Consider the following 57671-nt stretch of genomic DNA (forward strand, 5'->3'; position numbering starts at 1 on the left):
CCCAGATGCACATAACAACTGATGATGTCGTCGTTGCTGGTGTTGTCACCATAACGCACCGACATTTCTACGGCAGAAAAAGTAAAGCAGTAAGTAAAAGACATAAAGCACCATAATGTAAATGATAACAATTATCATTTACATTATGGTGCTTTTAATTTTAAGTCAATATAGAAATACAAAAAACAACATAAAGTTACTCAATGTAAAACGAATTGTCCTAGTAAAGACTTACAAGGTGTTAAAAAGGTTTATTGGCGCGTTTAGCAGAGAAACGACTTAAGTGTTTAATACCCTGACTAAGAATATTGGGATCAACCTGGCTGAAGACTTCATCCCCTGTTTTTAGGTCAAACACACGTACATTGCCATTATTCATAATTTCAATTCGCTGCTTGTCTGTTAGTAGCAACACTTTGTTACCTTGAGTACTAACAATGTAGTTGAGATTACTTTTCTGGGTGAGTGAATGCCCCGTACTGTATGCTTGGGATTTTGCTGCACAGCCAAGCAGGTTGAGTGCGGTGGGGGCGATATCTTCGAGGCTGCCCATAGATCTATTGATAGTGACATTAGTAAACAATGGATTGTTTAGAGCGCTTTGATCATCTAAGTTGCTCACAATAACGCGATATTCAGCTAACACTTCACTGCTTAGAAGTTCACTAATTTGTTGCGCCTGAACAAAGCCAATTGATAAATTACTGCTCGAATCGAAAAGTGCTTGCTTAAAGTTTTGCCAATCTTTTTGATAGGCAGACAATCTACGATTGTTAGTGTCTTTCAGATATAAAGAAACCTGAAGCCCCATCGAGTTTGGCAACTGTAATAATAGCGGTGAATAGTTTTGTAAAGCGCCATGGTACAACTCAGGTAAGCCATACAAGATTGTAGTGATACCGCTGTCTACTGAGGTTTGAAGTTGATAATGATTTTCAAACTTGGACAATCCGGCTATGGCACTTGGCATTTCTCCTTCGATTACTGAGAGTAATAACACTTTGTTACTAGTATTGACTGAGCAATAAACTGGCTCCGCGGGGTAAGCTATGCCCTTGATGGTCTGGTTAAATTGTAATGCCTTGCGTTGCTGGTAATCTTCAATGTCGAGCAAACTATATCGGGCCATCAAGGTTTTGGCTGTAGCCGGATAGGATAAAGGGAACATGTTGTCTTGCTGCACAATTGGTTGATAAAGGTTCGCATCGGCCCAAACGTGTAAGGCATGACTGATAACAAAACAACTCACAAAAAAGATGCTTATAGGAAGGCCCAATTTGCGCTTTTGTAGTCGGCTGATACGTTGCCATAATGCGTTGGCTACAATCAATTGAAATGACAACCAAACCGTAAACAGTAACAGCAAAAAGCCCCACTGTTGCCACCCAAATTGCGCAATCGCAGTTTGTGTTTCATTACGAATGAGTTGTGCAGAATTAAGACTTAGGTGTACTCCATATTTGTTGTACAACAACGCATCAAACGCCAATAAAGCTAAGGCAAAGGCGGCTAAAACCGAACTTAAAATTTTGACAGCTTTGGCGTTGGGTACCAAATAACACAGCGGTAAAATGAGTATCACGAAACCAAAAAAAGTCAAAAAACCAATATGGCTTATCCAGTTAGTGAACAAATAAAAGGTTCCGATTGGTGAACCAGGCGCTGGAGAATTAAGAATATAAATGGCGGCTATGGTTACCGCAATCACAATATTTAGCAGTGCAAACCAATGGCCCCAATTGACTAATTGGGTGACTAATTTTCTGCGTGGGGTTTCAGCTAGGATCATTCTGCCGACCTTTTTTTATTTTCCATTGATACTTTTTAACAGCACTTGTGTAAACTGTTCGGCCATTTGTTGGCGCTGTTTTTCAGGTACTTGTTGCTGGAAAATATTAGTAACGACATTACCTAACACCATAAGGGATAGGTCGCGGTTCGCATTATTTTTCTCTAGAGCAATAATGATGTCATGCATGATGGCTTCAAATTGGCTGTCAGAGTATTTGGACTGTTGTGGCATGTAGTTTGGCTCAGGAATAATAGTACAGTGTATTTGAGCGATAATAACAATGGTCTAGATAAAATGCGAATAAACCAGTGACCAAGTTTAATTGATTTTTGTAAGGAAAAAATGTGAGCGCGTTGATACATCATTTTGTTGTACACCAATTAGCCGTTAACCAACAACAAGAGTTAACGCTAGTTCCTAGAGCGAGTTGTTTTGAAATTAGCCCTGAGATAGAAAACTTGGCGCAACAAATCAACCACGCGTTTAATACTAAGCCCGGTAAAGGGGTAGGGGCGTTTGTCACAGAAAACGCCGAAATAGTCAGTGTGAGTAGAGAGCCCTTAGCTAGTGAAGAGCCTTCAGCCGGAGAAGAGCCTTCAGCAGGTGAAGAACCACCAGTGCTGACGCCACATGCCGTGCCCTTCAAAACCTTGTTGGCAGACATGCAATCTGAAGAAACTGATTTTGTTGAATTTAGTATTCAAGCCAGTGAGTTATTGAAAAAATCTTTAATTGATACCGGCACATTGGAAACTGGATTTGTAGTGTTTAGTCATTACCAATTCCTAGCAACCGATTATTTGATGATAGCGATTATCAATACTAAGCAACATGTAGAAATTAATCGTGATTTAGAACTCACCAGTAGTGACCATTTAGACTTAGCCAAAATGCAATTGGCGGTGAGAATTGATTTGACGCAACTAGCGGTAACAGCTGAACAGCAGCGCTACATCAGTTTTATTAAAGGTCGTATGGGGCGTAAAGTATCCGACTTCTTTATGCACTTTATTGGGTGTGAAGAATTGGTGGATATTAAACAGCAGAATAAACAACTGTTGACCACAGTGGATGCATTTTTAGCCGCAGAACAACTTGATCCTGAAGAAAAACATCAAGTACGTTCTACTGTGTCTGATTATTATAAAGAAAAACTCGAGGCCGGAGAAGACATCCAAATTCAAGAGCTAGCAGCTAAATTACCCAGTGATCATGTTAGTTTTGAAGCGTTTAACCAACAAGCAGAAGCACCAGTTGAAGAGCAATTTCAGGCTGACAGAAGTGCCTTAAAAACTTTGGCGAAATTTAGTGGTCAAGGTGGCGGTATTTCTCTGAGTTTCGAGCGTAAATTATTGGGTGATAGAGTCAGTTACGATGCAGGTTCAGATACTTTGATGATTCGTGGAATACCTCCTAACCTTAAAGATCAACTTTTGAAATCACAAAGCTGACATCTGACCAGTATTCTTTATAATATAACGACCAAACATTTTACTCAGAACAGGACATAACCACTTTTTATGCAATTATTTGTTAATGATTTAACCGTAATGGATTTTTCTTATCTTTGCCCAGAGCGCGGTATGGTGGGGGAAAGCTGGATAGTAGATGTGATCCTAAGCGGCGATTTAAATGAAGAAAGCATGGTTTTGGACTTTGGTAAAGTTAAGAAACAACTAAAACATCTAATTGATGAATACATAGATCATAAGTTGTTGGTACCTGTCGAGCATGCTTATAGCCGTATTGAACACGATGAAAAACATGACAGAGTCACTGTAGATTTTATGCGTCCCAGTGGTAAGTCGATACATTTAAATTGTCCTGCAGAAGCCTATGCGTTTGTATATTCACAAAATGTGACTATGCCCTCGGTGAGCGACTACCTAAAAGATGTTATTGCCACTCACTTACCAGAAAACGTTGCTGGTATTGAGCTTAACTTGCGAGCTGAAGTCATTAATACGCCTTTTTATCACTACACCCATGGCCTGAAAAAGCATGATGGCAATTGTCAACGTATTGCTCACGGTCATCGTTCTAAGGTGGTGGTATTTGAAAATCAACTAGAGAGTATCAAGTGGCAAGAGTATTGGGCTAAGCGTTGGTGCGATATTTACATTGGCTCAAATGAAGATATTGTGGACATTAAAGAAACCTTATTTTCATCACTATATTCAGATCCCAGTCTTCATCACGTATTTGCATACGAATCTTCACAAGGTCGATTTGAGCTGGCCATCCCTAAAGTAGAATCAGAAATGATTGCCACAGATACAACAGTAGAATGTTTAGCGCAATTTATGGCAGATGAACATAAACGTATGAATTCGAACAGTAGCTTTAAAGTATTAGCCTTTGAAGGAGTGGGAAAAGGAGCCATTGCTTTTGCTTAAATATCTAACTTTATGTGCAATGTGTTTGTTGTCGTTAGGCGCGGTGGCTAATGGTATCAAGCTTAAAGGTGAAATGACTCAAGGGAGTTTAATTCGTGGAGAAGTGCCTGCTGGCAGTCAGCTTTGGTTAAATGAAAATCCCGTGCGCGTTTCAGAGGAAGGCTATTTCGCTTTTGGCTTTGGACGTGATGCTGAGCTGACACAAAAACTCAAGTGGCAGAACGCTCAAGGTGTTCTTCAGGAAAAAAACTTTACCCTAACAAAGCGCACCTATGTAGAACAAAAAATAGAGGGCGTTGCAAGTAAATATGTCAGTCCTCCTGAATCAGTCCTTTCACGTATTAGACAAGATAACCAACAAATCGGCGTCGCTCGAGCCAATAACGCTAGTAGGTTGGACTTTACCCAAGATTTTATTTGGCCAGCCGCAGGCCCTATCAGTGGGGTGTATGGTAGTAGGCGAGTGTTTAACGGTGTGCCTAAACGTCCTCACTTCGGGGTCGATGTAGCTGGACCAACTGGCACGCCAGTATTTGCTCCTGCAGACGGAATAGTCACTTTGTGGGTACCCGATATGTATTATTCTGGTGGCACCATGATAATAGACCACGGCTTTGGAGTGTCTTCTACTTTTTTGCATTTAAGTAAAGGGCATGTCGAGTCAGGTACTCAGGTTAAACAAGGTGACTTAGTTGCCGAAATCGGAGCCACAGGACGAGTAACTGGTGCCCATTTAGACTGGCGAATTAACTGGTTTAAAGAGAGACTCGATCCCGCTTTACTGGTACCGAAACGATAAAATTTCGTTAAAGTCGCTTGATAGTGAAAAAGCTCAAAAATTACCCTCGCGTTTTCTTTTAACTTCTGTATAATTCGCGCCCTGCCCAGTTGCCCCCGCTTGTGGGAAAGCGGATGAATCATACGACTCGAAGGGGTCAAAGTATTGATTTTTAGCGGTTTTGTGTAGCAGTCGGTAGTTAAATATCGAACATAAAACCAACGTAACGATTATTTATATATTTCGGGTAATTTTAAAATGAAAACTTTTGTTGCAAAGCCAGAAACGGTAAAACGTGAATGGTATGTGGTTGACGCCGCAGACAAAACTCTTGGTCGTTTAGCGACTGAGATCGCTAGCCGTTTACGCGGTAAGCATAAGCCAGAGTACACGCCTCATGTGGATACTGGTGATTATATAGTTGTGATCAACGCTGAGAAAGTCACTGTTACTGGCAACAAAGCCAAAGGCAAAATGTACTACGCTCATAGTGGCTACCCAGGCGGTCTTAAAGAGACTAACTTTGAAAAGTTACAAGCCCACAAGCCAGAGATGATCATTGAAAAAGCGGTTAAAGGTATGTTGCCTAAAGGTCCTCTTGGACGCGATATGTTCCGCAAAATGAAAGTCTTCGCTGGTCCTGAGCATACACATGCTGCTCAGCAGCCTCAAGTCTTAGACCTTTAAGGAGCATTACAGATGGCAGATAATCAATATTACGGCACTGGCCGACGCAAAAGTTCTACCGCTCGTGTTTTTCTTCGTGCAGGTAGTGGCAACATTGTAGTAAATCAACGTCCTCTTGACGTATTCTTTGGTCGTGAGACTGCACGTATGATCGTGCGTCAACCGCTAGAGTTAGTTGAAATGACTGAAAAGTTTGACTTATACATCACCGTAGCCGGTGGTGGTATTAGTGGTCAAGCTGGTGCAATTCGTCACGGCATTACACGTGCTTTGATGGAATTTGACGAAACTCTTCGTCCAGCATTACGTAAAGCGGGCTTTGTTACTCGTGATGCACGTAAAGTTGAGCGTAAGAAGGTTGGTCTTCATAAAGCACGTAAGCGTCCTCAATTCTCAAAACGTTAATTGTCCGACGACAGTCTTTTTACAAAAGATATTCAAAAAACCCAGCTTTTGCTGGGTTTTTTATTGTTTGCGATTTGTACAAAAAAACATCATCCCCTCAATATTTTCTCAAAAATACCTTAAGTATCAGTAATTCTTCATTTTATTAACGATTTCCTTGTCTTTTATGTGGGTTTTCTTTTATCATTTTCGGTTAACAGAAAAACTTTATTTTTTGAGTCAAATATTATTCAAATTATAAAGTGTCAGCCAAATTAACCCTCGGAGATTAGTGGATGAGCAATGTATCTTTAGATGCGCATGATTCGTCTGAAACCGAAAACCAACCAGTCAATAGTAATAGACGCCGATTTTTAACGGTGGCGACTTCTGTTGTTGGTGGTGTCGGTGTAGTCGGTGCAGCAGTGCCTTTTATCGCATCCTGGAACCCTAGCATTAAAGCAAAAGCTGCTGGGGCTGACGTAGAAGCTGATATAAGTAAAATCGAACCAGGTCAGTTGATTCGGGTTATTTGGCGCAGCAAACCCGTTTGGATTGCGCGTCGAACACCTGAACTACTTGCGTCATTGCTTACCCATGACGAACAGCTAAAAGATCCCAACTCCGATGAAGAGCAACAACCGGAGTTTGCTAAAAATGCTTATCGTTCTTTGAAAGAAGAATATCTAGTGTTGGTAGGTATTTGTACTCATTTAGGTTGTTCTCCTCAACATTTAAAAGACGGCGCGTTCGCGGAATATGTAGTAGGGGTAGAAGAAGGCTTTTTCTGTCCTTGCCATGGTTCTAAATTTGATATGGCAGGCCGCGTGTTTCAAAATGTACCAGCTGGTTTAAATCTAGTAGTGCCGCCTTATATGTTTGTTGACGACAATACTATTTTGATTGGTTCCGAAGAAGGGGCGGCATAATATGTGGAAAAATTTGATGGACTGGGTTGAGTATCGTCTCCCCATAATGCGCGTTGCAAACATGCACGCAATTCAATATCCCGCTCCCCGAAACATGAACTTTTGGTACATGTTTGGGTTTCTCGCAACCATAGTTTTAGTTAACCAAATTGTGACAGGTGTATGGTTAACTATGAGTTTCACACCTACTGCTGAAGAAGCATTTGCTTCAGTAGAATACATCATGCGTGATGTTGAATATGGCTACATACTCCGCTATATGCACAGCACAGGGGCGTCTGCCTTCTTTATCGTAGTGTATTTACATATGTTTAGAGGCATGATTTATGGCTCTTATCAAAAGCCACGTGAATTGTTGTGGTTATTCGGTATGTTTATTTATCTTGCCTTAATGGCCGAAGCCTTTATGGGGTACGTACTTCCTTGGGGGCAAATGTCTTACTGGGGTGCACAGGTAATTGTATCTTTATTTAGTGCTATTCCGGTAATTGGTCCTGACCTAGTAATTTGGATCCAAGGTGACTACGTCATTTCTGGTGCGACACTAAACCGCTTCTTTGCACTACACGTTATAGCATTGCCTTTAGTCATAGTGATTTTGGTGTTCTTACACATAGTAGCATTACATGAAGTGGGTTCTAATAATCCAGATGGTACCGACGTTAAACGTAAGAAAGGTTCGCTTTCCGAAGACGAAAAAACCAATTACAAAATTCACGAGTACTACACTGACAAGTACGACATTGTTGATGATATCGTGCCGTTCTTCCCACATATAGTGTTGAAAGATCTAGTCGGGTTTAGTTTCTTCCTACTCGCTTTCTGTTACATCATGTTCTTCAACCCAGAAATGGGTGGGTACTTCTTAGAACATCCAAACTTTGAGATTGCGAACCCGTTAAAAACACCAGAACACATCTTCCCTGTATGGTATTTCACGCCCTTCTACGCGATTTTGAAAGCGGTACCTCATAAACTTGGTGGTGTTATCGCGATGTTTGCAGCGATTATATTCTTAGCCCTTTTACCTTGGCTTGATAGAGGTAAAGTGAAATCTTGGCGTTACCGTTGTGGATTACACAAATGGAACCTAATGATTTTTGCGGCTGTTTTTATATTCCTAGGTTACTTAGGTGGCACACCTCAAGAAAACTGGAAAATCATTGCATCGCAAATACTCACTATTATGTATTTTGGTTTCTTTGTGTTGTTGTTTATATACAGTAAAAATGAGCGTACTAAACCAGTTCCAGCGAGGATCACAGAATGAGAAAGATAATTTTTGTATTGTCCTTGTTATTGCCTTTAGGTGTTATGGCTGCTGGCGGCAACGTTCATCTTGATAAAGCTGAGTATGACCTAACCGATAAAGCGTCATTACAAACCGGCGCTAAGTTGTTTATGAATTACTGTTTAGGATGTCACCAAACTCAGTATCAGCGTTACCAACGTACGTTTGAAGACTTAGGCATACCTGTTGAGTTAGGCCAAGCTAATTTACAATTTACAGGTGAAAAGCCTGGTGAGCACATTAAAAATGCTATGCCTAGTGAATCAGGTGCCAAATGGTTTGGTGCCCCGCCTCCAGATTTAACCCTAGTTGCGCGAGTGCGTGGTGCAGATTGGATCTACACTTATTTAAGAAGCTTTTACGTAGACGAAAGCACTAAGTTTGGTGTGAATAACTTAGTGTTTCCTGACGTAGGCATGCCACACGCACTACAAGAGCTACAAGGTGTACCAAGAAAAACCACAGAAAAAATGTTGATAGACGGTGAAATGGTTGACCGTTATGTTGGTATAAAAGCTGACGGCAGTGGTGAACTAAGCGCAGCTGAATACGACACCGCAGTATTAGATTTGGTCAACTACTTAGTCTATATCGGTGAACCTTCGCGCTTACAATCAGAAAAAATTGGTCGCTGGGTGATGATATTCTTATTAGTGCTGTTAGTACTGGTATATTTACTGAAGAAAGAATATTGGAGAGATGTACATTAATTCATAGCACATTTTTAATGAATTTAGTGTATAATCCGCGAAAATTTTGATAGGGGCTATATATCACGTATATGCCCCTTTCTTTTCCGTTTTTAATTAGTCGATTGTGACCTACAAATCGCTAATAACAAAACAATGCATAAACGCCTAAGGACAATCTTAGTGATTATGCGATTATGTAAGACATTTAGGAGATATATAGATGGCTGTAGCCGCCAATAAACGTTCGATAATGACGTTGTTTTCAGACACGATAGATATATACAGCCACCAAGCACGTATAGTGTTAGCCGAGAAAGGCGTTGGCGTAGAGATCAGTTTTACTGTTCCTAACGAGTTACCAGAAGATCTTCTTGAACTAAACCCCTATGGTACTGTACCGACTTTGATTGATAGAGAGCTAGTTTTATATAATTCGCATATCATCATGGAATATTTGGACGAGCGTTTCCCGCATCCTCCACTTATGCCTGTTTATCCGGTTTCTCGTGGTCAAAGTCGTTTGACTATGCATCGAATCCAGAACGACTGGTACGTATTGGCTGAAAAGATTATGGCCAAAAAAGGTGACTTAGAAGCCACTCGTAATGAATTACGTGAAGCCTTTTTATCTTTAGCACCATTATTTGCTGAAACGCCATATTTCATGAGTGAAGAATTCAGTTTAGTCGATTGTTATTTAGCACCACTATTGTGGCGTTTACCTGCTTTAGGCATCGAACTAACCGGTACTGGTAGTAAAGACGTTAAAGCGTATATGAAGCGTATATTTGAAAGACCTTCGTTTATTGCGTCATTGACCGACCAAGAACGTGAAATACACAACCCACTTTAACGGCTAGAAGTGATATGACACCTAATCAACCTTACTTATTACGCGCATTTTATGATTGGATCGTAGATAACAATCTGACTCCTTATATAGTGGTCGATGCGCATTATGCTGGAACACAAGTTCCGCAAGAGTTTGTCCAGGACGGTCAAATAGTGCTAAATGTATCTCCTGCGTCAACTGGTAATTTACAGTTAGGATTGAACGAAATCATGTTTAACGCACGATTTGGTGGTGTGCCTAGAGAACTAGTTGTGCCTTGCCCCGCCGTATTAGCGATTTACGCGAAAGAAAATGGTGCAGGTACAGTCTTTACTGTTGAAGAAAACTTAGGTTCAGGCGAAGTAGAGTCTAAGCCAACACCTCAAGAACCGGCTACAAAGCCGAAGAAGGGTAAACCTACTTTAACGGTTGTTAAGTAGCTGGGTTATTCGAAACATCTCAATCTATATAGGACCAACCCTTGGTGTTGGTTCTATATGATGCCTGAAATTATTCAAAATCATAAAAAGATTGCAGGTTAAAATATTATCCTTATTATATCAAATATGCTCCCGCACATTTGTTAGTCATTATAGGGATTAATAATGAAACCGCCTTTTGTCATTTCTCTGTTAGCAATCACACTTAGTTCCTCAGTATCCACATTCCAACGATGAAAAATACTAATCAGCAAGGTATTTCAGTGAGCATTTTATTGTTTATGATTTACCGTTATGCATTACTTTTTCAATTATCGTTGATATCAACTCTTGTTGAAGGTGCGACTAACTGTGGTTCAGTGACTGACCTGTGGAATGAAGCTTTATCGATAGAACAATTAAGTGTGCAAGAAAAGTTACTAGAGAATAGCCAAACAGTGGTTGCAGATATTCGCGCTAGTAAATTCGCTGCGTTATTTGAAACCTGCATTGAAACTGATTTTACCGATGCAACTCTAAAAAAATTATCTATAAATGATAAAGATGTCTTGTATCAATTGATGAATAAAATCACCTTTTACTCCCAAAACGACAGTATGCTTAGTTTCATAACTGGATTATTGGAAGATCTACCTTCCGAGGATTTAAGTAAAAAACGATACGCTGAGACTTTGTACTCTAGATATATAGCTAATTGGATGTTTGTTGAAGCACAAGAGTTGAAAACAAAATTTGAATTGGACAGCGCCGACTACTTATTTATACTTTCAGGGAACTTGGAAGGTAGCAGACAGGTTGTTATTCCTTTTCTTGAGATTGGAAAACTTCAAGAAAAGAAGGCGTTGTTTAGTGGAAGTCATGTGATAGTTGTAGGATCACCATTTTGCCAACCATCTGAACGATTCTCAGTGTGGTTAAAAGACAAGCCAGAGTTAAACAAGATTATGGATAAACATTCAACTTGGATAACTCGACAAAATGGTGACTTGCGGCTCAATGAAGTTCTTGAACATAACTCTATCTCTGACCATCAGCCATATAGTTTTGTATATAAAAGGGATCAATGGCCTGAAATTACTTATTGGGGAACACCCACTTTGTATTTTTTCGAGCAAAATAGCTTGGTAAGGCAGATTGTAGGGTGGCCGAAAGAGGGCAGAGAAGTCCAGCTTAGAGAAGCTCTCGCGGCAATCGGCCTACTTTGATAATCCTGCTTTAGGATAGTGGCTTAGGAAGCCCGATTAAGTATATTCAAATGCCTTAATCACTTGTTTTACACCATTGACATTACGGGTGATATCCACGGCTATATTGGATTCATGTTCGGTGACCAAACCCATTAAGAATACTTCTCCGTTTTCAACCTCTATCTCGATGTGTAGGCCATCTATACGTTTATCTGCGATCAGTTTGGTTTTTATTTTTGAGGCTAACCAAGCATCATTGGCTATGACACCTGCGGGAATAGGTGAGCCTAGGCGGATTTGGTTATGGAGCTTTTTAATATTTTTAACTGTTGCAGCAAGGTTTTGAGCCTGTTGTATCAATTCTTGAGTCGGCGCCTGACCCACCAATAAAGCGGTACCATTAAATACCTGTACAGTGATGCTAGTTTGTTCTTGTACTGCCAAGTCTTTTGCCAGTGCATTAGATATACGGCTAGCGGCGGTGGTATCGTCAACCTGAGTGCCTATAGTGCGTCTATCATGAGCTACAGATGCTGCGCCAACACCGGCACCAATAATTAGCCCTGCGCAGCCTTGTAGTAATAGGGCTGCTGAGAGTAGCGATGTTAGCAATATTTTTTTGGTTTTTAACACGGGTTACTCCTGAAAATTTTCAGGGAATAAACAATTGTCTATTCCCTCACAAAGACTATGAACAACTAAATAATGGACTTCTTGAATACGCGCGGTTCGGTTCGACGGTACACGGATTTCTACATCGTGTTGACTAACCAGTCCTTCCATTTTGCCGCCGTCCATGCCGGTGAGTGCTACTATAGTCATATCACGGCTTAGGGCAGCCTCCATTGCTTTGATCACGTTAGAGGAATTGCCACTGGTGGAGATAACAAACAAAATGTCGCCAGCTTGACCTAAGGCGCTAACTTGTTTTGAGTACACTTCATCGAATGTAAAGTCATTCGCTATAGACGATAACGTGGCACCATCAGCAGTCAGAGCTAGCGCAGGTAAGCTAGGCCTTTCTCGTTCAAACTTATTTAATAACAACGAAGAAAAGTGTTGCGCGATCACCGCTGAACCACCATTGCCACAACATAATATTTTATTACCATTAATCAAAGCGTTAACCATCATATAGGTCGCATTTGAAATGGCTTCGGGTAATAACTCAATTGAGGCAATTTTTATTTGGATACTTTCGGTAAAATTGGCCTTAATGCTATCTAACATAACACTCCTGCGTAAATTATATTTAAGATTGGTGCCATTGGATTAAACACTTTTTAACCAATTGACATTGTGCGGCTGTCGGCCCTTTCCTTCAATGCCCACTAAGTCAATTCTATGGGGGACGATACTCGGATTAAAGCCCTTTTCTTGCATATAGTGCATAACCGCAGACTCAAACTTACGTTTTTTACTTGTATGAAAAAATTCAACTGCAGAGCCGTGTTGACTGTTGCTGCGATATTTAACTTCAACAAATACCAGTTCGTCTCGGTCTTGCATAATTAAGTCTATTTCACCTGTGCGGCAGCGATAATTTTGCATCACAAATGTGAGACCCTGCTGCTCTAAGAAGGTTCGAGCAAAACGCTCAGCTTCCCCGCCTATTGCAGTAGACAGTGCCTGCTTAATCCATCGCAAGTAATTTTACTCTGTCTTGGGCAACTTGTGCCCAAGGTAAGCGCCTATGTAATACACCCTGTTCATCTACGTTGATTTCACCGGTTAATCCATGGCTAACAATCTGCGGTAGTGATTTTAACCGACGTAAATTGGGCAGTAAATTGTAGGCATCGAATCCCATAGCAAATAGCCGTAACAGAGTGTCTTGACGTTGTGGCCATAGTTGTTTGCTTTGATTCGCTAAGGGTTGCCAACTATGTTCAGGTAACATCCAAGGCATATCTGCGAAGGTGAGGTTACGTAGATCTCTCAGACTGTTACTATTTAGATCAACGCTATAGCTGCGTGAAGAAGCAAATACTGATAGTGACTTTCGAGCAAAAGGGCTAAGGCTGGCTTCAATAATAGGGTTAAGCAGCGCGGTTTGTTCTGGGTTTGCAAATAATACTATGGAGTCAATATCACGACGGTTTCTTTCCACCCCAAATACTTCAACATCGGCTAGCGTTTCGATTTGTTTAATACGTTTATCACTTTGCGCAACGTCCAACTTTTCAGATACTTGGATACGCATGTTTTTGTTGTCAGTAAAAATACTTAAGTCTGGTTGAATTGCATTGGGGATTTCTTGCCATGTGGCAATAAATGCTGCGGCCATTCTTTGAGTGGTTGGATTATCGGCAGCAAATATGATTGGTCTAACCAACTGATTTTTCTGAATATGTTGCGCCAGTTGTTGTGCTTCATCTTCTGGGGCCAATGAAAAGTAATAGTGTTCAGCCGCAGGGGAGTGTGACTCTTCTGTGGTATCTAGCTGCGCAATAACTGGGAGTTTAGGCGTTATCTCTACTCTATTTAGTGCTAAAAGTATTTTGTCTTTCGGTAACACAGCACGAAGTTCAATAATTTTCTCTTTAACCAAGGGGCCCAACACCACATCAAAATCCGCTACCATTTCATTTAGCTGTTGCGCCGTTTTTAATGCGGAATCGAAAAAGCGGATCTCACGGTATGTTTTAGTCATGCTAGAAATGGCATCATTTGAGACTTCACTGGTTTCAGACAGGTTATTCGAGTCAAGCACTGCAGAATCTAAGCTTTCCAAATACGCGGCCAATATGCCTTCTTTTATCGCTTGGCCTTGATTGGCTAGTCTGCCGGACAATGGTAATAACACTGCAATACGTTTTGCCTGAATGGTAGGCTCTAACAAAGATTGCTGGATCTCTGCTGGTAGATTGTTTACAAGTGAATGCCCTAAATGCCTACTTTGCCAACTAACAAGTTGTTGGTTAAACAGGTCAGGTTCCAAGGCAAAACGTTTTACGATAATCGCTAACTGTAACCAAGGTTGCAATTTTGTTTCTGACAGTCGTGCTTTTTCTAAATCACTTAAGGTTAACTTGTTAACCCATTTCCAAATTGTTTGAGTTTTTTCTGGGTCATCAATGTTGGTGTCTTGAAATGCTTTGGCGGCGTTTAACCATTGCTTTTTATTAACAAAAAGCTGCGCTTCTAGAGCGGCAATGCGACCCTGGTAACCATAATCCCCTTGTAAATTGGCGAGTATAATTTCTACATTGTCATATGCCTCGTTAGACAGAATTAGGTAACATTCTGCTAGAAGTAAACTGCCATGAGTGATGTGGCGATTATCTTGTAATTCTGATTGCAGTACTTTTAGCATTCGAATGCTTTTTTCGCACTGTTGCTCAAATTGCAACGCTTCGGCGGCTTGTAATAAATACTCATTGCGCTGGTAGAAATTTTTGGTGCTAGCATCATATTGTTTTGCTTGAGTTAAAAAATAAGCACTGTCTTTGACTTGTTCGATAATTTCTTTAGTTGGTTTTACTGCAATTTTTTGAGGTTGCCGAGTTGGGCTGCTAGAACAAGAAAAAAAACACAAAATAGTGATACAAAAAATCACTAACGCTCGAAAACTCATCGATGATACCCATTAAATAAAGTGATAATAACCATGTTAGTTTATAGTATCGGATATAAATATCTAATGCTTTGTGACTAGGATGCGCGATAAAGCCCATACTTGGATCAAGGTTAGACAATTGCATTAATTTGGAGAGTTATCATTGATTGAGTCAGGCACCTTATATATTGTCGCCACGCCTATTGGCAATTTGGAAGACATTACCCTTAGGGCATTACGTATTTTGGGCGAGGTGGACTTAATTGCCGCTGAAGATACTCGGCATAGTCAGCGTTTGCTGCAGCACTATGATATTTCAACGCGACTGACCTCATTACATGATCACAATGAATCTCAGCGAGCCACTCAACTGATTGAAAAACTAAATCTCGGTCAAAACATTGCGTTAATTTCTGATGCAGGCACACCACTTATAAGCGACCCTGGTTATGGTTTGGTCAGTCACTGCACAGCAGCTGGGGTGAAAGTTGTACCATTGCCCGGACCTTGTGCAGCGATAACCGCCCTATGCGCTGCGGGGTTAGCGACAGATAGATTTAAATTTGAAGGTTTTTTACCGGTTAAGGCAGTGGCTAAGCAGCAGGTTTTGCAGCGATTACTTACGGAAACCAGTACAAGTGTATTTTATGAATCTCCCCGAAGAGTAGCGGAAACTGTCAAACAAATAGTGATTGAGTTGGGTGAACATCGTCAAATGGTAGTGGCAAAAGAGCTAACAAAAACCTTTGAGACCTTTTATTCAGGTACTGCACAAGCTTGTTTAACTTGGCTCGAAGCCGATGCAAACCATCAAAGAGGTGAATTTGTATTAATGATCGCCGGTGAAAAGCAAGATCAAACAGCAGTGTCGGCTGATGCACTTAATTTACTTAAACTTTTAGTGGCAGAACTCCCCCTTAAAAAAGCAGCAGCGGTCACAGCTGCTCAATATGGATTAAAGAAGAATCAGCTTTATCAACTCGGGTTAGAGCTTAATTTATGAGAACAAAAAGCCTACTTACATTTATGTTCTGCAATCTGCTTTTTTCAGGTGCATCAACGGCAAAATGGTTTGAAGATAGTCAGGCAATAATGGGGACGAATATACATGTAGAGCTGTGGAGTGATTCTACTCAACAAGGTCAAGGGGCAATTCAAATGGTAATGGATGAAATGCGGCGAATTGATCAGGCCATGAGTCCCTACATTGAAAGTAGCGAATTGAGTCTACTCAATAAACACGGTGCTAAGGATTACGTAGCCATTTCTAAAGAGTTATTCGATCTTATCGTATTATCTGTAGAACTCGCAAAGGAAACCGACGGCGCCTTCGATATTACTTTTGCGAGCGTGGGTTACCTTTACAATTACCGAGAGCATCAAAAACCACAACAAAGCCAAATAACTGATTTATTAAAGGCCGTTAATTATAGGCACTTAAGGTTCGATTCTCACAACAATAGAATTTTTTTCGCCCATCCCAATGTGAAAATTGATTTAGGTGGCATTGCCAAAGGTCACGCAGTCGATAATGCAATCGAATTATTGCGCAATAGTGGCATTAAACATGCTTTGGTGACAGCTGGCGGTGATACAAAATTGTTAGGTGACAGGTTAGGTAAACCTTGGATGGTAGGTATTCGAGATCCTCGAAATCAACACAAACAAACTGTAGTTTTGCCATTGGCAAATACTGGGTTGTCAACTTCAGGTGATTACGAGCGTTATTTCGAGCAAGACGGAAAGCGTTATCATCATATTTTATCGCCAAAAACGGGTGAATCAGCCTATGAGGTGCAAAGTGTCTCTATCATTGGCAACCGCAGTACATTGAATGATGCGTTGTCTACCGCGGTTTTTGTTTTGGGGGTACACAAAGGAATGGACCTGCTAAATCGAACGCCAGGATACGATGGCATTATTGTGGATAATCAGCGCAAGTTGCATTATTCCAATGCATTGGTTGAATAATTTTCACTATTTTTTGTCAGTAATTTGATGAGTAGAAAACAATGAATAAAATTACAGGTCAAACAGGCCTGCATATTCCTAATATTATTGACGTGGAAGCCAGTGGTTTCGGCGCGGCCAGTTATCCGATTGAAGTTGGGGTTATCAATCAAGCAGGAGAACGATTCTGTTGTTTGATTAAACCACAAGATGACTGGACACATTGGGATACCAGAGCTGAAGCTTTACATGGTATTAGTCGCCAAGTTTTGGCGGAAAAAGGCTTGGTTGTGCAGGAGGTTTGTTCACAACTCAATCAATTTTTAGCAGGGCAAGTTGTTTATTCAGATGGATGGGTAGTAGATGATACTTGGTTAATAAAACTCTTTAATGCGGCAAAGATGGTGATGAAATTTCATGTCAGCTCATTAGAGATGATTTTAAAAGAAATACAAATGCCACTTTGGCACGAAACCAAGGAAACCTTATTCCAGCAAATGCAAGAGCAGCGCCATCGAGCTAGTAGTGACGCAGCACTTATTCAAAAGACTTTTGTAACAACGCAACTGATGTGTAATCAAAATAATAGTCAATTGCAGTTGTCTTGATTGTATCTTAGGTAGGTTTGTTCTAGTTCAAAGCATTGCTGTCATTTATGAGGCCCACACATCCATTCAACAGTTGTTTTCAATATTCAAAGCGACAGGTATTGTCATTTTTCAAAGCGAGTATCCTTAGGTCGAATGCACTTTGTCGGATTAATTCTGGCGAAAGTAGCAATGCACTTGTTAAAATAAGCATCCGTTCAAAACGATGAACCCCCTGTGATTGAGAATACTTATTTAAGTGAATTATTGATAGATGAAATAGCGGATGCTCTGCAACAGTGCGGTTATATCCAGCTACAAGAGTTTCTGCCTGAATCTCTTGCCACACAATTGCAGCAAGAAGCAAAAAGTTTGTCTTCAAGCGCTTTTAAGCCTGCAGGAATTGGCCGTCAAAATGATTTACAGCTAAACACCCAAATTAGAAGTGATTCTACTTTATGGCTTGACGATAAAGACGCTGGCGAGGGTAAAGCAAAGGCACAAGCTCACTATTTGCAATTTATGGAACAATTGCGAATAGGTTTAAATAGACGTTTGTTTATGGGCTTGTTCGATTTTGAATGTCATTTTTCTCATTACGGCGATGGAGACTTTTATAAGCGACACTTAGATGCATTTAAAGGTCGCAGTAATCGTATATTAAGTACAGTGTTTTATTTGAACGACAATTGGCAAAAAAGCGCTGGCGGAGAGTTAGTGTTGTATGCCGATGAGCAAGAGGCTCCTTTGTTGGTGGTAGCGCCACTGTTTAATAGTTGTATTATATTTCTAAGTGACGTTTTTCCACATGAAGTGCTTAGGAGTAATAGTGATCGATTTAGTATTGCTGGCTGGTATAGAGTAAATAGCCACTGTGCAACTCATCTTGATCCCAACCAATAAGTCAGCGTTATAACTTACTCTTTAAATTACTGAGTTGTTTATATTTACCTAACTAGGCTAAATATAGGCGGTTTGGTAATTGAGTATTGTATGAACTCCCTCAAAAAAATTGTCTACTGGCTGATTCTTCCTCTAGTGGGATTGTGCGTTATTTTAATTTTATTTGGCCGTCAATGGGTACTAAGTTACCTTGCTCCACCTGAAATTTTTGTGATGGCAGACGCACCTGTTGCACCACAGTACAGCAACGCCTATTTTTGGGTCGCTCATCCAGACAAAAATGACACGGCTGATTTGGTGCCAAAGGCATTGGATACCAGTAAAGATTTAGCTCAAAAAGCAGTCGATGTGTTTTTTATTCATTCAACTGGTTTTGTCGGGCCTGGTGGATGGAATTCTACTATGGAAAACAAAAACTCTGAGGCTCAATCAATTGAATACATGTTATCTAGCATGGCGAGTATATTTAATGGCTGCTGTAATATTTATGCGCCTCACTACCGTGAAGCCAATATTCAAGCTTTTATGCCAGACAAGTTTACAGTAGGTACCCAAGCACTGGACTTAGCTTATCAAGATGTAGAAAAGGCGTTTGCCTATTATTTACAACATTTTAATCAAGGTCGACCTTTTGTCATAGTTGGGCATAGTCAAGGTACGACTCATGCGTTAAGACTATTAGAACAAAAGATAGATAACACCTCACTGTATCAACAATTGGTAGCTGCTTATGTAGTAGGTTATTGGTTACCTAAAGATAAATTTAAACGGGGATTTCAGCGGATACAGCCTTGTGCTGAAGCCAATCAAACCGGCTGTATTGTGAGCTTCGATACTTATGGTCAAGGTGGTGAATTGGACGCGAAGGTTCCTCACTGGTATCCAACGGGTTGGGAATCGAGTCAATTGGAAGATGGCACTACCAAGCCAACATTGTGTGTGAATCCACTGAGTTGGACAATGACCACTGACAAGATCCCAAGCACTGCACATTTAGGTGCGATGCCTGTAGAGTTTAAGCGCACGCCAATCGATATGTTGTTAGCCATCAACCCGGGATTTATTTTCCAAGAATTGCCAGCATTAACCCCTGAGTTAACTGGAGCACAATGCCTCAGTGATGGCCGTCTCGAAGTCATGCAGCAGGACGATAACGCTTTTTCAAACCATTTATCTTTGCCCAATAAAAGTTACCACGTACTCGACTATAGTTTGTTTTACGGCAACATTCGTGAAAACGCCATGTTGCGAGTCACCCAATTTATGACGTCAAATCAAGCTTCGCAAACAGCACAATAATACCAAGGAACATAGAATGAATATTTTTCAAACCCTGTTTAAATACACCTTATTAACCACGCTTATTGTGTGTTGTAGTAGTGTGTTTTGTCATGTTTTTGCAGCCGATGTTATTGCAAGTGATAAGGCCCAGCAATTGTATACATCACAACCGGATGTGACTCCCGAACTAGGAAAGCGAGGTAGTTACTCTGTGGGTGTCACAACCATTGAGGCAACCAATCCGCAACAACTCAGTGCTACAGATTATAAAAGTTTGCAGGACCGATCATTGACCTTAGAAGTATGGTATCCAGCCATTGCTCAAAAAGCCGATGTATTGGCAACCTACGAAAATGTCACCCGCACTCATAAATCATTTTTACTGCAAGGTAATAGTGTTAGGGATGCGAAAGCCAATCAAGAAAAAACCTATCCACTAGTAGTGTTATCTCATGGGTATACAGGCTACCGCACTATTATGTTTTATCTTGGCGAACATTTAGCGAGCCACGGTTATGTAGTAGTTGGCATTGACCATACAGACTCCACCACAGGTGAAGTAGACTTCAAAAACGCACCATTTGCAGGCTTTCCTAGTACCTTGATCAATCGTGCCCGGGATCAACAATTTGTATTGGATTATTTCAGTTCATCTAAGTCTGAATTGGCGAAAGTCGTAAATACAGACCTCGCATCGGTGATTGGATATTCCATGGGAGGTTTTGGCGCAATTAATACAGTGGGAGGTTGTTACAATTTTACCCAACAAGGTTTACAAGCTTTTGGATTTCCAGAGCCTGCGGCAAAAGCTTTGTTAGGGGTGTTTAATATTTGTAACGCGGCAAAAGAACAAGTTGATAGCCGCTGGAAAGCTATGGTGGCCTATGCACCCTGGGGCCAAGCGCAAAATTTACATAAATTAGATGGGATCAAAGTACCGAGTTTATACGTTAGTGGCTCCCTTGATGATGTGTCTGGATTTGAAAATGGCGTCAAAAAACTTTTTGAACAATCTCCAGCAGAAGATAGCTTTATGCTGGTGTATGAAAACGCGCGACACAACGTAGCGCCGCACCCCGCGCCAGCAATCGCCTATGCGGCAGACGCGGATTTGGGTCATTATTACGAACCCGCTTGGAGTAGCGAAACCCTTAATCGCATTAATCAACACATGACTTTGGCTTTCCTAGATTGTTACGTTAAACAGCAAACTAGTGCTTGCGAATACCTACCTAAACGTGAAAGTGCGACTCAAAGCAAAGATGCTCAAGGTAACTTAAATGATCCTTGGCCTGGCTTTGCTAACCGGTGGGCGGTAGGCATGAAGTTTCTTCGCAAGTAACAAGGTTACTACACTGCTCTGCAGCTAGTTGTCGGGTAAATCCAAGTACAAAGCCCTGCCGATTACATTTGGCGCCGGTAAGGTCACTGGCGCTAAGCGTAACTTATATTACTTTTTCCTGAGTTTATCTGCTCAGCCAATACCAAGCTTTTAATCCCTCTGCCTAACAATCATTTAGCGTCTTTTTACAGATAGTCACTGCTTCATTCGCTTCGTTTTCACCCGTTATCCAAAAACACCTTGACTCTAATAGCGTGGCGATCTTACTATTAGCGCAAATGATATTGATTCGTATTTAGATTAAATGAAATTGACAGCAGTTGTAGTGTGTTTGTTTGGTTTGTGTATGGTTAACCAAGCTAGATCCACAGTAATGGAACAAATAGTAGTAACAGGCACTCGCTCGTCCATTGACCAATCTGACAGCCCTGTTTCGATTGATGTGATATCTGCAACGCAGTTGCAAAAACTTAGTCACGGTACTCTGGCTGGTGCGCTGAATTATATTCCAGGGGTGGTGGCTAAACGTAACGCTAAAGACGGGTATACGGTGCAAATGCAGGGCTTTGACGAGAACCATGTATTGATTTTGATGGATAGTCAGCCTTTGATTTCACCCACAGGGTCGGCAGTGGATTTGGATCAAATTGGTGTGGTGGATATTGAGCGAATCGAAGTGTTGAGGGGGGCTGCATCAGTTTTATACGGCAGTTCTGCCATGGGTGGCGTCATCAATATTATTACTCGTAAAAAGTCCGAAAATCACCTCAAGCTAAAATATCAAACCAGCAGTTACACCCAAAACAATATCGATTCTTCAGATATTGGCCATCAAATTCAGCTTGACGCTAGTCAAAATATATTGGGCTGGCGCGGCAATATTAGTCTGCAAAAAATAGAAGATCCCGGATTTGATTATGATCCCAACACTATCGCTCAAAGTGCGCCGAGTACCGACAAGCACTTTGTAAATTTAGGCTTATCAAAACAGTTTGATGATGCATTCGGACTGAGCTTGAAAGCGCGTTATTTCAGTGATGATAAACAAAAGCAACGTTACGAAATCCCAGGACAAGCAGGAGAAATAAGTTATTTATCTGAGGTAGAGCGATGGCAATACGACTTGGCGTTAAATCAAGGAGAAGTTTGGCGGGTACAAGGCCGTTATATTAATCACCTTGAAACCAGCGGCGACTCAAATTCTTTACGGGACGCGGATATTACTTTGATGGAAATAGACAGTCAGTATCTATGGAACATCGAGGATTTAGAGTTGGTGTCGGGATTGGTTTTGCACACAGATGAATTATACCAAATTAAAAACGCCACAGAGCAAGGGGCTTCAGGCACAGTTGAGATAGATGACAAAGCCCGAGATAGTGTTGAAGCTTATACCCAATTAAGCTGGCAATTAGATGAGCATGAAGTGTTGGCTGGGATCCGCGCTCAACACGATAGTGAATTTGGTTGGCACAGTGCCGCGCGGGTGAATGCATTATTTAGCTTTTCAGAATTCCAACAGCAGCAATGGAAACTACGCATGGGCGTAGGTCAAAGCTATCGAGTGCCTACACTCAAAGAACGCTTTTACGTATTCGACCATAGCAACCTAGGTTACATGGTGTTAGGTAACGAAGAATTGGAGCCTGAAAAGGCAGTAAGTGCTAACTTAGAAATCACATATGTTAAGCAATTAGGGAACTCAAACCGAGACTTATCGTTAAGCGTCAATACGCATTATTCAAAAGCGGAAGATTTCATTGAAACGGTGACAGATGTCGAAGCAACAGCATCTACTGGTTTGCTTATCTCTCGTTATAGCAATGTGGAAGAAGCGGTTCTCAAGGGGCTAGATCTGTCAGCTAACTTAGCTTGGGGAAAAGTAGATTATCAACTTAGCTACAGTTATTTACATGCCACCGATCACAATGGGTCGCATCTTAGTGATCGTCCCACCCATCAAATTAAAGCAAACCTTGATTGGCAATTGCCATTTGATATTCATGGCTTGATTTACCTTGTGTATGAAAACGGAAGTTACCCCACAGCACAACAACTAGGGATCGAAAAAGACGATTGGAGTAGCTTGAATCTAAGCCTCAGTCAGAGTTTTAACCAAAATTGGCACTGGGTGGCTGGTGTCGACAACGTATTTGATAACCACCAAAACACAGATGCAGTTGCAGCTGGACTACTTGATGTTAGACCGCTGTCGAGCAGACGTGTTTTTGCTGGTATCTCTTATCAATTTTATTAATGGAAACTAAAAAAATGAACAAGAATTTTATTCTAGGTCTTAGCATGGTACTTGGGGCCTTAATGAGCGCATGTGGTAGTTCTAGCTCAAATAACGACACCGAAACAGGTGTCACCCCAGATCCCGCACCGGTAGAAGAAGAGGTAGTAGAGGGAGAAATCTTGGGGCCCTTCACCACTGGCTCTACATCTGAGCCAAAGAGTGTGTATTTTGATTTAGAAACTGCAACTGTACTTGAATTAACTGATGAAGAGGCGGCAGCGGATAGCCAATGGGACATTGCGTTTAATCGTACTCAAGTCTCGCTAAATACCCATGCGGATAATACTGTTGGTACTTACTTGACTGACGTCAACAGCGATTTCTATGATGACCAAGGAAACGTTCTCTCTGAGATGTTTTTAAATGCGGATGCTGACTCTGAGCTTGAAGATTATTTGGCAATAAGTGCTGATGACGCGCCTAGCGATGACGCTTACAGCGTTGATTCTGAAGAATATGTTATAGGGGATAAGTTTTACAATTACGATTTTACTACCCATGTGGTGAGCGCCGCAGACGATGCCTATTTTATTGTCAGTGCAGACAGTGCATATACTAAATTTAGAGCCAAATCACTAACAACTTCTGGTCGCACTATGGCCACCATTACATTAGGTATTCAACATCAAAGTGCCTTAGACGGGGAAACAGAATTTGCATCTGAAATAGATCTAGAGCTGGATGCAACGGCCTGTGATACCGGAATATATGTCGATTTTGATCTGGCTCAAACGGTCAATCAAGAAGACGCTTGGGATATTTGGATACCTTGCCTGACAGACGAAGATATCATAGGAGCCGATTTCCAAATATTTATTGCCGATGACGCGAGTGCATTGTTAGACGGTGAAAACAGTTATGTAGGAATAGACTCAGAAGCTGCCCAATATTACGGATTTCAATCGAATCTCACTAGTGTAAAAGCTTTTGCTGCTACCCCTTGGTATCAGTACAACCTTAATGGCGGGCATTTATTATGGTCACAATATGGGGTTTATCTGCTCAAAACTAGTACCGCTACATACAAACTTCAAATAACCAGTTACTACGATGAAGCTGGCACCTCTGGAAATTATAGTTTTCGTTTTGATGAATTATCGGCTGAATAATTGTAGGCGGGTAATGGTCCGCCATTTATAGAGAGTGAGTTTATGTATAGATTAATAGTTGGTTTTGTCCTCTTTTTTTTCCATATGGTAACCGCGGTTCATGCTCGCGCTGATAGTCCTGAGCGAATAGTCAGTGCCGGTGGCAGCATTACTGAAATTATTTATGCCTTGGACAAGCAAGATTTGATTGTGGCGACTGATAGCACCAGCATTTATCCGGCGCCTGCAGCTAGATTACCTAAGCTAGGATATTTTAGGCAGTTAAGTACTGAAGGGGTGTTGAGTTTTCAACCTAGTCACTTGATCGGAACCCAGTCCACTGGCCCGGCTAGCCTTGCTCCGCAACTAACCGCCGCAGGTGTAAAGGTAGATATATTAGGAGAGCAAAGAGACTTTCAAGGATTAACGCAGCTTATTCAAGATGTGGGTCAGTTATTAGACGCGCAACATCAAGCGTCTTTATTGGTCGAAAGTATTAGTCAACAGGTTGCCGAGCTTAAGTTGGCGCAAAACAAAAATCCTTCGATAAGTGCGTTGTTTGTGATGTCTGACAGTGAGCGCGGCTTAATGGTTGCTGGCAACAACACCGTTCCGCAATCCTTGTTTAACGATGCGGGGATTCGAAATGTAGCCGCAAAGTTGAGTGATTATAAAGTGATGGATAATGAGTCGATTTTGGCCGCCAATCCAGACCTAATATTTGTTGCAAGTCATAGGATACAAGGGCCTGAAGCGTTACAAACACTGTGTCGACACCCGGCGTTGAAGGCCACCTCAGCAGGTAAAAGTTGCGCTTTAGTGGTGATGAATAGTAGCGAAGCTTTAGGTTTGTCGCCACGTTATCCGCAGGCTCTTGCAACAGTAATAGAAAGTGTAAAGGCGCTACATGCACTCTGATAGTCTACCCGTTACCTTACAAGCGACTTTGATACAACGTCATAAAAAGTATGGACGTGGGATTTGGCTTGCCGTGGGTTTGGGATTACTTTTAGTCGCGATTGGACTGCAAGCTGGAAGTTTTGCGCAGTCTTCAAATGACATGTGGCAGATGTTGTTAAAAATATTTACCTCTGAGAATTTAACACAACAACAAACAATCCATTGGTACATATTTTCTGAGTTGCGCGCTCCGAGAATGGTGATGGCAATCTTTGTAGGTGCTTTATTGGCAATGTCTGGTTGTGCTATGCAAGGGTTAGTTAGAAACCCTTTGGCCGATCCTGGGCTCATTGGCATTTCTGCTGGAGCGGCGGCAGCGGCGGCTACGACTTTAGCTTTAATAAATCATTACCCTGAACTGGAATTAGCGGGTCAGTACTTGATTGCCGCTAGCGCTTTTGTCGGCGCGTTACTTGCTGTTTGGGTAGTATTGTTAGTCGCTAAAACTCCCATGGGTACTGCTATTTCTTCTTTGATATTGGCTGGGGTGGCAGTGAATGCACTAGCTGGGACACATATAGGCGCGATTAGTTATTTGGCAAATGATGACGCATTACGCCAAATTACCTATTGGACCATGGGTAGTTTAGGGGGGATCAATTGGCAAAAAGTGCTTTTTGTTGGCGCTCTCGGTGTGCCGGCTATAGGTGTGTTTCTACATCTGCGCAAGGCGTTGAATATGTTAGCGTTAGGAGAAAATGAAGCGCAATGTATGGGGCTTGCCGTAACCAAATATAAGCGACTTACGCTTTGGCTGGTGGCGTTTTCAGTTGCCCTTGCTACAGCACTTTGCGGCATTATAGGATTTATTGGCTTAGTGGTTCCGCATATTGCACGGAGCCTGTTTGGGGCGGATCATCGCTATTTAATGCCGGCTTGCGGCGTGCTTGGCGCGGTATTGATGTTGTTGGCCGATATTATCTCACGGGCTTTATTCCCACCTTTAGAAATTCCCATTGGCATAGTGACATCTGCTGTGGGAGCTCCGTTCTTTTTGTATTTATTAGCCAAAGGTAAAGGGCAGTCCAGCTATGTTTGAAATGAAAGACATATTTCTCAATTATCGAGAGAAGAACATTCTTCAAGATATTTCTTTGTCGGTAGCTAGTGGCGATTTTCTCACTGTTATTGGTGAAAATGGCTGCGGAAAATCAACATTATTACGCTGTGTGGCGGGCCTTCATCAACAAGTCAGTGGCAGCATTAGGTTTCAGCAAAAATGTTTAAAACAATGGCCAATTAAAGCGCTCGCAAAAGAGCGCTCTTTTGTGGCTCAAAGTAACCAAGTACATTTTGCTTTTTTAACCGAAAATTTGTTGAAACTGGCACGTGCCGACCAATTAGAAACTGAACAACAAAGTACGTTGTTAATTTGCCAATTGGCTGAAAAGCTCAACATTAGTCATTTGTTTGGACGGGATGTGAGAAGCTTATCGGGCGGCGAGCGCCAACGTGTATTTATTGCCAAAGCCTTGTTACAGCTATTGCCAAACAATCACCAAAAAAGCAGCGATTACGTGTATGAAAACAAACTGTTGTTGCTTGACGAACCCACATCGGCTTTGGATTTTCGTTTTCAAAAAGCCATGATGGATCTTGTTCAAGAGTTTTGTCAGCAAGGTTTAGCTGTGGTGTGTGTGAGCCATGATATGAACTTAGTGTTGCCCTATGCCACGCAAGTTTTAATGCTTGCCCAAGGCCGTTGTTTAGCAAAAGGCCAAGCGAAAGACGTTATCACAATAGAAAACCTATCCGACTGTTTTGGAGTTACGCCCAAACTGATCCCTCAGACTGGTTCCGTGCCTTATATCACTCATTAATTTTCTCTAGGATTTAATATGAAAAAACAAGCTTATATTTTTGATGCGAAAACGCTAGTTCGTCAACAACATTCAGGCGTGCTTAGTACACATTCTCAGACTGTAGAAGGTTACCCTTTTGGTTCGATTGTGCCTTATTTTATGACCTCAGAGGGCGACTTGATTATTTATATTAGTCAAATAGCGCAACACACCCGCAATATCCAAGCGGACCATAAAGTATCTATGACTATATTTGATCATTTGGCAGATGACTCCCAAGCTTCTGGCAGGGTGACTGTGTTGGGCGACGCCCATTTAATTGAAGATACCTTAGTAGCAGAACAATACTTTAGCTTATTTCCCCAAGCTGAAGGGTACCAACAAACCCATGATTTTATGTTTTATAAAATTACCCCTAAGCGAGTAAGGTACATCGGCGGATTTGGCAAAATTCATTGGATCAACAAAGAAGATTGGCTGTTAGCACTAGAGAATTGGTCCAAAGTTAGTAATGGCATAGTGGTGCATATGAATGACGATCACCAAGAGGCGATGCAGTTAATCTTATCTCATCAATTTAATGTTGAGGTCAAACACATTAAAATGCTGACGGCGTTTTGTGAAGGTGTGCATATACAAGCCGACAACAAAATTTACTTTTGGCCTTTCGATTTACCTTGCATCACATCGACGCAGGTACGAGAGCAATTGGTCAAAGCAACCCACCAAGCCAGAGCAGCATTGACGCCTCAAGCCTGTTAATTCGCTTTACTAACAAATAAACACTTAAGACAACGGGACATAATCAACCCTTGTCTTAAGTGACACAATTGGTATGAAGTCGATGTAAAAATAGTTAGCATAGAGGGAGTTACCCTTGAATTTAAAATTAAATGCAAATAGAAATCTTTCAAATCGACGCCTTTGCCGATCAAGCTTTTACAGGAAATCCTGCCGCCGTTTGCCCACTGAATAAGTGGTTGCCTGACGAGTTACTGCAAAATATTGCGCAGTCCAACAATTTATCTGAAACCGCATTTTTTGTACCCATCGAAGATAAGTTTCAGTTACGTTGGTTCACACCATCCCATGAGGTCGATTTATGCGGACATGCCACTTTAGCCGCTGCCCACGTGTTGTTTACGCATTTGAATTATGAAAAATCTGAAATTCGTTTTGTGACAAAAAGTGGCGAATTAATTGTAACTAACCAAGCCAGTGGGCTAGAAATGGACTTTCCTGCATCGACGCCCACACCCGTCATCGCACCCGAATACCTATTATTGGGGTTAGGCATTAAACCTAAAGCTGTATTTGCAGCATTTGACTACATTATTGAGCTTGAAGATGAAGCTACAGTCCAAACTCTGTTACCTGATTTAGCGTTATGGAAAGCTTTAGATCTTAGAGGAGTGGTAATAACGGCAAAGGGTACTGATGTTGATTTTGTGAGTCGTTGCTTTTTCCCAAAACTCAATGTAGATGAAGACCCAGTAACCGGCTCGGCCCATTGTGAGTTAGCCCCCTATTGGTCACAAAAGCTCGCCAAAGACAATTTAAAAGCCAAACAATTATCACCAAGAACCGGTTTAGTTGAATGCCAACTCTCAGGCGAGAGAGTGGTACTAACAGGCAAAGCTGTAGACTATATGCGCGGTCATATAACTCTTTAGCTGTCTTAACCAATTATTCGTAACACATAACAATTCGAATTCAATATTAGGGGTACCAATGAAAAAGTGTTTATCAATTGTAGCGGTACTAGTCACTTTTCTTTCTTCATCTGCTTTAGCCAATAGTGAGCAATTTGATTACGATAACTTTGTAAAACAATATTATCGAGCCATGACTAATACTCAACTCCCAAACGCTTCTAACGAGGACCTAGAGTTTTACTTATCGTTTTTAACTGACGACGTTGGTAACCAACATTTACCTAATGCACCTGATGACTCAAGAGCCCCCGACGGTAAAGCTTTAATGCGTAAAGGCATGTCCCGATATTTAGGTGTGCATAGCGAATATCAGGGTAAAATAATCGAATATATTGTTGGTCACAATGCAGTCGCACTTAAGCACACTTTTGCAGCTAAAGGATTACGTGCAGACGGTTCAGAATTTAGCTATAGCAAAGAAGTTTTAGACGTTTTAGAACTAGAAAATGGAAAGGTATCAGTGATACGCAGATACGGAAACTAATCTCAGTTGCTAGGTATCAAGAGGTCAATATGAGGGACAGAGTTTCTAAGGGATGGTATTGGGCGGCTGTTTTGATTGGGGCCATGTTTTACAGCCAAAAAAACTTCAACTCGTCAATGAACTAGGGTAAGTAAATGAATATTATTCCATTAATAGGTGGCGCTGTATTTGCTGCAGTTGGTGCCTATATTATATATGACTATCAGCGGTTTAATAAAAACGCGACAAAAGCCAAGGGTAGGATACTACGTTATGATGAATACTATTCTAGAAGTACTAACAACTATAAAAGTAAGGTGTTTCGCCCTATTTTTGAGTTAACAATCAAAGGCAAACGTTATGAAATTAAATCAAAGACATCCTTCCACTCTAAAGTCATCCCCGTAGGCCAAAATACCGATGTATTATACCAACAAGGTGACGAAGAAAACGCGCGATTAGCCAAAGGCAATGGTTACGGTTTAGGACTTTTGTTTATTGCCCTTTCAATACCCGCATTTTATTTTGGGATGTTTCGATGAGACATTTAGCTCCAGAAGTATGGTGACAGGGTCTTTTCGGTTTTAAATAATGCAAGTATTGCTTCCTATTACGTAGTCTTTTGACGTCTGGCTTTGTTTTTAGGGAAACGCTAAGTTATTAATTTAACTATGGAAAATACTCTTAACATGGCTTTTAATAGGAAGCAGAAAAGTCGCGTTAAAGTCAGGTCTCCTTTTGCTTTTGCAACTTGTCGTGATTTTGATGGGTTAAAGGTTAAAAATATCTTATAAAATCAAAAGGTAAGTGCTGAAAGTGACGAAAATAGAAATGAATTCGAGAAGTTACATATACGACATGCTCGATAATAAGCGTTAGGCTTCAGAGTTACATGCTAGAAAATAAGTTAAGGAATTATTAATGAGCAATCTTGAAGAAATAAAAATTGATTTGCGTGGTGTTGCTAGCATTCTTAAGGACAAGAACTCTTTTGTGCCTAAATACCAACGCTCTTATGCATGGAAAGAAGAAAATGTTGAACACTTCCTTCAAGATATAGGCACTGCAATTAACAATGGATCTAGTGAGTACTTTCTTGGATCAATTGTAATTTCGGAAAAGGAAGAGGGGCGACCAGAAATTGTGGATGGACAACAACGGTTAGCGACCACAATGATACTTCTAGCAGCGATACGTGATTACTTTTTTCTCCTAGGTACGGATGAAGGAAAGGAACGTGCTCAAATGATATTTAGTGAATACCTAGCTAAGAAAGATCTAGATACGCTAGAGTTGCTCCCTAAGCTTAGTCTCAATGACTCCGATCATGACTATTTTTTAAAGCGAATTGTCAGCAATCCTAACTCACCTGATAAAAATATTAAGTCTGATAAGAAATCACACGAGCGAATAAACAAGGCTTCCATACAGGCGAAAAATTATGTTCGGAATTTAACTGGGATAACTAAAGACCCAACAAAAGACCTGGTTCAATGGATTAATTACCTAAAAGAAAAAGCGAAGGTTATTGCAGTCAGGGTTCCTGATGAATCCAATGCCTTTACTATTTTTGAAACACTCAATGATAGAGGGCTCGCTCTAGCAGTATCTGACCTATTAAAAAACTACCTTTTTTACAAATCAGAAGATCGCGTAACTGAAGTGCAATATAAGTGGGTGCAAGTAATATCTACAATAGAATCGGCCGAAGATGAAAAAACGGTTATAAATTTTATAAGAAATTACTGGTCTTCGAAACACGGTCTGGTTCGAGAAAAAGATCTATTTGATAAAATTAAGAAAAGTGTAACCAGCAAGGCGGAAGCAATATCATTGGCATCAGGCTTGTTCGATACTAGCAAGCTCTATTCCGCAATAATTACATGTGACGATAATTTCTGGTCAGGTTATCCTTCAAGTGCAAAAACATCGATGCAGACTTTGAATTTTTTTAAGATGGTACAGGTTCGGCCTTTAATATTATCGGTACTAGAAAATTTTGATGAAAAAGAAGTCGATAACGCGCTTAAATTACTTGTTAATGTTTCTGTCAGATTTCTAATAGTTGGGGGGCTAGGTGGAGGCGCCCTAGAGCAAAAGTATTGTGAAGGAGCACTTAAGATTAATAACAATGAAATTTCAACAGCAAAACAGCTTTCAGATTTCATGAAATCTTCAGCTCCAAGTGATAGTGAGTTTAAATCTTCATTTGAGACCGCAACTGTTTCGAAAAATTACTTGGCTAGATATTACTTACGGGCTCTCGAAATGGTTGAGAAGGGAGAATTGGAACCTGAGTTTGTTCCTAATACGTCAAATGATATCGTTACATTGGAACATATTTTACCTGAGAACCCATCTCAAGCGTGGGGATATATTAATGCTGATGATGCGAAGTCTAATTACAAAAGACTAGGTAATATGGCATTACTGAAAAAATCGTTAAATTCGGATATAGGTAATGGTGGTTTCGACGCAAAAAAACCATTCTACAGTGACTCTGAGTACCAACTTACATCGACTTTAAGCAAGCGCGATAGTTGGGGGATTGATGAGATTAGCCAACGGCAGAATGAGCTATCCGACTTAGCACTTAAGGCATGGCCAGTATAAGCCTAACGACTTTATGCAGACAGCCATGATTAAAATGGAGATCTAAGCTAACTCAGCTTCAAAGTAGTATTTGACCTAAAAATTTATAATGGGTGGCCTGGTAAAAAGCTTGCTATCCAGCGACTTTATGCAGACAGCCATGATAAAAATTGCGACTTTATGCAGACTGCGACTTTATGCAGACAGCCATGATAAAAATTGAAATGTAAGCCAATTGAACTAGACTTTGATAAGCAAATCAATCAAAGGAATGATGTCATGCCCCAGCCACGTAAATCTCAAATCAGTCTATCGGACACCCCTTATTATCATTGTGTTTCACGCTGTGTTCGGCGCTCTTTTTTGTGTGGCGTTGACCGTTATTCAGGTCAAAGTTATGAGCATCGCCGAGCTTGGGTGGAAGCGCGTTTATTGTTTTTGGGCTCAGTGTTTGCTATCGACATTTGTGCCTATGCGGTGATGAGTAATCATGTGCATGTGGTGTTACATGTGGATATGAAACAAGCGCAAGCTTGGAGTGACAGTGAAGTACTGGAGCGCTGGCACCGCTTACACAAAGGGACCTTACTCACTCAGATGTTTGTTAAGGGAAGCACTTTAAGCCAAGGTCAGTTAATAACTTTAGATGACACCATTGCTGAATATCGACAACGTTTATACGACATCAGCTGGCTCATGCGTAATCTGAATGAATACATTGCCAGAGAAGCCAATAAAGAAGATGACTGCACAGGCAGATTTTGGGAAGGGCGTTTTAAGTCTCAAGCCCTATTAGACGAAGCGGCATTACTTGCCTGTATGGCCTATGTGGATTTAAATCCTATTCGCTCCAAAATAGCTACGACTCCAGACACCTCATCCCACACCAGTATTCAACAACGCATTAAATCAACGAAACAAAACGCAGCCACAACCACACTGATGCCCTTTGTGGGTAACTCCAGACAAGACATGCCTAAAGGCATAGCCTATTCCCTCAAAGACTACTGCGAATTAGTCGACAGCACAGGCCGCATAATAAGAGACGACAAAGCAGGCCACATAGACCATCACACCCAGCCTATACTGCAACGTTTAGGCCTTTCAGATGAACAATGGCTCACCCTCACCACTGAATTTGAAAAACACTTCTGCTACGCCGCGGGAACAGAAATGATGATGAACCACTTCAAACGTCATACTGGACATCAACGTATACGGGGTATGGGGAAAGCTAGAACTTTGTTACGCTGCGCTTAACTTTAACAAAACACAAGCAACTACACATTTTGCAGGATAGTTGTGTCTGGAATTCCTAATAAACGGTAAAATCTTCCTAGTTATCCATCAAATAAAAATTCAAAGCGAAAAATACCCCATTAACGCAATCAGCAGCCTTAAATATGAGGTAGCATTTGACCTAAACGTTTATAATGGGTGGCTTGGTAAAATTGATCAGCAGCCTTAAATATGAGGTAGCATTTGACCTAAACGTTTATAATGGGTGGCTTGGTAAAATTGACCTCCATAATGGGTGGCTTGGTAAAATTGACCTGCCATGATAAAAATGGAAATCTAAGCATTTGACCTAAACGTTTATAATGGGTGGCTTGGTAAAAAGCTGTAAACGTTTATAATGGGTGGCTTGGTAAAAAGCTCTGGCTATGGTTATAAAACCTCTTCGATTGGTTCTTCACCATTAAATAGTTCGACAATAGTGTTGTCTGTCGGAGGGTTATTAACACAAAACAACAATGCTTTGGCAACGTCACCTCGGGTAATAGTTGCTTGGTCTTTCTGCGCTGGCCGCTCAGAGGTGAATTTTGAGCTAGGGTCAAAATCGGTAAGCGAGCCAGGACGAATAATAGAGTAAAGCAGTCCGCTATTGATTAGATGTTCGTCTGCCATATGTTTAGCAACTAAATAGGGTTGCATCTGTTCTGACCCCTTTTCTGGTTTATCTGCTCCAATTGAGCTAATCATTACAAAATGCTTAACATTATTGGCTTTAGCATAATCTACTGCCCGGCAAGCTGCCCATAAATCGATCAGCAAGGTTTGATCGGCTCCGGTACTTCCGCCGGATCCGGCTACAAACACAACGGTATCGCACTGTTTGTTTTCACTTTGATTAAAAGCATGGCTAAAGTCTTTTTTCAGGTCACCTTCTACGATAGTAAGATGCTCACCTTTAATATCTGATAATTTGCTTTTGTCGCGAACAAGGGCAACAACGTTTTGCTGATTGTTAACCATTATTTGAGTTAGTTTTTTACCGATTTGCCCACTTGCGCCAATAATTAATGCATTTTTCATTTGTTTTCCTTATTTAAAGTCGTGTATAAATTTCTGAGTTTTTGTAGAGTTTACTTAAATTAATCTGATCCCTATTAGTACCAATATGAATACGTTGGCGAGTAGTCCAATTAAGAAAAAATAGGTTCTAGGGCTGGGATTTTTTTCTGTCGCGATAGCGTAATAGAGTGCCATATGTATCAACCGCGCAAACACATATATCCATACAGCGATGGCAAACAGCGGGCTTTGATAATTAAGAGAAAAGGCGAATAAAACGCTACCAATAAAAAGTGCGCTGTTTTCTAAAGTGTTATGAAATGTGCGGTGAGCTCTAAAAACAAAACTATCATGGGATAAATCTTCGCTTAATTTCCCCGGCACTGCTTCTGGCTGATTGGCCTTAGAAAATGTGGCCACTAGCCACTGAATGAATACCATTATTAGATATAGATAAAATGCAAAGTAAACTGAGTGTGCAAGCGCAATCATAAAATTGTTTCCTTGATGTCATGTTAGAAACATAAGAAAGCAATATATGTACCTCAAATAACCAATTGATTTATAAGAATTATTTATTTTATAAAGATAGAGGTGTGTAATTTTTACAGCGTTGACGATAAGAATTACTGAAGAGGTTTAGTAGGCGAACCGCTATGCTGCGCTTTATATACAGAGATTTTCTAAAAATAAAGTTTGACCTGCTATTTGCTTTATTCACTCGAACCAGTACTTTCTCCGTGATGTGCGGATAACTGGCAAACAAAAATCTAATTTGAAAAGGGAAGCTCAAGACACATGGCCTAGTTAGGTCATGGAGCAACGCATCAACGACCAGCAAGGCGACGCTTGTTAGCTTAGTATTGAGCAGTTACAGTTAAAGCAAACAACAGCAGCGGCTCCGATGATTTTGATGAAAGTGATATTTGTTAAGCAAGGCAAAAGTATATGAATGTAGCGCTAGTTTTCTGCGCTTGAAAAAGTAATTAAGGGCTCGCAGATATCACGAGCCCTGCTACTTCAAAACTTATTCTTGAGTAAAGGTTAATCCCGCATTCGCTACAAGGCGTTTGATCAACTTGTCGCCCATTGCGGGGGCGGTAGTCCAAATTCCACCTTGAGTTTGTTGTGAATCTTTGACCAAACAGATAGCAGATTCAGCAATGATTTTAGAGGTTGAGCCATAGCCGGGATCTCTATCACCTTTGACTGAAACATTTATTTGGTTGCCTTGAGCATCCGAACCTATGTATAACAAGTCGTATAAACCTGCTTCTCGCTCTTCTTTGCTTGGTCCTTCACCAGGTTTAGGGCCGCCATTACCGCCCATGCTTTTGTCGTTCGCCATAGCGTTAGCAATGGCTTCGCCTTTTTCGCCTGGACCTGTCATAAACATTTCGTCGTATACAAAGTCATCGCCATATTGGCTGTCTAATAAAAAGTTAGAACGTTGCACGTTACGGGTATTGATAGCTGCCATGACAAAAGGTGTTACCCATGTGCCTAAATCTTCTTCGTAGTAGGGCTTATTGCCAAAAGGTTGTTCGGCACCAGTAAATCCTGGGGTCAGTGAAAAGGGGTTAAGCAAGGCTTCCATTTTGGCTGGATCTTGTTTCGCCGCAATCAAAGTCGCTTTAAGACTAGCTGCGGTACCGCCCGAGAAAGTGCCTTTCATTTTTCTAACCCGACATCTTACTCTTGGCATTGGGTGACCAAATTGTTCTTTAGCCAGTTGTTGTAGGTGATATACCCCAAGGTCAGAAGGAATGGAATCAAACCCACATGAAAATACAATACGTGCACCACTGGCTTTAGCGGCTTCTTGATGGGCAGGGATCATTTCACTCATCCATACCGGCTCACCACATAAGTCGACATAATCAACACCTGACTTGGCGCACATTGCCACTAAGTCTGATCCATATAGCTGATAGGGGCCCACAGTGGTCAATACAAGTTTGGTATCGTCTAACATGGCTTGAATTGAGCTTAAATCATCAGAATCAGCGACCACAAGAGCGGTGTCTGTAGGAGCGCCTATTTCATCACGAACTTGCGCAAGTTTTTCAGCACTTCTTCCCGCCATCGCCCATTTCAGTGAGTCATCACCGGCGTATTGCTTAACCAAATATTCAGCTACTAAACGGCCGGTAAAGCCAGTGGCACCATAAATAACAATATCGAATTTTTTATTTGTACTCATTACGCACTCCTATAACTTTTTGTGTGTTGAGTTTAATAGGGATTATCTATAATTTTAATTTATTTAGGTAATGGCTAACTATATTCTTTATTAATGGGTGTTGGGCGATGCCGCAAAAAAAACGAGTCTAGCGACTCGTTTCTTATTTGGGATAAAAACTAGACAATGCTAGTTTACATGTTGCTTAGGCTGTAACAATCTTACAGGCATTGGTGCCACCCACTGTTTCCATCACATCACCATAAGTCATGATGAATTGGTCGCCTGATTCCAAAATACCTTTTTCTAGTAATACGGCAACTACGTCGTCTTTCAGTTTACCTGGGTCACTGCCACGAGAATCAAAAAAGACTGGTTTAACACCGCGGTATAACGCCATCTTGTTTAATGTGCTTTCATGTCTAGATAGAGCATAAATTGACAAAGATGTAGTGATACGTGACATCAACAATGGCGTGCTACCACTTTCTGTTAATGCAACAATAGCCTTTATTGTACTTAAGTGGTTGGCAGAGTAGACCGCACTTAATGCGACGGTTTCACTGACCGAATGGAATGCTTCATCCATTCTATGTTTAGACACAGTCACACTAGGGTGAGTTTCTGCACCCACACATACTCTTGCCATTGCTTCTACAGTTTCAACAGGAAACTCACCCGCAGCAGTTTCAGCGGATAACATAACCGCATCAGTACCATCTAATACTGCATTCGCCACATCCATTACTTCTGCTCGTGTTGGCATGGGGCTGGTGATCATTGATTCCATCATTTGTGTGGCAGTGATGACCACTTTATTTAGTTGACGCGATCGTGCGATGAGCTTTTTCTGTACGCCTACTAATTCAGCATCACCAATCTCAACGCCTAAATCACCACGGGCTACCATGACTGCGTCAGAAGCTTCGATAATATCGTCAATGGCTTCGTCAGAGGCGACTGTTTCGGCACGTTCGACTTTGGCACAAATCATCGCATTACAACCTGCTTTTTCTGCCAGTTGACGGGCATAACGTAAATCATCGCCAGAACGTGGGAACGAGACGGCTAAATAGTCGACGCCAATTTTTGCTGCGGTCACAATGTCTTCTTTATCTTTAGCTGTTAATGCTTCAGCCGACAAACCACCACCTTGACGATTAATACCTTTGTTGTTTGATAGCTTGCCAGCAACTGTCACTTCGGTATGTACTTTATTACCTTCAACGCTAGTCACTACTAGCTGAATGCGACCATCATCAAGTAATAATAAATCATCTTTAACTACATCTTGAGGTAATGCTTTGTAATCGATACCCACAGCTTGTTGGTTACCATCATCTTTACCCATGTCGGCATCAAGAATAAAGTGGTCGCCAATCTTCAATTTGATAGAACCATCTACGAATTTAGATACGCGAATTTTAGGGCCTTGCAAATCACCTAAAATGGCAACGTATTTACCCAGCTTTTTAGCAGCAGTGCGCACTTTATTGGCACGGTTAATATGATCTTCGGCCGTTCCATGAGAAAAGTTCATGCGAACCACATTGGTTCCAGCTTTAATAATCGCTTCTATTTGTTCCACTGTATCTGTAGATGGACCTAAGGTAGCGAGTATTTTTGTTCTTCTTAACATAGTTTAGTTACTCTATTGTTATGGCGCGTTTGTTACCTATCCCATGCAGTACTTGCTATTGAAGACAGGCTCAGTTCAATAAATTAAGCATAGCCTTTTTTAAGGCGTTAGTTATTTTTGTAGATATCTACAAACTTGAAATAGTTATAAATTAACAAAAGTGTAATTTTATTACGAAAATGGTAGTGCAAAACGACCAAAAAGTGAAATTATTCTAATAAAAAAGAGCCTATTGGCTCTATTTTATTAGAATAAGGTAACAATTTACGTTAATCACCACGTTTATCAAACCTCGACCCTCGTAAAGTATCTTTCACTCGTTTCAGGTTTTCTCTAAATTTGTTGCCTCTTCTAAGCGTAAAGCCAGTCGCCAATATGTCAATTAGGATTAGCTGGGCAATCCTAGAGGCCATAGGCATATACATATCTGTATCTTCTGGTACTTCAAGAGATAACACTAAGTTACATTCTTGGGCTAATGGGCTGTCTTTAGACGTAATTCCCATCACAGTTGCATCGTTGCCACGGGCAATTTGGGCTATTTCTACCAGGCTCTTAGTTCTGCCAGTGTGAGAAATGAGTACCACTACGTCCCCTTCGCCAGAATTCATGCAGCTCATACGCTGCATGATAATATCTTCGAAGTAGATGACAGGAACATTAAAACGGAAAAATTTATTTAAGGCATCGTGGGCAACAGAAGCTGAGGCTCCTAAACCAAAGAAAGATATCTTTTGGGCCTGAGTCAATAAGTCTACGGCGCGGTTAATCGTTGCAATATCAGCTGATTGCCTTGCAACTTCCAAGGAGGCCATAGTGGATTCAAATATTTTGTGGGTATATTCTTCTGGTCCGTCATTTTCTTCAACGTGGCGGTTTACATAAGGCGTACCGTTCGCAAGACTTTGCGCTAAATGTAATTTAAAATCAGGATAACCTTTAGTGTCTAACCTACGGCAAAAACGGTTGACTGTAGGTTCACTTACACCTGACATTTTTGCCAGTGTGGCAATGCTACTGTGGATCGCGGTTTGCGGATTCGCTAGTATGACCTCTGCAACTTTGCGTTCAGACTTACTAAAGACGGCATTATGTTGGGTTATTTTTTCTAGAATATTCATGCGCGCATCAAAAACTTCATTATAATGGTTTCACTAAAAGGCCAGAATTTACTTCGGCTCATTACCGCCAGAATACTATAGTTGTAATTTTTTAACAGGAAATCTTTCGGATTAATGGACCGAAAACCGTTATTTCTTGATATTTAGCGGTGTGAGTCTCGTGAAAAGTTGTAAAATTACTACATTTGATGTTAAATTTTACGTTATGGGTTGTTGATTAGCTTGTAACCGTATTTCGTTACAACAATTAACACAATCAATCAAAATATTAGTAGGCAGAAAAAATGGTTTTGGAAAATTCGTTCGAACCTTGTGATTTCGTATTGTTTGGCACACAAGGCGATTTAGCCAGACGTAAACTTTTACCTTCTTTATATCAACTTGAAAAATCTGATTTGATGCACGCCGAAACAAAAGTGATTGGTGTAGCGCGTCAAGATATCAGTAAAGAAGATTACGTTTCACTCGTAAAAGAGAACATTGAAAAATTTACTAAAGAAGCCGTTTGTGAAGAAACATGGGCGCGCTTCTCAGAAAAATTAGACTACGTGCAAGTCGATATGAAAGATATCGCTAGCTACAAAGCTTTCAAAGATCATGTGGATCCAAAGCGAATGATGGTTTGTTATTTTGCAACACCACCGTCAATTTTTGGGGACATTTGCTTAGGGCTTAAAGCTGCAAAAATCATTGATAAAAGCATGCGAGTGGTATTGGAAAAACCAATTGGACACAACTTAGAATCATCTAAAGTGATTAATGACCAAGTCGCCGAGTTTTTTGACGAATCTCAAATCTATCGAATTGATCATTATTTAGGAAAAGAAACGGTTTTAAATCTAATCGCGTTACGTTTCGCAAATTCGATTTTTGCCACCAATTGGGATCATAACTGTATTGATCACGTACAAATTAGTGTCGCTGAATCTGTAGGTATTGAGGGCCGTTGGGGATACTTCGACGAAGCCGGTCAAATGCGCGACATGGTTCAAAACCATCTATTACAGATTCTCACGTTAATCGCTATGGAGCCTCCCGCGAATTTGGATGCAGACAGTATTCGTGATGAAAAACTTAAGGTTCTCAAATCTCTACGACCTATTAATGCTAGCAATGTCCGAGAAAACACGGTTCGTGGTCAGTATGTAGGAGGATTTGTTAAAGGCCAAGAAGTGCCTGGTTACTTAGATGAAGCCGATGCCAACACTTCAAGTGAGACAGAAACCTTTATTGCCTTAAAAGTAGAATTAGATAACTGGCGTTGGGCTGGTGTGCCATTCTATTTGCGCACAGGGAAACGTTTACCTGATAAAACCAGTGAAGTGGTTATCTACTTTAAACGTCAACCTCATAATTTGTTTAAAGAAAGTTTCCCACAGTTACCACCCAACAAACTCACTATTCGTTTGCAACCAGACGAAGGGGTTGAAGTGACAGTCATGAACAAAGTGCCTGGATTGACTGGAAAGAGTTCAATGGATTTACAAAAATCCAAATTGAATTTGAGCTTTTCTGACACCTTTAAAGACGAACGCATCGCAGATGCGTACGAAAAATTACTGTTAGAAGTTATGTTAGGTAATCAAGCCTTATTCGTTCGTCGAGACGAAGTAGAGGCTGCATGGAAATGGGTAGATGGTATTCTAGCTGCTTGGAAAGTTAGCAATGAACCGCCTGAACCGTATCAAGCCGGTACTTGGGGGCCTGTAGCGTCGATTGCGTTACTTGCTCGTGAAGACAGAGCTTGGTACGAAAGCCGCATGGGGAAAAAATAATGGCATTAACACAATCTAAATTTAGAACAACCGAACAACTTAATACTGCCTTTACACGTAAAATTGTAAAGTTACTTAGGGATGGTATTGAGGAAAATGGACGCGCAAGCTTAGTTGTCTCAGGTGGTCGTACACCTGCGGAGCTTTTCGGGGCGTTGTCTAAAGCTCATTTAGAGTGGGATAAAGTTGATGTGAGTTTGGCGGATGAACGTTGGGTGGACAATACTGACGACGCCTCGAACGAAAAAATGTTACGCACTAAGTTACTGATTAATAATGCTGCAAATGCCAATTTTGTTCCTTTAAAAACCTATCATGGCAATGCTGAAGATGCAGTGTCAACTTGTACTGAAAATTTACAAAAGATGCATACTCCTTTCGACGTGCTGATCTTAGGTATGGGTGAAGATGGACACACTGCTTCTTTGTTTCCATGCTCTGAGCAAATTGCTGAAGGTTTGGATCTTGAATCAGGAAAAGCATTTATTGCGGTACAGCCAGCGAGTGCTCCTAACCAACGTATGTCATTAACTCTGCCAGCGCTGTTAAACAGTAACCAAATATTTTTGCATCTCACAGGAGAGAGCAAAAAAGCGGTGTTAGATACGGTACTGTCTGATGATGATGCTTTAGTTATGCCAATCAGAGCTGTCATTAACAACGCCGACGTAGAGCTTGTTTGGGCACCTTGAAAATATTTTAGTTATAGGAAAATCCATGAATCCCGTTATTCAAGAAGTCACAGACCGAATTATTCAGCGCAGTCAAGATTCGCGTAAAAGTTATTTAGATAAAATTGAAAGTGCGCGTTTGCAAGGTCCTCATCGTGGGGTGTTGTCTTGTGGTAACTTAGCACATGGATTTGCTGCTTGTGGCTCAGAAGAAAAAGCCGACTTGCGCAGTATGACCAAAGCCAATATCGCTATTGTGTCTTCGTATAATGATATGTTGTCTGCACATCAACCTTATGAAAGTTATCCTGCGAGATTAAAACAGGCAATCAGTGCCGTGGGCAGTGTCGCTCAATTTGCTGGTGGTGTACCGGCTATGTGTGACGGTGTGACCCAAGGCACCCCAGGCATGGATTTAAGCCTGATGAGCCGCGACATTATCGCAATGGCCACTGCAGTCTCACTTTCCCATAATATGTTTGACGGTACCTTGATGTTAGGTATTTGCGACAAAATTGTACCTGGCTTATTGATGGGTGGATTGAGTTTTGGGCATTTACCTACAGTCTTTGTTCCAGCTGGGCCTATGCCTTCTGGTATTCCTAATAAAGAGAAAGCCCGTGTTCGCCAGCTGTATGCACAAGGCAAAGTAGGCCGTGAAGAGTTATTAGACGCCGAGTCTAAGTCTTATCATTCGGCTGGTACTTGTACGTTCTACGGCACCGCAAACAGTAACCAGTTGGTAGTCGAAATAATGGGGTTACACTTACCAGGATCATCTTTTGTGAATCCAGGTACGCCATTAAGAGATGCATTAACCGATGCTGCAGCGCGACAAGTGACGCGTATCACCGATTTAGGCAGTGAGTATCGCCCAATAGGGCATATAGTGGATGCTAAAGCGATAGTGAATGGTTTGGTAGGGTTACTGGCCACAGGTGGCTCAACTAACCACACTATGCATTTGGTCGCGGTAGCGAAAGCTGCTGGCATTATCATTAATTGGGATGACTTTGCTGATATCTCCAAAGCTGTTCCTTTGTTAACTCGCATTTATCCTAACGGCTCGGCTGATATTAATCACTTTACCGCAGCAGGCGGAATGGCATTGTTGATCAGGGAGTTGTTAGAGAATGGTTTATTGCACAATGACGTGAACACCATCTGTGGCGAAGGTTTGGAGCAATATACTAAGGAGCCTATTTTAGAAAATGGTGAACTGGTATGGCGTGACGGTCCTACAGAATCGTTTGATAAACAAGTTGTCGCCAGTGTGAGTGAGCCATTTAAGATAGACGGTGGTTTATCTGTATTGAGTGGTAACTTGGGCCGTGCAGTAATGAAAACCTCTGCATTGCGAGAGCCTCATTGTAAAATTAAAGCGCCGGCTGTGGTATTTGAAGATCAGTTTGAATTACATGCGGCATTTAAAGCTGGTGAGCTAGATAAAGATTGTGTGGTAGTGGTGCGCTTTCAAGGGCCGTCTGCCATTGGAATGCCTGAGCTACACAGCTTAACGCCACCACTAGCGGTATTACAGGATCGCGGCTTTCATGTGGCATTAGTGACCGATGGACGTATGTCTGGCGCTTCGGGTAAAGTGCCCGCAGCTATTCATGTCACACCAGAAGCGACCAAGGGCGGGATTTTATCTAAAATACAAACTGGTGATCTGATTGAATTGAACACTCAAACAGGTGCGATGGATGTGTTAATTAGTGAACAAGACTTAGCGAATAGAGAAGCTAAAGTGACTGATGTAGCTAAACACCAAATTGGTATGGGCCGAGAAATGTTTGCCGGTATGCGTACGACCCTAACCGGTGCTGAGCAAGGTGCCTGTTCATTGTTTTTTGGTCAGGATTAATAACATGGCTAGGTTTGTAGCAGATGTTGGTGGTACTAATATTCGTTTGGCTTTGATTGAAAACGGGTCATTAAGCCATATCAAAAAATATCTATGTAGCAACTATAAAACCATTAATATGGCTATTGAAGCATATATAGCTGAATTCCCAGATTTAGAATTTACAGCCGGGTGTCTAGGCGTGGCTTGCCCTGTGACGGGTGATTTAGTGTCAATGACTAACAATCACTGGCAATTTTCAATTTCCCAACTTAAAACCGAATTAGGTTTGCACTGGTTGGGAGTGATCAATGATTTCACCGCAGTTGCTCATGCAGTTACAGTGTTAACGAATCAACAAAAAGAACAAGTTGGACAAGGGCAATCTGTCGACTTAGACAACATTGCCGTGTTTGGTCCTGGCACTGGGTTAGGGGTCAAACACTTAACTCATACTGCCGATGGTTGGTTGGCGTTAGACGGTGAGGGCGGCCATGTAGACTTTGCGCCAATAGATGAGATAGATATCGCTATTTGGCAATTTCTAACTGATAAGATGGGACATGCCTCTGCAGAAGAAGTCATGTCTGGTCGTGGTTTAGTGCATATCTATCAAGCCATTGCGAAACACAAAAATCTATCGGCACCTTTGGATGATCCAGCTGATATCACTGAACGAGCTCTTGATGGTAGTTGCGCCTTAAGCGTGGCTACTTTGAACCAATTCTGCAAAATCTTGGGTAGCTTTGCAGGAAACCTTGCCCTTAATTTAGGGACACGTGGTGGCGTGTATATTGGAGGTGGCATTGCCCCCCGTTTCACCAATTTTATTAAACAAAGTGATTTTCGGAAACGTTTTGAGGCCAAAGGTCGATTTCGTGACTACGTAGCTGGCATCCCGACTTTCATTATTACCGAGCCTGATCATGGTTTGATTGGTGCTATGGCTTATTTAAATCAAAATTGTAAAGGTTAAATGCAATGACTAAGAATTGGAAAATGACATCAGAAGAAATATTCAGCCAAGGGCCGGTTGTGCCTGTATTGGTAATAAAAGATGTTGAACATGCTGTACCTTTGGCGAAAGCACTTATCGCTGGTGGTATTCGTGTTTTAGAAGTGACATTGCGCACTGAAGCCGCGTTAGAAGTAATTGCTAAGATTGCCAAAGAAGTGCCGGAAGCAATCATAGGTGCTGGAACGGTGACAAATCGTGAACAGTTGCAACAAGTTATAGATGCGGGTGCTAAGTTTGCTATTAGCCCTGGATTAACAACTGATTTGTTAAAGGCTGGAAATGAAGGCAATATTGCCTTGATCCCGGGGATTTCATCAATTTCAGAATTGATGACCGCTGTTGATCATGGCTATACACATTTGAAATTCTTCCCTGCGGAAGCTTCAGGTGGTGTGAAAGCCCTGAAAGCTATTGGTGGTCCATTCCCTGATATTAAGTTTTGCCCTACAGGCGGTATTAGCCCAAGTAACTATAATGATTATTTAGCGTTGCCTAGTGTGCGTTGTGCTGGTGGTTCTTGGTTAGCGCCAGAAGACGCGATGGTTAACGGAGAGTGGGATAAAATTACTGAGCTTGCTAAACAGGCGGTTGCAGGCGCCAAATAGAAATGTTTTGACACTGAAATAAAAAAGTCGCTTAAGCGACTTTTTTATTGTCTATGAATTACTGATACCGTTAAAGATAGAAAAACAAGCGCTATTGAAGCAATTTATTCCACGGCAATAGTTGCTTTAATTATTGAAATTTCTTCGCTGACTTTGCCGCTTCTCGAGCCAAGCTTTTCCATTTTTTCAAGGACTTCTAAACCTTGAGTAACCTCACCGAAAATTGTGTGTTTACCATCTAACCAAGGTGTTGCCGCAAAAGTGATGAAAAACTGGCTGCCATCAGTGTCGGGTCCAGAATTTGCCATACTCAGCAATCCACCTTTAATATGTTTGATTGCATCACTAAACTCACCGGCATATTTGTAACCGGGATTGCCGCGTCCGGTCCCCAAAGGATCTCCACCTTGAGCCATAAAACCAGGAATAACACGATGGAATATAGTGTTGTCGTAAAATCCTAGGGAGGTTAAATATAAAGTGCTAGACACGTGTTTAGGGGCAATATCGGGCATTAATTCAATGCTAATGTCACCGTGACTTGTGGTTAAATTCCAAATATAGGTTTTGTCGGGGTTAAAAGTGAATTCGGGGGGCTGAGGTAAAGAGGTTTTCCAATCTTCTTGAGTTTTATCAATCTGCTGCTGGCTAATAAATTTCTCAGTTTGTTTGATTGCTTGGTCTTGGAATAAATCGCAACCGTAAAACAGTATGCTAATAAAAATGGCTGTGTAAATTAGGGGTTGCCGAAACAAGTTTGGATGCATAGTTGACCTATTGATTAAAGTACTCATCGCCATAGCTTAAACATTTTGCAGGGCTGTGGGAAGTTGAAATTTGATGTTCCAAAAAACAACTTTAATACCAATTCACCTTAACAATTAGTCATTGGTGTTCTCCCTTTGGGCGAGGTTTAAAAGCACCTACTCTGCGTTGCTCGAACTTACAATAGAATAACTATTGCTTCATTCGAGCGCCTTGATTAGGTGATTTTAAATCTCGCTGAGCGATCAATTGTTAGGATGGATTGGTATAACCATAAAGTGAGTAGTCAAACTTGAAACTGGCAAACCTTTATTGACCTAAAATTGGTTGTGTCTAAAGGGGTAAAACAAACACTTTGGAGTTACGCTGAAAATTATATAGCTCTTTCTTTTTATCAGGTAAGTCATCTAAACTGGCTCGAACAAAACCTTGCTCTTGAAACCAATGCGAAGTGACGGTTGTGAGTACAAAGATCGACTGCAAACCTTGAGCACGTGCTTGTCGTTTGATTGAGTCTAAGAGTCGCTCACCTCGGTTACCGCCTCGATAATCGTAATGGGTTGCAACGCAGGCTAGCTCTCCCATTCTTTCTTCTGCGTATGGATAGAGAGCGGCACACGCGATAGTCATACCGTCACGTTCAATCAAAGCAAATTGGGTGATTTCTTGCTCTAGGTGTTCCCGCGAGCGTTTTACCAAAATACCTTTTTCTTCTAAAGGTTTAATTAGTTTAAGAATGCCACCCACATCTTCAATGTTAGCTTGGCGAAGCTGTTCGTAAGAGGTTTGTGACACCAATGAGCCCGCACCATCACGGGTAAATAACTCTTGTAGCAAGGCACCGTCTTGGCGGTAACTGACTGTATGACAGCGGCTAATTCCTGCTTGCAAACTAGAGACTATAGCTTGTAGTGATTGTTTTTCAGAAGCGTAAAATGGCTCTTCTAACATAGTGTAGAGTTCGTCCAATTCTAAATTCCGTAGCAAACGTCCGTCTTTACTGACAATACCGTCTTGATAATTAAATAGTATTAACTTATCGGCTTTGAGAGCAATGGCGGCTTTGGTTGCCACGTCTTCATGAGACAAATTAAACACTTCCCCAGTTGATGAATATCCCATTGGAGATAACAACACTATGGAGCCGTCGTTAAGGTGGTCGTTGATACCATCGACATCGATACGTCGCACTACACCAGTATTTTCGAAATCCACACCATCTCGCACACCTACGGGCATTGCCACCACTAAATTACCAGAACAAACTCGAATATGGGCGCCGTGCATAGGTGAGTTAGCCAGTCCCATGGTTAATAATGCTTCGACTTGGGCTCGCACTGAACCCGCCGCATCTTTCACGCATTCAAGGGTTTGTTTGTCGGTAATACGGATTTCTTGATGAAACCGAGTGGGCAAGTTTCGTAAGGCTACTCGTTGATCAATTTGTGGCCGCGCACCATGTACTAACACTAAACGTACCCCCAAGCTATTTAACAAAGCAATATCGTGAATGATATTCGCAAAGTTGGCTTCTTCAATAGCTTCACCACCAAACATTAAAACGAAGGTTTTACCCCTATGAGCATTGATGTAAGGCGCAGAATTACGAATGATTTTTACGCTGTCGATATGTGAAACGACCACAATTTGTCCTTATTTACTTTGAGCTAGTTCAGCGTTTAAGGCTGCAGTAACGGGTTCGATACCGGTGCCACCTAAAATGTTACGTTTATCTACTAAATATTCGAGTTGTAATATTTCGTAGACATCGTCTTCAATTAAGTCTGAATATTGTTTTAGTTCAGCCACAGTCATTTCTTCAATGGCTTTTTTCTGTTCTAACGCTGCCAGTACCACTTGACCAGAAATATCGTGAGCCGTTCTAAAGGGGATACCTTTTGCGACAAGGTAGTCCGCTAATTCAGTTGCATTGGCATAACCTTCGCGAGCGGCTTTGGCGCAACGCTCAGAGTCTAACTGAATACTATCTACCACTTCGCAAGCGATACATAAGCAGATATGCCACTGAGTGACCGCATCAAGTAAACCTTCTTTGTCTTCTTGCATATCTTTGTTATAGGCAAGAGGCAAACCTTTCATGGTAACCAACATGCCCTGCAAACTGCCGAATACGCGACCACATTTACCACGCATCAATTCTAGCGCATCAGGGTTTTTCTTTTGTGGCATCAATGAAGATCCAGAAGTCACCTCATCACCTAAGGTAATAAAGCCCGCTTCACCCGAGTTGAAGAAAATTAAGTCTTCCGCCATACGTGACATATGCATCATGCTAGTACTGGCTACAAACAATAATTCTAATACAAAATCACGGTCAGACACGGCATCTAAACTGTTCAAACAGGGGCTATCAAACCCCAACTCGCTGGCAATTTCAAAGCGATCGATTGGGTAGGTCGTACCGGCCAATGCGCCACAGCCTAAAGGCGACTGATTTAGACGCACTCTTAAGTCTTTTAGTCGACTGATGTCACGTTTAAACATTTCCACGTAGGCCAAACACCAATGTGGATAACGAACCGGTTGGGCTCGTTGTAAATGTGTGTAACCTGGTAAAATAACCTTTTTGTTATTGTTTGCGGTGGCCACCAAAGACGTTTTAACGTTTTCTAAGTCTGCGATTAACAGATCAATATGTTCACGTGTCCAGAGTTTAAAGTCGGTAGCCACTTGGTCATTTCGGCTACGACCAGTGTGTAACTTACGGGCAATATCACCAAGTTGTTCTATTAAAGTGGCTTCGACAAAACTATGGATGTCTTCTTCGCTACTGGCATCAAAGTCTAAGGTGCCTGCTTCTGCTTTAACCAATAAGGCTTGTAGCGCATCCTCAAGCTGTTGCTGCTCGTTTTGCGTCAATACACCTGCTTTGTAGATAGCTTTGGACCAAGCAATTGAACCACGAATATCTTGGCTTGCAAGTGCACGGTCGAAGGGTAACGAATCATTTACCCTTCTAAACATGGCGCTGCTGCCGTCTTGAAAACGTCCGCCCCACAAACTCATTATTCGATACCTGTGTTTTTGTAAGCTAACCCACGTTTATTTAGCGCATCAATGCGACTAGACAAACTGAATAAACGAATAAAACCTTCTGCATGGCGTTGGTCGTAAACATCGTCAGCACCGAAGGTGGCAAAATCTTCAGAATAAAGACTATTGGGTGAACTTCTTTGGGTTACTGTGGCTTGACCTTTATAAAGTTTTACTACAATTTCGCCCGTCACTTTTTGTGCGAAGCTTGCGGCACCGGCTAACAATGCATCGTTTAGTGCAGTAAACCAACGTCCGTCATACATAACGTGAGAATATTCTAAGCCAATTTGCTCACGGTATTTAAGTGAAGCTTTATCGAGAACTAAACACTCTAGTGCTTTATAGGCTTTCATCATCACTGTACCGCCGGGAGTTTCATAACAACCACGAGACTTCATGCCTACTAAACGGTTTTCCACAATATCAATTCGACCCACGCCATGAGCGGCGGCAATGCTGTTTAGTTTCATCAATACGCCATATGGGGTTAAGGTTTCCCCATTTACTTTAGTGAGTTTGCCTTCTTCAAAGCTTAGTTGTACACGTTCTGCTTCGTCTGGAGCATCTTCAGGATCAACCGTCATGGTCCAAATTTGTTTAGTAGGTTCACACCAAGGATCTTCTAACTCTCCCCCTTCATGGGAGATATGCCATGCATTAGCATCACGGCTATAAATTTTAGTGACCGACGCTGTGGTTTCAATTTCACGCTCGGCTAAATAGTTTAGTAGGTCTTCACGAGATACCATATCCCACTCGCGCCATGGCGCAATGACTGTAAGTTCTGGTGCGAGGGCGGCAAACGTGCCCTCAAAACGTACTTGGTCATTACCTTTACCAGTACAACCATGACAAAGCGCATCGGCTCCGATGCTAAGAGCTAGTTCAACTTGTGCCTTAGCAATGATAGGTCTAGCCATTGAGGTGCCAAGTAAATATTCACCTTCGTACACCGCACCAGTAGTAATGGTGGGGTAAATGTAATCAGAAACAAATTGTTCTTTTAAATCGACTATGTAGCATTCGCTGGCGCCAGTTTTTAAGGCCTTTTCGCGCAATCCAACTAGTTCTTCGTCACCTTGACCGACATCTGCAGCAAAGGCGATAACTTCGCACTTGTAGTTTTCGATTAACCACGGAATGATCGCCGAAGTATCTAATCCGCCTGAGTATGCTAATACCACCTTTTTGATGGGTTTATTTTTTGCAATTGCCATGATGTTTCCTATCTTTAATTTTTTCAATAAGGGATGAACGACTCACCCTTTACCCATTATTTGTTTTTTCAATTCGTTTAATGCTAGTTACTAGTTTCGAGGTTCAAAGTCTTTCGCTAGAAGTTCGACCATAACCGCGTTTTGACCGTGCATTCTATTTTCAGCTTGTTGCATTAACAAGGATTGTTCGCCGTCAATTAAGCTGCCGCTGATTTCTAAATCTCTATGGGCTGGTTGACAATGCATGACGTAGTCCGCGCCGGTTTTTTTCATTAATTCTTCGGTAATTTCGTAACCAGAAAAGGTGTCTTTGATTTCAGCCAGAGGTGTGTCATCACCCATGGATAACCAGGTATCTGTATACAAAACTTGCGCGCCTATGGCTGCATTGATATCGGTACTGACAGTTAACTTACCACCGTATTGTGTCGCACGTTGCTCAGTTAACTCGACTATCTTAGGATCCACTTCGTATCCTTTAGGCGTAATTACTATGACTTCGCACCCAAGGGCCACGCCGACTAACATCAGTGAATGTGTAACGTTGTTGCCGTCACCGATATACGCTAACTTCACTTTGCTCAAATCATCGTAATGTTCGCTAACAGTTAGGTAATCCGCCACGGCTTGGCACGGGTGGTAAATATCACACAGAGCATTGATTACAGGTACTTTGGCTGACTCAGCCAATTGTTCTAAAGTGCTGTGGGCAAATACTCGGGAGACAATAGCGTCGGCCCAGCAAGCTAAATTAGCCCCCATATCTTTTACGTCTTCTCTGCCAGCCAATTTATTTGATTGGCTATCGAGATATACCATATGGCCACCTAGTTTATTGATACCAATATCAAAACTGACTCGGGTACGTAGTGAAGGCTTCTCAAACAAGGCAACTATCGACTTGCCATCTAGAGCAGTACGATATCCCGCAGGATTATTTTTTATGGTTTTAGCCAAGGCTAATAAACTGTGTAATTGGTCTGCGGTCCAATCTTTAAATGAAAGAAGATCTTGTTTCATAATCAAGCCTTGTTAGTCGGTGTATTTGTTTGGGGGGAGATTTTGCTGCCTATTGCTTGTTGTTGCAACAAACCTAGCAGCTTTTCTGAATCTTTCCAGCTGGCAATAGTCACGCTTTGACCTAAGCTATTAGCCGCCGTCAATGCTGCATTAACTTTGACTATCATACCATCACGGATCACGTTTTGTGTAATGAGCGCCTCTATTTGCTCGGCATCTAATTGAGTAATCAGATTTTTATTGACATCTAATACGCCTGGCACGTCAGACAATAGCAGTAATTCAGCATCCAATAATTGCGCTATAACTGTGGCAGCTTGGTCTGCATTGACATTAAGTAGGTTTCCGTCACTATCCGCTCCTATTGAACTAATAATAGGTAACATATGTGTGGCGGCTAACGCTTTTAACAAAGTTGCATCACCCGCTTCAACCGAACCGACAGCTCCTAGCTCTTCACGCATAATTCTTGCTTTACACATTTTTCCGTCTAACAAACTGAGTCCAACTGGGCTGATGCCAGCTTTGATGGCTAATCCGCAAAGCTGTTTATTGGCAGTGCCTGCAAGAGCGCCCGTTATGTAAGGCATATGCTCTTTTGGAGTGACCCTTAAACCATCGATTTTTTGACTGCTAAGATTAAGTGCAAACAATAATTCTTCCACCATGGCACCACCACCGTGAACCAACACTACAATGTAACTCTGCTGAAGTTCGCGGATAGTGGTTAGTAATGCCAGAGCAGAATCCTCTGCCTGCATAAATGCGCCACCCACTTTGACGACCAAAATATTTTTATTACTCATTGTTAATTCACCAATCCCATATGTGAGTCAAAACCAAAACGTAAATTAGCACATTGCAATGCTTGTGAGGCTGCGCCTTTTAATAAATTATCTATGGCACTAGTAACCACCAAATAGCCGGTTTTATTGTCCAATTTCCAAAACAGGTCACAGTATGGTGTACCCACTACATCATCTATTTTAGGCCAAGTGTTTCTGAGCCTTATAATTGGATTGTCTTGGTAAGCCTGTTGATACGCCTCTGCTATTTGTTGTTCTGTTACGTTATTTGCAGTTTTAATGGTAATGGTTGCCAAAATGCCACGTTTGAAATTACCTAAATGAGGAGTGAAAATGACCTCTGTACCTAAATAATCGGCAATTTCCGGTTGATGTCTGTGGCCTAAAACTCCATAAGCATGCAAGCTTACTTCCGTAAAGCTACTGTTTAATGAAGCCTTTCTGCCAGCCCCAGACACACCGGATACTGCGTTAATAATAGGGAAGTGAGTGGAGTCAATTAATCCATTTAGTTGCAAAGGTTTAAGGGCTGTTAGAGAGGCGGTCGGGTAACAACCTGGTACAGCAACTAAGTTGGCGCAACTGATTTGTTCTTGGTGCCAATCTGCTAAGCCGTATACGGCTTGTTCTAATAACTTTTCGGCGAGATGTTCAAAGCCATAGTAGTCAGCGAATTTGTTTTTATCTTTGATCCTAAAAGCCCCAGATAAATCCATTACGACGGCTTTTTTTCCACATAATGCGTCCATCCATTTATGACTGGTTTCGTGCGGAGTGGCTAAAAATATCAAGTCAAAGTTCTCAGCTAAGGCTGATAAATTGTCTTCGTCTATTGGCTGAAGCGGTAACTTAATCGAGTTAAAAAACTGCGGATGAATCTCACCTAATGGTTTCCATGCATCAGCACTATTGGCAGATACATATAAAGCGGCTAATTCAAATTGACTGTGGCTTTGAATTAATGCGGCTAACTCAGTGCCAGTATAGCCACTGGCTCCGATAATACAGGTTTTGATCATTGGAAATTTCTCTAAGGGCTCAATGTGAGCATTGTACTAAATTATGAGGGTAAAAATAAAAAGCACTCTTTGCTCAAACAGTTAGTTTAAAGCAAAGAGTGAGCTATACGCTACAGCATCGACTACCGTCGAAACAACAAGCTGGCGAAGCTAGGCAGGGAAATAAACTGAGATATAAATAGGTACATATACGTTATCTAACCAAAACAAGTTAAAGTAATAAGTGTCTTCAATAATCGACGTTTACGTTAAGTCGATTTTGATTGGCCTATATAATGTCATGTGTTATATATTTATGCAATAAAAGTGAATAATTATTTAGTTGGGTGTTTATGCCAAATTTATCTTTCTTAGAACACTATGAAGAAATCATTAAGTGCCCGTCAATTAGCGCATTTGATGAAAAAATTGATCAATCAAATGAGCCGTTGATAGCCTTGCTGTCGGGTTGGTTTAGCGATCTAGGGTTTACCATAACTATTCAAAAAGTACCTAGTACTCGGAACAAATTTAACATGTTAGCCAAAATAGGCAGTGGTGAAGGTGGATTGCTACTTTGTGGTCACTCAGACACAGTGCCTTTTGATGAAGGGGCTTGGCAATCTGATCCATTCAAAGTCAAACAAACGGATGGAAAATTATTTGGCTTAGGTAGCTGTGACATGAAAGGTTTTTTTGCGTTTATTCTCGAGGCATTAAAAACTATTCCGCTCAGTAAGTTGAAAAAACCTTTGTATGTGCTCGCCACCGCTGACGAAGAAACGTCAATGGCGGGGGCGCGGTTTTTTGCCGAGCAACAATTAATACAGCCTAATATGGCGATTATTGGTGAGCCAACAGAACTCGTTCCAATTTATAAACATAAAGGGCATATAGCCCAAAGTTTAAATATTCAAGGAAAAGCAGGACACTCTAGCGACCCTGACAAAGGGGTGAATGCCATTGAAATCATGTATCAGGCGATTGGTCAGCTAATGGATTTACAAAGCCAACTAAAAGCCAAGTTTCATGACGAGGCTTTTAGTGTGCCCCATGTCACTATGAATTTAGGGCATATTCACGGTGGCGACGGTGAAAACCGAATTTGTGGGCACTGTAAGCTTAACTTTGACTTGCGCGCCGTACCAGAATTGAGCGATGAGCAAGCGCTAGCATTAATTGACGAAGCATTAGCGCCAGTAAAAAACAAATATCCGAATCGCTTAAGTTTGGATTTGATGTATCCAACAGCCCCTGCTTTTGCGTGCCGAGATGAACAAAATATTCTAGCGCTAGCTGAACAACTTACAGGTAAAAAATTTCAAAGTGCCAACTACGCTACTGAAGCCCCATTTATTAATCAACTAGGCTGCGACACTATTGTTTTAGGGCCGGGTAGTATTAATCAAGCTCATCAACCTGACGAATATATTTCGTTGGACTACGTTAATCCAACGGTGCATATTTTACAGCAGATGATTTACAAAGTGTGTTGCTAACCCTGCTCGTTAATTGAATGTTAGATTTATTAATATAAGGTTTGATACAAAATGCAAAAAACTATCGCTTTGGTTGCCCATGATCATAAAAAGCCCGATTTAATTAAGTGGTCTTTGGTGCATAAAGCCGAGTTGAGTAAACATAAATTAGTCGCCACCGGTACCACTGGTGGTTTGTTACAAAAAGAATTAGGACTTGCAATCCACTGTTTCAAAAGTGGTCCGTTAGGAGGGGACCAGCAAATAGGCGCACTAATCGCAGAAGGAAAGTTAGATTGTTTGATATTTTTTTGGGATCCTCTTAATCCGGCTCCCCATGATCCTGACGTCAAAGCATTACTAAGGTTGTGCTCGGTGTGGAATGTACCCGTTGCTTGTAATGTGTCGACAGCAGATATGCTAATGACTTCAACTGCGTTTACCGGAGAAGAATATCAGCGCGAAATTCCAAATTTGTAAAAGCATAGAATACCACTGAGCTTTAATAAATAGGGGCTCAGTGGCATTTACAATTTTACTCTACTGGTCGGACAGTTAACAGATGATTCAAGGCCGAAATGATGAACGTTGTGCTATGGGCTGGAGATTGTTGATAAAAACGCTCCCACGCATGACTTTTATGTTCATCATAGTGCTGTTGCCTTTCTGGAAATTCCTCAACGTAAGCTAGATTGACCGCATGGCCGATAGTTACGTCAATTACAATGGCTTCCTCCACTTTCAAACTAGGATTTTGTTTGAAGAAACTAGCTAAGGCGGTGAATGTTTCAATGGTGAGTTGACGATACTCAGCAGAGTGAATATTGTTGAGCATATGTTCGATTAACAATGCGAATGCTTGCTCTCCTTCGGTCATATCGCTCAACACTAAGTCACTACTAAGTCGATTACGTTTATCCATTTTGTTGCCAATAACTAGTCCGCTAGTGTGTTTTAAAACACTCCAAATTTGAGCTAAGAAGTCTGCAGACCGACGGTCGAGTATGCCTTGGTGTTGGCGCCACGCTAGCCAACCATCATTAGGTGTTTTTAGTTGCTCTAACCCCAAGTTTTGCTGCCAATTAAGTTCTTCAATATTACCTTGGGCATGCAGCGCTTCGAGTTTTTGAGGAAGATCTGCTAGGGTTTGATAGTTCTCTAATACTGCCTCTAAGCGTGATTGAATTTCAGAAGGAGGCATATCCATCAATAATTCATAGGCCTCGTCTGATGTGGTGTTTTTAGCTCTAGTAATTTGACTGGTGAGCAACACAATCAACAGACTCACTCGTAATGTTAATAGTTCGCGGAATAATTCAGGTCTAGCTTTAATTAATAGGCCTAGATACAACAATACTTCTTGAGTAAGGATTTGGTCTCGTACATCTTCACGGCAAAATTGCACGATCCGCTGCATCAATTCTTCGTCAGTTAACGGTCGTGTGATCAAGGACTCATCATGATAGGAACGACCCACTTGGATAAATTTCTGAGCAACAAGTAAATCACCGACAGCTAAGCCAATGTCACCATCAATTTTACCAAGTAACCCTGCCGCTTGACGCAATACTGACCAAAGTCGCAATCGTCCTGCTTGAGCATACACCTCTTCAATTAAATCATGCAAACTTCGTCGTTGGTTATGAAGTGGAATTGCAGAATCAATGGCTTGCAGTTCGACTAACTTTGTTAATAACGCTATTTGTTGATATAGGTTCGTGGCTTCAGCCAATTTCCCTTGTAACAGACCAACGTCTTTGCTTAACGCAATTTCAAGTTCTTCGCTCGGCGACAATTGTTTGTGTTCGCCCGCTAAGGCCAATACACAAGATTGAGACATGAGGTTGTCTAGTGGTCGTTCCGGCAAGGTGAGATCCTTTAGATACTCAACATGTTCAACCGCGGCAGTGTTGATTAACTGAGCCATAATGTCGTGACGTACAGGAATTGAGTCTACTTCACCGCTGGCTATCTCTTTCATCAGGGCATAAAAGGTGGTGCGATCGGTATCCAATAAGTTGTGAGTTAGCAGGACTGTTACTGTTGGCCTGCCTAACTCTGTCCAATTGCGGTGCAAATATTTGAGTTCTGACTTAAAACGACGCACCAAAAATTCAATATCGTAACTCAGGAAAAAGTCGCGTTGGATGAAAGACGGGGTGAGGCAAATTGCTCTTTGTTTACCCATCATGTATACACGGCTGGTGGTTAAACTCTTTAGTTTTCTGGGAGTACGACCTGATAATCCTAACACTTCACATTTACCGATTTGTGCATGAATACTGGCAATATCTTCTGGGCGATATACCTGTACAGGTGAAATATCCGACAGAGCTTGAGTTGCCACGCCATGGGATTCGAGCTCTTGTTGCAATACGTTATCTTCAGCTAAAAACATAAGCTGGACCACAGGTTTTTTAGGTATTTTGTATTGCCTGCGTCCTAAAGGATCCAAATCCCCCGGTCGTAGCAATCCATCTTCGAGCAAACATCCCAGCAAATATAAACTTTGCGCCCATACCAAAGGCACGTTGTCGTTGGGTTCCCGTTTTTGTGAGCCTGGCTCTAAACGCTCTTGTTCAACACAATCTTCAGTAACAAAATATAATTCAGGTAAGAGTTTCTGGCCATTTTGTTCGACCAATACCGCATCAAGCCGAGCGCGATAATGGGCTATTTGTTGACTATCGTCGCGAAAAATAGCGTCTAAATACAAATAGGTATAAAACAGCGGCCACTCAGATTCGATATGTTCAAACTGCTTCAATTCTTGCTCTTCGTAGTGCAATCTACCTTCATCTTCGAGAGAGGTTTGATGCCCATCCCGCAAAAATCGTTTAAGCCCGTAGTTGCCCTCTAACTTAGTTATGATGTCGTTGCGAACTTTGTCTGCAAGCACTGGGTCGTCAACTGCAAAAGCTGGATACCCAACTATGCTGAGCAAGGCTGCATCAGTTTCTTTGGTATTGGATTCTCGAGGCAACATAGTAGTTAAGGTAATATTAGACTGCGCTATATTGTCAGGAATGACGTGTATAACGCTAGATTGCGAACCTTTTGCACCAAAAAGATTAAAGCCAGATAGCGCTTCTAAGGCAGCTTTAGCCATGCCTAGCGAACTGGCATTTAACTCTACGTTACCACTGTTACTTTTGGCTCCTCGTTCCCAAATACCAAAATCGGGTGTGCGGTAAGCCCGTTCAATGTAATACACTAAATTCTGTACAAA

Annotated in this window: 54 protein-coding genes (1 of these 54 running past the window's edge); 35 read left to right on the plus strand and 19 right to left on the minus strand. The window is 41.4% G+C overall.

Annotation, left to right across the window (positions count from 1 at the left end):
* Nucleotides 1-241: 241 nt before the first annotated feature.
* Together KO534_RS04000 and KO534_RS04005 are read right to left on the minus strand one after the other, a co-directional pair.
* The gene (locus KO534_RS04000) at nucleotides 242-1789 is read right to left on the minus strand and encodes a DUF3413 domain-containing protein (RefSeq protein ID WP_215927503.1); all 1548 of its coding nucleotides are present in this window, start codon (nucleotides 1787-1789) and stop codon (nucleotides 242-244) included.
* A 15-nt stretch (nucleotides 1790-1804) separates the two neighbouring features.
* Nucleotides 1805-2023, minus strand: coding sequence for a DUF1414 domain-containing protein (locus KO534_RS04005; RefSeq protein ID WP_215927505.1), 219 nt, complete (start codon nucleotides 2021-2023; stop codon nucleotides 1805-1807).
* 113 nt (nucleotides 2024-2136) lie between these two features.
* Between KO534_RS04005 and KO534_RS04010 the strand changes: the two genes are divergently transcribed.
* The 11 genes from KO534_RS04010 to KO534_RS04060 all read left to right on the plus strand — a co-directional run bounded on the left by KO534_RS04010 (nucleotide 2137) and on the right by KO534_RS04060 (nucleotide 11426).
* Nucleotides 2137-3243 carry a nucleoid-associated protein gene (locus tag KO534_RS04010; protein ID WP_215927507.1) on the plus strand — a complete coding sequence of 369 codons (1107 nt, stop codon included), beginning with the start codon at nucleotides 2137-2139 and terminating at the stop codon, nucleotides 3241-3243.
* A gap of 69 nt (nucleotides 3244-3312) precedes the next feature.
* Nucleotides 3313-4188, plus strand: coding sequence for a 6-pyruvoyl trahydropterin synthase family protein (locus tag KO534_RS04015; RefSeq protein WP_215927509.1), 876 nt, complete (start codon nucleotides 3313-3315; stop codon nucleotides 4186-4188).
* Between the two features lie 19 nt (nucleotides 4189-4207).
* Entirely contained in the window at nucleotides 4208-4987 is a 780-nt protein-coding gene (locus KO534_RS04020) for a M23 family metallopeptidase (protein ID WP_215927691.1), read from the plus strand.
* A gap of 237 nt (nucleotides 4988-5224) precedes the next feature.
* Nucleotides 5225-5653: a 50S ribosomal protein L13 gene (rplM, locus tag KO534_RS04025; protein WP_215927511.1), complete on the plus strand. Its 429-nt coding sequence runs from the start codon at nucleotides 5225-5227 to the stop codon at nucleotides 5651-5653.
* Between the two features lie 12 nt (nucleotides 5654-5665).
* Nucleotides 5666-6058 (plus strand): 30S ribosomal protein S9, encoded by a 393-nt coding sequence (gene rpsI / locus KO534_RS04030; protein WP_215927513.1) that lies wholly within the window; start codon nucleotides 5666-5668, stop codon nucleotides 6056-6058.
* Between the two features lie 275 nt (nucleotides 6059-6333).
* Nucleotides 6334-6966 carry a ubiquinol-cytochrome c reductase iron-sulfur subunit gene (gene petA / locus KO534_RS04035; protein WP_215927515.1) on the plus strand — a complete coding sequence of 211 codons (633 nt, stop codon included), beginning with the start codon at nucleotides 6334-6336 and terminating at the stop codon, nucleotides 6964-6966.
* Nucleotide 6967: 1 nt separating this feature from the next.
* Nucleotides 6968-8236, plus strand: a complete 1269-nt coding sequence (locus KO534_RS04040; RefSeq protein WP_215927517.1) for a cytochrome b — start codon at nucleotides 6968-6970, stop codon at nucleotides 8234-8236.
* Nucleotides 8233-8967: a cytochrome c1 gene (locus tag KO534_RS04045; protein WP_215927520.1), complete on the plus strand. Its 735-nt coding sequence runs from the start codon at nucleotides 8233-8235 to the stop codon at nucleotides 8965-8967. Before KO534_RS04040 ends, KO534_RS04045 begins: the two co-directional genes overlap by 4 nt.
* A gap of 202 nt (nucleotides 8968-9169) precedes the next feature.
* Nucleotides 9170-9802, plus strand: a complete 633-nt coding sequence (gene sspA, locus KO534_RS04050) for a stringent starvation protein SspA (protein WP_215927522.1) — start codon at nucleotides 9170-9172, stop codon at nucleotides 9800-9802.
* A 14-nt stretch (nucleotides 9803-9816) separates the two neighbouring features.
* Nucleotides 9817-10221: a ClpXP protease specificity-enhancing factor gene (locus KO534_RS04055; RefSeq protein ID WP_215927524.1), complete on the plus strand. Its 405-nt coding sequence runs from the start codon at nucleotides 9817-9819 to the stop codon at nucleotides 10219-10221.
* A gap of 263 nt (nucleotides 10222-10484) precedes the next feature.
* Nucleotides 10485-11426: a hypothetical protein gene (locus KO534_RS04060; protein ID WP_215927526.1), complete on the plus strand. Its 942-nt coding sequence runs from the start codon at nucleotides 10485-10487 to the stop codon at nucleotides 11424-11426.
* Nucleotides 11427-11462: 36 nt separating this feature from the next.
* On the opposite strand, the gene dolP is transcribed toward KO534_RS04060, so the two are convergent.
* The 4 genes from dolP to KO534_RS04080 are packed head-to-tail and all read right to left on the minus strand — an operon-like array spanning nucleotide 11463 to nucleotide 14985.
* Nucleotides 11463-12041 (minus strand): division/outer membrane stress-associated lipid-binding lipoprotein, encoded by a 579-nt coding sequence (gene dolP / locus KO534_RS04065; protein ID WP_215927528.1) that lies wholly within the window; start codon nucleotides 12039-12041, stop codon nucleotides 11463-11465.
* A gap of 3 nt (nucleotides 12042-12044) precedes the next feature.
* Nucleotides 12045-12638 carry a phosphoheptose isomerase gene (locus KO534_RS04070; RefSeq protein WP_215927530.1) on the minus strand — a complete coding sequence of 198 codons (594 nt, stop codon included), beginning with the start codon at nucleotides 12636-12638 and terminating at the stop codon, nucleotides 12045-12047.
* A 42-nt stretch (nucleotides 12639-12680) separates the two neighbouring features.
* Entirely contained in the window at nucleotides 12681-13055 is a 375-nt protein-coding gene (locus KO534_RS04075) for a YraN family protein (RefSeq protein WP_215927532.1), read from the minus strand.
* Nucleotides 13042-14985, minus strand: a complete 1944-nt coding sequence (locus KO534_RS04080) for a penicillin-binding protein activator (RefSeq protein ID WP_215927534.1) — start codon at nucleotides 14983-14985, stop codon at nucleotides 13042-13044. The genes KO534_RS04075 and KO534_RS04080 overlap by 14 nt, the downstream gene beginning before the upstream one ends.
* 145 nt (nucleotides 14986-15130) lie before the next feature.
* Between KO534_RS04080 and rsmI the strand changes: the two genes are divergently transcribed.
* The 17 genes from rsmI (at nucleotide 15131) to KO534_RS04165 (ending at nucleotide 33209) form a co-directional block, all read left to right on the plus strand.
* Nucleotides 15131-15970 (plus strand): 16S rRNA (cytidine(1402)-2'-O)-methyltransferase, encoded by an 840-nt coding sequence (gene rsmI, locus KO534_RS04085; RefSeq protein ID WP_215927536.1) that lies wholly within the window; start codon nucleotides 15131-15133, stop codon nucleotides 15968-15970.
* Complete coding sequence (locus tag KO534_RS04090) at nucleotides 15967-16938, plus strand: FAD:protein FMN transferase (protein WP_215927538.1); 972 nt, start codon at nucleotides 15967-15969, stop codon at nucleotides 16936-16938. The genes rsmI and KO534_RS04090 overlap by 4 nt, the downstream gene beginning before the upstream one ends.
* A 41-nt stretch (nucleotides 16939-16979) precedes the next feature.
* The gene (locus KO534_RS04095; RefSeq protein WP_215927540.1) at nucleotides 16980-17525 is read left to right on the plus strand and encodes an exonuclease domain-containing protein; all 546 of its coding nucleotides are present in this window, start codon (nucleotides 16980-16982) and stop codon (nucleotides 17523-17525) included.
* A gap of 216 nt (nucleotides 17526-17741) precedes the next feature.
* Nucleotides 17742-18407 carry a 2OG-Fe(II) oxygenase gene (locus KO534_RS04100; RefSeq protein WP_354667904.1) on the plus strand — a complete coding sequence of 222 codons (666 nt, stop codon included), beginning with the start codon at nucleotides 17742-17744 and terminating at the stop codon, nucleotides 18405-18407.
* Between the two features lie 90 nt (nucleotides 18408-18497).
* A complete protein-coding gene (locus KO534_RS04105; protein ID WP_215927542.1) occupies nucleotides 18498-19706 on the plus strand; it encodes a DUF3089 domain-containing protein in 1209 nt (402 codons plus the stop codon).
* Between the two features lie 16 nt (nucleotides 19707-19722).
* Nucleotides 19723-21030, plus strand: a complete 1308-nt coding sequence (locus KO534_RS04110) for an alpha/beta hydrolase family protein (RefSeq protein WP_215927544.1) — start codon at nucleotides 19723-19725, stop codon at nucleotides 21028-21030.
* A 304-nt stretch (nucleotides 21031-21334) separates the two neighbouring features.
* Nucleotides 21335-23287: a TonB-dependent receptor plug domain-containing protein gene (locus KO534_RS04115; protein ID WP_436836572.1), complete on the plus strand. Its 1953-nt coding sequence runs from the start codon at nucleotides 21335-21337 to the stop codon at nucleotides 23285-23287.
* Nucleotides 23288-23301: 14 nt separating this feature from the next.
* Nucleotides 23302-24438, plus strand: coding sequence for an HmuY family protein (locus KO534_RS04120; RefSeq protein WP_215927546.1), 1137 nt, complete (start codon nucleotides 23302-23304; stop codon nucleotides 24436-24438).
* A gap of 42 nt (nucleotides 24439-24480) precedes the next feature.
* Complete coding sequence (locus KO534_RS04125) at nucleotides 24481-25335, plus strand: heme/hemin ABC transporter substrate-binding protein (protein ID WP_215927548.1); 855 nt, start codon at nucleotides 24481-24483, stop codon at nucleotides 25333-25335.
* Nucleotides 25325-26416, plus strand: coding sequence for a FecCD family ABC transporter permease (locus KO534_RS04130; protein WP_215927550.1), 1092 nt, complete (start codon nucleotides 25325-25327; stop codon nucleotides 26414-26416). The genes KO534_RS04125 and KO534_RS04130 overlap by 11 nt, the downstream gene beginning before the upstream one ends.
* A complete protein-coding gene (locus KO534_RS04135) occupies nucleotides 26409-27197 on the plus strand; it encodes an ABC transporter ATP-binding protein (protein ID WP_215927552.1) in 789 nt (262 codons plus the stop codon). Before KO534_RS04130 ends, KO534_RS04135 begins: the two co-directional genes overlap by 8 nt.
* A gap of 18 nt (nucleotides 27198-27215) precedes the next feature.
* The gene (locus KO534_RS04140; RefSeq protein ID WP_215927554.1) at nucleotides 27216-27941 is read left to right on the plus strand and encodes a HugZ family protein; all 726 of its coding nucleotides are present in this window, start codon (nucleotides 27216-27218) and stop codon (nucleotides 27939-27941) included.
* Nucleotides 27942-28072: 131 nt separating this feature from the next.
* Complete coding sequence (locus KO534_RS04145) at nucleotides 28073-28852, plus strand: PhzF family phenazine biosynthesis protein (RefSeq protein ID WP_215927556.1); 780 nt, start codon at nucleotides 28073-28075, stop codon at nucleotides 28850-28852.
* A 58-nt stretch (nucleotides 28853-28910) separates the two neighbouring features.
* A complete protein-coding gene (locus tag KO534_RS04150; RefSeq protein WP_215927558.1) occupies nucleotides 28911-29378 on the plus strand; it encodes a nuclear transport factor 2 family protein in 468 nt (155 codons plus the stop codon).
* 134 nt (nucleotides 29379-29512) lie between these two features.
* Entirely contained in the window at nucleotides 29513-29899 is a 387-nt protein-coding gene (locus tag KO534_RS04155; RefSeq protein WP_215927560.1) for a DUF3592 domain-containing protein, read from the plus strand.
* Nucleotides 29900-30278: 379 nt separating this feature from the next.
* Nucleotides 30279-31970 (plus strand): DUF262 domain-containing protein, encoded by a 1692-nt coding sequence (locus KO534_RS04160; protein ID WP_215927562.1) that lies wholly within the window; start codon nucleotides 30279-30281, stop codon nucleotides 31968-31970.
* 258 nt (nucleotides 31971-32228) lie between these two features.
* A complete protein-coding gene (locus KO534_RS04165; RefSeq protein ID WP_215927564.1) occupies nucleotides 32229-33209 on the plus strand; it encodes a transposase in 981 nt (326 codons plus the stop codon).
* Between the two features lie 408 nt (nucleotides 33210-33617).
* On the opposite strand, the gene KO534_RS04170 is transcribed toward KO534_RS04165, so the two are convergent.
* From KO534_RS04170 to KO534_RS04190, 5 genes are all read right to left on the minus strand, one after another.
* Complete coding sequence (locus tag KO534_RS04170) at nucleotides 33618-34265, minus strand: SDR family oxidoreductase (RefSeq protein ID WP_215927567.1); 648 nt, start codon at nucleotides 34263-34265, stop codon at nucleotides 33618-33620.
* A 54-nt stretch (nucleotides 34266-34319) separates the two neighbouring features.
* Nucleotides 34320-34736 (minus strand): MAPEG family protein, encoded by a 417-nt coding sequence (locus tag KO534_RS04175; protein WP_215927569.1) that lies wholly within the window; start codon nucleotides 34734-34736, stop codon nucleotides 34320-34322.
* Between the two features lie 535 nt (nucleotides 34737-35271).
* Entirely contained in the window at nucleotides 35272-36447 is a 1176-nt protein-coding gene (locus KO534_RS04180; protein WP_215927571.1) for a saccharopine dehydrogenase family protein, read from the minus strand.
* A gap of 184 nt (nucleotides 36448-36631) precedes the next feature.
* A complete protein-coding gene (pyk, locus tag KO534_RS04185; protein ID WP_215927581.1) occupies nucleotides 36632-38065 on the minus strand; it encodes a pyruvate kinase in 1434 nt (477 codons plus the stop codon).
* Nucleotides 38066-38334: 269 nt separating this feature from the next.
* Nucleotides 38335-39186 carry a MurR/RpiR family transcriptional regulator gene (locus KO534_RS04190; protein WP_215927583.1) on the minus strand — a complete coding sequence of 284 codons (852 nt, stop codon included), beginning with the start codon at nucleotides 39184-39186 and terminating at the stop codon, nucleotides 38335-38337.
* Nucleotides 39187-39470: 284 nt separating this feature from the next.
* On the opposite strand from KO534_RS04190, the gene zwf reads away from it, so the two are divergent.
* The 5 genes from zwf to KO534_RS04215 are packed head-to-tail and all read left to right on the plus strand — an operon-like array spanning nucleotide 39471 to nucleotide 45101.
* On the plus strand, nucleotides 39471-40961 hold the full coding sequence (gene zwf / locus KO534_RS04195) for a glucose-6-phosphate dehydrogenase (protein ID WP_215927585.1): 1491 nt from the start codon (nucleotides 39471-39473) through the stop codon (nucleotides 40959-40961).
* Nucleotides 40961-41653 carry a 6-phosphogluconolactonase gene (gene pgl, locus KO534_RS04200; protein WP_215927587.1) on the plus strand — a complete coding sequence of 231 codons (693 nt, stop codon included), beginning with the start codon at nucleotides 40961-40963 and terminating at the stop codon, nucleotides 41651-41653. The genes zwf and pgl overlap by 1 nt, the downstream gene beginning before the upstream one ends.
* Before the next feature lie 25 nt (nucleotides 41654-41678).
* A complete protein-coding gene (gene edd, locus KO534_RS04205) occupies nucleotides 41679-43499 on the plus strand; it encodes a phosphogluconate dehydratase (protein ID WP_215927589.1) in 1821 nt (606 codons plus the stop codon).
* Nucleotides 43500-43503: 4 nt separating this feature from the next.
* Nucleotides 43504-44454, plus strand: a complete 951-nt coding sequence (locus KO534_RS04210) for a glucokinase (protein ID WP_215927591.1) — start codon at nucleotides 43504-43506, stop codon at nucleotides 44452-44454.
* A 5-nt stretch (nucleotides 44455-44459) separates the two neighbouring features.
* On the plus strand, nucleotides 44460-45101 hold the full coding sequence (locus tag KO534_RS04215; RefSeq protein WP_215927593.1) for a bifunctional 4-hydroxy-2-oxoglutarate aldolase/2-dehydro-3-deoxy-phosphogluconate aldolase: 642 nt from the start codon (nucleotides 44460-44462) through the stop codon (nucleotides 45099-45101).
* 104 nt (nucleotides 45102-45205) lie between these two features.
* Here KO534_RS04215 and KO534_RS04220 read toward each other — a convergent pair whose 3' ends face one another.
* From KO534_RS04220 to argC, 7 genes are all read right to left on the minus strand, one after another.
* Nucleotides 45206-45895, minus strand: coding sequence for a peptidylprolyl isomerase (locus KO534_RS04220; RefSeq protein WP_354667905.1), 690 nt, complete (start codon nucleotides 45893-45895; stop codon nucleotides 45206-45208).
* A gap of 304 nt (nucleotides 45896-46199) precedes the next feature.
* Nucleotides 46200-47510, minus strand: coding sequence for an amino-acid N-acetyltransferase (gene argA / locus KO534_RS04225; RefSeq protein ID WP_215927595.1), 1311 nt, complete (start codon nucleotides 47508-47510; stop codon nucleotides 46200-46202).
* A 9-nt stretch (nucleotides 47511-47519) separates the two neighbouring features.
* Nucleotides 47520-48893, minus strand: coding sequence for an argininosuccinate lyase (gene argH / locus KO534_RS04230; protein WP_215927597.1), 1374 nt, complete (start codon nucleotides 48891-48893; stop codon nucleotides 47520-47522).
* Nucleotides 48893-50140, minus strand: a complete 1248-nt coding sequence (locus KO534_RS04235) for an argininosuccinate synthase (protein WP_215927599.1) — start codon at nucleotides 50138-50140, stop codon at nucleotides 48893-48895. Before KO534_RS04235 ends, argH begins: the two co-directional genes overlap by 1 nt.
* A 90-nt stretch (nucleotides 50141-50230) precedes the next feature.
* Nucleotides 50231-51160: an ornithine carbamoyltransferase gene (locus KO534_RS04240; RefSeq protein WP_215927601.1), complete on the minus strand. Its 930-nt coding sequence runs from the start codon at nucleotides 51158-51160 to the stop codon at nucleotides 50231-50233.
* 2 nt (nucleotides 51161-51162) lie between these two features.
* Nucleotides 51163-51966: an acetylglutamate kinase gene (gene argB, locus KO534_RS04245; protein WP_215927603.1), complete on the minus strand. Its 804-nt coding sequence runs from the start codon at nucleotides 51964-51966 to the stop codon at nucleotides 51163-51165.
* 2 nt (nucleotides 51967-51968) lie between these two features.
* Nucleotides 51969-52985, minus strand: coding sequence for an N-acetyl-gamma-glutamyl-phosphate reductase (gene argC, locus KO534_RS04250; RefSeq protein ID WP_215927605.1), 1017 nt, complete (start codon nucleotides 52983-52985; stop codon nucleotides 51969-51971).
* Nucleotides 52986-53317: 332 nt separating this feature from the next.
* On the opposite strand from argC, the gene argE reads away from it, so the two are divergent.
* Together argE and KO534_RS04260 are read left to right on the plus strand one after the other, a co-directional pair.
* Nucleotides 53318-54463 (plus strand): acetylornithine deacetylase, encoded by a 1146-nt coding sequence (gene argE / locus KO534_RS04255; RefSeq protein WP_215927607.1) that lies wholly within the window; start codon nucleotides 53318-53320, stop codon nucleotides 54461-54463.
* A 51-nt stretch (nucleotides 54464-54514) separates the two neighbouring features.
* On the plus strand, nucleotides 54515-54922 hold the full coding sequence (locus KO534_RS04260) for a methylglyoxal synthase (RefSeq protein WP_215927609.1): 408 nt from the start codon (nucleotides 54515-54517) through the stop codon (nucleotides 54920-54922).
* A 55-nt stretch (nucleotides 54923-54977) separates the two neighbouring features.
* On the opposite strand, the gene KO534_RS04265 is transcribed toward KO534_RS04260, so the two are convergent.
* On the minus strand, nucleotides 54978-57671 hold the 3' portion of the coding sequence (locus tag KO534_RS04265; RefSeq protein ID WP_215927611.1) for a glycoside hydrolase family 15 protein. The gene runs 495 nt beyond the window's last position; 2694 of the gene's 3189 nt are visible here — the last part of the coding sequence; its start codon lies off the right edge, out of view; the stop codon is at nucleotides 54978-54980.

Origin of the sequence: Paraglaciecola arctica (genome assembly GCF_018861065.1) — a bacterium.
Classification (GTDB): Bacteria; Pseudomonadota; Gammaproteobacteria; order Enterobacterales; family Alteromonadaceae; genus Paraglaciecola; species Paraglaciecola arctica_B.

Excerpts from the sequence above, each read along its gene's own strand:
- KO534_RS04000 (WP_215927503.1), bottom strand. The coding sequence starts at position 1,789 with ATGATCCTAGCTGAAACCCCACGCAGAAAATTAGTCACCCAATTAGTC.
- KO534_RS04005 (WP_215927505.1), bottom strand. The coding sequence starts at position 2,023 with ATGCCACAACAGTCCAAATACTCTGACAGCCAATTTGAAGCCATCATG.
- KO534_RS04015 (WP_215927509.1), top strand. The coding sequence starts at position 3,313 with ATGCAATTATTTGTTAATGATTTAACCGTAATGGATTTTTCTTATCTT.
- KO534_RS04020 (WP_215927691.1), top strand. The coding sequence starts at position 4,208 with ATGTGTTTGTTGTCGTTAGGCGCGGTGGCTAATGGTATCAAGCTTAAA.
- rplM (WP_215927511.1), top strand. The coding sequence starts at position 5,225 with ATGAAAACTTTTGTTGCAAAGCCAGAAACGGTAAAACGTGAATGGTAT.
- rpsI (WP_215927513.1), top strand. The coding sequence starts at position 5,666 with ATGGCAGATAATCAATATTACGGCACTGGCCGACGCAAAAGTTCTACC.
- petA (WP_215927515.1), top strand. The coding sequence starts at position 6,334 with ATGAGCAATGTATCTTTAGATGCGCATGATTCGTCTGAAACCGAAAAC.
- KO534_RS04040 (WP_215927517.1), top strand. The coding sequence starts at position 6,968 with ATGTGGAAAAATTTGATGGACTGGGTTGAGTATCGTCTCCCCATAATG.
- KO534_RS04045 (WP_215927520.1), top strand. The coding sequence starts at position 8,233 with ATGAGAAAGATAATTTTTGTATTGTCCTTGTTATTGCCTTTAGGTGTT.
- sspA (WP_215927522.1), top strand. The coding sequence starts at position 9,170 with ATGGCTGTAGCCGCCAATAAACGTTCGATAATGACGTTGTTTTCAGAC.
- KO534_RS04055 (WP_215927524.1), top strand. The coding sequence starts at position 9,817 with ATGACACCTAATCAACCTTACTTATTACGCGCATTTTATGATTGGATC.
- KO534_RS04070 (WP_215927530.1), bottom strand. The coding sequence starts at position 12,638 with ATGTTAGATAGCATTAAGGCCAATTTTACCGAAAGTATCCAAATAAAA.
- KO534_RS04080 (WP_215927534.1), bottom strand. The coding sequence starts at position 14,985 with ATGAGTTTTCGAGCGTTAGTGATTTTTTGTATCACTATTTTGTGTTTT.
- KO534_RS04090 (WP_215927538.1), top strand. The coding sequence starts at position 15,967 with ATGAGAACAAAAAGCCTACTTACATTTATGTTCTGCAATCTGCTTTTT.
- KO534_RS04095 (WP_215927540.1), top strand. The coding sequence starts at position 16,980 with ATGAATAAAATTACAGGTCAAACAGGCCTGCATATTCCTAATATTATT.
- KO534_RS04105 (WP_215927542.1), top strand. The coding sequence starts at position 18,498 with ATGAACTCCCTCAAAAAAATTGTCTACTGGCTGATTCTTCCTCTAGTG.
- KO534_RS04110 (WP_215927544.1), top strand. The coding sequence starts at position 19,723 with ATGAATATTTTTCAAACCCTGTTTAAATACACCTTATTAACCACGCTT.
- KO534_RS04115 (WP_436836572.1), top strand. The coding sequence starts at position 21,335 with ATGAAATTGACAGCAGTTGTAGTGTGTTTGTTTGGTTTGTGTATGGTT.
- KO534_RS04120 (WP_215927546.1), top strand. The coding sequence starts at position 23,302 with ATGAACAAGAATTTTATTCTAGGTCTTAGCATGGTACTTGGGGCCTTA.
- KO534_RS04125 (WP_215927548.1), top strand. The coding sequence starts at position 24,481 with ATGTATAGATTAATAGTTGGTTTTGTCCTCTTTTTTTTCCATATGGTA.
- KO534_RS04130 (WP_215927550.1), top strand. The coding sequence starts at position 25,325 with ATGCACTCTGATAGTCTACCCGTTACCTTACAAGCGACTTTGATACAA.
- KO534_RS04135 (WP_215927552.1), top strand. The coding sequence starts at position 26,409 with ATGTTTGAAATGAAAGACATATTTCTCAATTATCGAGAGAAGAACATT.
- KO534_RS04140 (WP_215927554.1), top strand. The coding sequence starts at position 27,216 with ATGAAAAAACAAGCTTATATTTTTGATGCGAAAACGCTAGTTCGTCAA.
- KO534_RS04145 (WP_215927556.1), top strand. The coding sequence starts at position 28,073 with ATGCAAATAGAAATCTTTCAAATCGACGCCTTTGCCGATCAAGCTTTT.
- KO534_RS04150 (WP_215927558.1), top strand. The coding sequence starts at position 28,911 with ATGAAAAAGTGTTTATCAATTGTAGCGGTACTAGTCACTTTTCTTTCT.
- KO534_RS04155 (WP_215927560.1), top strand. The coding sequence starts at position 29,513 with ATGAATATTATTCCATTAATAGGTGGCGCTGTATTTGCTGCAGTTGGT.
- KO534_RS04160 (WP_215927562.1), top strand. The coding sequence starts at position 30,279 with ATGAGCAATCTTGAAGAAATAAAAATTGATTTGCGTGGTGTTGCTAGC.
- KO534_RS04165 (WP_215927564.1), top strand. The coding sequence starts at position 32,229 with ATGCCCCAGCCACGTAAATCTCAAATCAGTCTATCGGACACCCCTTAT.
- KO534_RS04170 (WP_215927567.1), bottom strand. The coding sequence starts at position 34,265 with ATGAAAAATGCATTAATTATTGGCGCAAGTGGGCAAATCGGTAAAAAA.
- KO534_RS04175 (WP_215927569.1), bottom strand. The coding sequence starts at position 34,736 with ATGATTGCGCTTGCACACTCAGTTTACTTTGCATTTTATCTATATCTA.
- KO534_RS04180 (WP_215927571.1), bottom strand. The coding sequence starts at position 36,447 with ATGAGTACAAATAAAAAATTCGATATTGTTATTTATGGTGCCACTGGC.
- pyk (WP_215927581.1), bottom strand. The coding sequence starts at position 38,065 with ATGTTAAGAAGAACAAAAATACTCGCTACCTTAGGTCCATCTACAGAT.
- KO534_RS04190 (WP_215927583.1), bottom strand. The coding sequence starts at position 39,186 with ATGAATATTCTAGAAAAAATAACCCAACATAATGCCGTCTTTAGTAAG.
- zwf (WP_215927585.1), top strand. The coding sequence starts at position 39,471 with ATGGTTTTGGAAAATTCGTTCGAACCTTGTGATTTCGTATTGTTTGGC.
- pgl (WP_215927587.1), top strand. The coding sequence starts at position 40,961 with ATGGCATTAACACAATCTAAATTTAGAACAACCGAACAACTTAATACT.
- edd (WP_215927589.1), top strand. The coding sequence starts at position 41,679 with ATGAATCCCGTTATTCAAGAAGTCACAGACCGAATTATTCAGCGCAGT.
- KO534_RS04210 (WP_215927591.1), top strand. The coding sequence starts at position 43,504 with ATGGCTAGGTTTGTAGCAGATGTTGGTGGTACTAATATTCGTTTGGCT.
- KO534_RS04215 (WP_215927593.1), top strand. The coding sequence starts at position 44,460 with ATGACTAAGAATTGGAAAATGACATCAGAAGAAATATTCAGCCAAGGG.
- KO534_RS04220 (WP_354667905.1), bottom strand. The coding sequence starts at position 45,895 with ATGAGTACTTTAATCAATAGGTCAACTATGCATCCAAACTTGTTTCGG.
- argH (WP_215927597.1), bottom strand. The coding sequence starts at position 48,893 with ATGAGTTTGTGGGGCGGACGTTTTCAAGACGGCAGCAGCGCCATGTTT.
- KO534_RS04235 (WP_215927599.1), bottom strand. The coding sequence starts at position 50,140 with ATGGCAATTGCAAAAAATAAACCCATCAAAAAGGTGGTATTAGCATAC.
- KO534_RS04240 (WP_215927601.1), bottom strand. The coding sequence starts at position 51,160 with ATGAAACAAGATCTTCTTTCATTTAAAGATTGGACCGCAGACCAATTA.
- argB (WP_215927603.1), bottom strand. The coding sequence starts at position 51,966 with ATGAGTAATAAAAATATTTTGGTCGTCAAAGTGGGTGGCGCATTTATG.
- argC (WP_215927605.1), bottom strand. The coding sequence starts at position 52,985 with ATGATCAAAACCTGTATTATCGGAGCCAGTGGCTATACTGGCACTGAG.
- argE (WP_215927607.1), top strand. The coding sequence starts at position 53,318 with ATGCCAAATTTATCTTTCTTAGAACACTATGAAGAAATCATTAAGTGC.
- KO534_RS04260 (WP_215927609.1), top strand. The coding sequence starts at position 54,515 with ATGCAAAAAACTATCGCTTTGGTTGCCCATGATCATAAAAAGCCCGAT.